The 57,671-nt window shown below is 39.2% G+C and carries 58 protein-coding genes and 3 pseudogenes (1 of these 61 running past the window's edge); 33 read left to right on the forward strand and 28 right to left on the reverse strand.

All coding sequences use genetic code 11. The annotated features are described in order from the left end of the window. The first annotated feature begins 263 nt into the window (after positions 1 to 263). The 13 genes from ASU03_RS08720 (at position 264) to ASU03_RS08775 (ending at position 9,593) form a co-directional block, all read left to right on the forward strand. Entirely contained in the window at positions 264 to 1,181 is a 918-nt protein-coding gene (locus ASU03_RS08720; RefSeq protein ID WP_057831478.1) for a hypothetical protein, read from the forward strand. Positions 1,182 to 1,348: 167 nt separating this feature from the next. Next, the gene (locus tag ASU03_RS08725; RefSeq protein ID WP_057831479.1) at positions 1,349 to 1,705 is read left to right on the forward strand and encodes a hypothetical protein; all 357 of its coding nucleotides are present in this window, start codon (positions 1,349 to 1,351) and stop codon (positions 1,703 to 1,705) included. Beyond that, positions 1,705 to 2,304, forward strand: coding sequence for an ABC-three component system protein (locus ASU03_RS08730; RefSeq protein WP_057831480.1), 600 nt, complete (start codon positions 1,705 to 1,707; stop codon positions 2,302 to 2,304). Before ASU03_RS08725 ends, ASU03_RS08730 begins: the two co-directional genes overlap by 1 nt. Next, on the forward strand, positions 2,304 to 2,798 hold the full coding sequence (locus ASU03_RS08735; RefSeq protein ID WP_231731544.1) for an ABC-three component system middle component 5: 495 nt from the start codon (positions 2,304 to 2,306) through the stop codon (positions 2,796 to 2,798). The genes ASU03_RS08730 and ASU03_RS08735 overlap by 1 nt, the downstream gene beginning before the upstream one ends. Then, a complete protein-coding gene (locus ASU03_RS08740; protein ID WP_057831481.1) occupies positions 2,791 to 4,701 on the forward strand; it encodes a hypothetical protein in 1,911 nt (636 codons plus the stop codon). Before ASU03_RS08735 ends, ASU03_RS08740 begins: the two co-directional genes overlap by 8 nt. A gap of 275 nt (positions 4,702 to 4,976) precedes the next feature. Beyond that, positions 4,977 to 5,375 (forward strand): hypothetical protein, encoded by a 399-nt coding sequence (locus tag ASU03_RS08745; protein ID WP_057831482.1) that lies wholly within the window; start codon positions 4,977 to 4,979, stop codon positions 5,373 to 5,375. A gap of 116 nt (positions 5,376 to 5,491) precedes the next feature. Beyond that, positions 5,492 to 6,028 (forward strand): hypothetical protein, encoded by a 537-nt coding sequence (locus ASU03_RS08750; RefSeq protein WP_057831483.1) that lies wholly within the window; start codon positions 5,492 to 5,494, stop codon positions 6,026 to 6,028. Positions 6,029 to 6,157: 129 nt separating this feature from the next. Continuing rightward, complete coding sequence (locus ASU03_RS08755; protein ID WP_057831484.1) at positions 6,158 to 6,475, forward strand: DUF2834 domain-containing protein; 318 nt, start codon at positions 6,158 to 6,160, stop codon at positions 6,473 to 6,475. Positions 6,476 to 6,584: 109 nt separating this feature from the next. Further along, positions 6,585 to 7,262: a hypothetical protein gene (locus ASU03_RS08760; RefSeq protein WP_157465869.1), complete on the forward strand. Its 678-nt coding sequence runs from the start codon at positions 6,585 to 6,587 to the stop codon at positions 7,260 to 7,262. Between the two features lie 75 nt (positions 7,263 to 7,337). Continuing rightward, positions 7,338 to 7,508, forward strand: coding sequence for a hypothetical protein (locus ASU03_RS20695; RefSeq protein WP_157465870.1), 171 nt, complete (start codon positions 7,338 to 7,340; stop codon positions 7,506 to 7,508). A 286-nt stretch (positions 7,509 to 7,794) separates the two neighbouring features. Then, positions 7,795 to 8,184: a DUF3224 domain-containing protein gene (locus ASU03_RS08765; RefSeq protein ID WP_057831635.1), complete on the forward strand. Its 390-nt coding sequence runs from the start codon at positions 7,795 to 7,797 to the stop codon at positions 8,182 to 8,184. A 373-nt stretch (positions 8,185 to 8,557) separates the two neighbouring features. After that, positions 8,558 to 9,163, forward strand: a complete 606-nt coding sequence (locus tag ASU03_RS08770; protein ID WP_057831486.1) for a porin family protein — start codon at positions 8,558 to 8,560, stop codon at positions 9,161 to 9,163. Positions 9,164 to 9,287: 124 nt separating this feature from the next. Then, on the forward strand, positions 9,288 to 9,593 hold the full coding sequence (locus tag ASU03_RS08775; RefSeq protein WP_057831487.1) for a hypothetical protein: 306 nt from the start codon (positions 9,288 to 9,290) through the stop codon (positions 9,591 to 9,593). Positions 9,594 to 9,690: 97 nt separating this feature from the next. Here ASU03_RS08775 and ASU03_RS08780 read toward each other — a convergent pair whose 3' ends face one another. Together ASU03_RS08780 and ASU03_RS08785 are read right to left on the reverse strand one after the other, a co-directional pair. Continuing rightward, a complete protein-coding gene (locus tag ASU03_RS08780) occupies positions 9,691 to 9,978 on the reverse strand; it encodes a type II toxin-antitoxin system RelE family toxin (RefSeq protein WP_057831488.1) in 288 nt (95 codons plus the stop codon). Beyond that, positions 9,968 to 10,216, reverse strand: coding sequence for a type II toxin-antitoxin system Phd/YefM family antitoxin (locus tag ASU03_RS08785; protein ID WP_057180920.1), 249 nt, complete (start codon positions 10,214 to 10,216; stop codon positions 9,968 to 9,970). Before ASU03_RS08785 ends, ASU03_RS08780 begins: the two co-directional genes overlap by 11 nt. Positions 10,217 to 10,384: 168 nt before the next feature. Here ASU03_RS08785 and ASU03_RS08790 point away from each other — a divergent pair, with 168 nt between their 5' ends. After that, the gene (locus ASU03_RS08790) at positions 10,385 to 10,840 is read left to right on the forward strand and encodes a DUF2306 domain-containing protein (protein ID WP_057831489.1); all 456 of its coding nucleotides are present in this window, start codon (positions 10,385 to 10,387) and stop codon (positions 10,838 to 10,840) included. Between the two features lie 29 nt (positions 10,841 to 10,869). On the opposite strand, the pseudogene ASU03_RS08795 reads toward ASU03_RS08790, so the two are convergent. Further along, a pseudogene (locus tag ASU03_RS08795) lies at positions 10,870 to 11,064 on the reverse strand (IS110 family transposase); the annotation flags it as partial. A gap of 66 nt (positions 11,065 to 11,130) precedes the next feature. On the opposite strand from ASU03_RS08795, the gene ASU03_RS08800 reads away from it, so the two are divergent. Next, positions 11,131 to 11,664, forward strand: a complete 534-nt coding sequence (locus ASU03_RS08800; protein WP_057831490.1) for a hypothetical protein — start codon at positions 11,131 to 11,133, stop codon at positions 11,662 to 11,664. Positions 11,665 to 11,797: 133 nt separating this feature from the next. Here ASU03_RS08800 and ASU03_RS08805 read toward each other — a convergent pair. Beyond that, positions 11,798 to 12,750: pseudogene (locus tag ASU03_RS08805) on the reverse strand (IS110 family transposase). 346 nt (positions 12,751 to 13,096) lie between these two features. Here ASU03_RS08805 and ASU03_RS08810 point away from each other — a divergent pair. The 7 genes from ASU03_RS08810 (at position 13,097) to ASU03_RS08840 (ending at position 18,220) form a co-directional block, all read left to right on the forward strand. Further along, positions 13,097 to 13,543, forward strand: a complete 447-nt coding sequence (locus ASU03_RS08810; RefSeq protein WP_057831491.1) for a DUF1772 domain-containing protein — start codon at positions 13,097 to 13,099, stop codon at positions 13,541 to 13,543. Between the two features lie 136 nt (positions 13,544 to 13,679). Next, positions 13,680 to 14,159, forward strand: coding sequence for a DoxX family protein (locus ASU03_RS08815; RefSeq protein ID WP_057831492.1), 480 nt, complete (start codon positions 13,680 to 13,682; stop codon positions 14,157 to 14,159). A 54-nt stretch (positions 14,160 to 14,213) separates the two neighbouring features. Then, positions 14,214 to 14,726: an IS3 family transposase gene (locus tag ASU03_RS08820; RefSeq protein ID WP_057831493.1), complete on the forward strand. Its 513-nt coding sequence runs from the start codon at positions 14,214 to 14,216 to the stop codon at positions 14,724 to 14,726. Between the two features lie 137 nt (positions 14,727 to 14,863). Further along, positions 14,864 to 15,418, forward strand: coding sequence for an AAA family ATPase (locus ASU03_RS08825; RefSeq protein ID WP_057831494.1), 555 nt, complete (start codon positions 14,864 to 14,866; stop codon positions 15,416 to 15,418). 282 nt (positions 15,419 to 15,700) lie between these two features. After that, positions 15,701 to 16,054 (forward strand): gamma-glutamylcyclotransferase family protein, encoded by a 354-nt coding sequence (locus ASU03_RS08830; RefSeq protein ID WP_082627224.1) that lies wholly within the window; start codon positions 15,701 to 15,703, stop codon positions 16,052 to 16,054. A 767-nt stretch (positions 16,055 to 16,821) separates the two neighbouring features. Beyond that, positions 16,822 to 17,220, forward strand: coding sequence for a hypothetical protein (locus tag ASU03_RS08835; RefSeq protein ID WP_057831496.1), 399 nt, complete (start codon positions 16,822 to 16,824; stop codon positions 17,218 to 17,220). Positions 17,221 to 17,356: 136 nt separating this feature from the next. Continuing rightward, a complete protein-coding gene (locus ASU03_RS08840) occupies positions 17,357 to 18,220 on the forward strand; it encodes an alpha/beta hydrolase (RefSeq protein WP_057831497.1) in 864 nt (287 codons plus the stop codon). A gap of 78 nt (positions 18,221 to 18,298) precedes the next feature. Here ASU03_RS08840 and ASU03_RS08845 read toward each other — a convergent pair whose 3' ends face one another. After that, complete coding sequence (locus tag ASU03_RS08845) at positions 18,299 to 18,589, reverse strand: Txe/YoeB family addiction module toxin (RefSeq protein ID WP_057831498.1); 291 nt, start codon at positions 18,587 to 18,589, stop codon at positions 18,299 to 18,301. Further along, on the reverse strand, positions 18,570 to 18,842 hold the full coding sequence (locus ASU03_RS08850; RefSeq protein ID WP_057831499.1) for a type II toxin-antitoxin system Phd/YefM family antitoxin: 273 nt from the start codon (positions 18,840 to 18,842) through the stop codon (positions 18,570 to 18,572). Before ASU03_RS08850 ends, ASU03_RS08845 begins: the two co-directional genes overlap by 20 nt. A gap of 163 nt (positions 18,843 to 19,005) precedes the next feature. On the opposite strand from ASU03_RS08850, the gene ASU03_RS08855 reads away from it, so the two are divergent. From ASU03_RS08855 to ASU03_RS08865, 3 genes are all read left to right on the forward strand, one after another. After that, positions 19,006 to 19,464, forward strand: a complete 459-nt coding sequence (locus tag ASU03_RS08855; protein ID WP_197411228.1) for a GNAT family N-acetyltransferase — start codon at positions 19,006 to 19,008, stop codon at positions 19,462 to 19,464. 202 nt (positions 19,465 to 19,666) lie between these two features. Further along, positions 19,667 to 20,134 (forward strand): OsmC family protein, encoded by a 468-nt coding sequence (locus ASU03_RS08860; RefSeq protein WP_057831500.1) that lies wholly within the window; start codon positions 19,667 to 19,669, stop codon positions 20,132 to 20,134. A 265-nt stretch (positions 20,135 to 20,399) separates the two neighbouring features. After that, positions 20,400 to 20,861, forward strand: a complete 462-nt coding sequence (locus ASU03_RS08865; protein WP_057831637.1) for a hypothetical protein — start codon at positions 20,400 to 20,402, stop codon at positions 20,859 to 20,861. Between the two features lie 94 nt (positions 20,862 to 20,955). Here ASU03_RS08865 and ASU03_RS21470 read toward each other — a convergent pair. The 10 genes and pseudogenes from ASU03_RS21470 to ASU03_RS08910 form a co-directional block, all read right to left on the reverse strand. After that, positions 20,956 to 21,063, reverse strand: a pseudogene (locus ASU03_RS21470) (IS30 family transposase); the annotation flags it as partial. A gap of 168 nt (positions 21,064 to 21,231) precedes the next feature. Further along, positions 21,232 to 21,633: a thioesterase family protein gene (locus ASU03_RS08870; RefSeq protein ID WP_057831501.1), complete on the reverse strand. Its 402-nt coding sequence runs from the start codon at positions 21,631 to 21,633 to the stop codon at positions 21,232 to 21,234. A 113-nt stretch (positions 21,634 to 21,746) separates the two neighbouring features. Next, complete coding sequence (gene oleD / locus ASU03_RS08875; protein ID WP_057831502.1) at positions 21,747 to 22,874, reverse strand: 2-alkyl-3-oxoalkanoate reductase; 1,128 nt, start codon at positions 22,872 to 22,874, stop codon at positions 21,747 to 21,749. Between the two features lie 25 nt (positions 22,875 to 22,899). Next, entirely contained in the window at positions 22,900 to 24,645 is a 1,746-nt protein-coding gene (gene oleC / locus ASU03_RS08880; protein WP_057831503.1) for an olefin beta-lactone synthetase, read from the reverse strand. 41 nt (positions 24,646 to 24,686) lie between these two features. Beyond that, the gene (locus ASU03_RS08885) at positions 24,687 to 25,604 is read right to left on the reverse strand and encodes an alpha/beta fold hydrolase (protein ID WP_157465872.1); all 918 of its coding nucleotides are present in this window, start codon (positions 25,602 to 25,604) and stop codon (positions 24,687 to 24,689) included. A gap of 2 nt (positions 25,605 to 25,606) precedes the next feature. Further along, on the reverse strand, positions 25,607 to 26,656 hold the full coding sequence (locus ASU03_RS08890) for a 3-oxoacyl-ACP synthase III (protein ID WP_057831504.1): 1,050 nt from the start codon (positions 26,654 to 26,656) through the stop codon (positions 25,607 to 25,609). Positions 26,657 to 26,935: 279 nt separating this feature from the next. After that, positions 26,936 to 31,147, reverse strand: coding sequence for a thrombospondin type 3 repeat-containing protein (locus ASU03_RS08895; protein WP_057831505.1), 4,212 nt, complete (start codon positions 31,145 to 31,147; stop codon positions 26,936 to 26,938). Between the two features lie 244 nt (positions 31,148 to 31,391). Beyond that, entirely contained in the window at positions 31,392 to 32,000 is a 609-nt protein-coding gene (locus tag ASU03_RS08900; protein WP_057831506.1) for a hypothetical protein, read from the reverse strand. A 203-nt stretch (positions 32,001 to 32,203) separates the two neighbouring features. After that, positions 32,204 to 33,964 carry a gamma-glutamyltransferase gene (ggt, locus tag ASU03_RS08905; protein ID WP_057831507.1) on the reverse strand — a complete coding sequence of 587 codons (1,761 nt, stop codon included), beginning with the start codon at positions 33,962 to 33,964 and terminating at the stop codon, positions 32,204 to 32,206. Then, positions 33,964 to 34,701, reverse strand: a complete 738-nt coding sequence (locus tag ASU03_RS08910) for a tRNA-uridine aminocarboxypropyltransferase (RefSeq protein WP_231731545.1) — start codon at positions 34,699 to 34,701, stop codon at positions 33,964 to 33,966. The genes ggt and ASU03_RS08910 overlap by 1 nt, the downstream gene beginning before the upstream one ends. 96 nt (positions 34,702 to 34,797) lie before the next feature. On the opposite strand from ASU03_RS08910, the gene rrtA reads away from it, so the two are divergent. Continuing rightward, positions 34,798 to 35,415, forward strand: a complete 618-nt coding sequence (gene rrtA / locus ASU03_RS08915; RefSeq protein ID WP_057831508.1) for a rhombosortase — start codon at positions 34,798 to 34,800, stop codon at positions 35,413 to 35,415. Between the two features lie 66 nt (positions 35,416 to 35,481). Here the strand turns inward: rrtA and galE are convergent, their stop codons facing one another. The 7 genes from galE to ASU03_RS08950 form a co-directional block, all read right to left on the reverse strand. Then, on the reverse strand, positions 35,482 to 36,504 hold the full coding sequence (gene galE / locus ASU03_RS08920; protein WP_057831509.1) for a UDP-glucose 4-epimerase GalE: 1,023 nt from the start codon (positions 36,502 to 36,504) through the stop codon (positions 35,482 to 35,484). Positions 36,505 to 36,680: 176 nt separating this feature from the next. Continuing rightward, complete coding sequence (locus ASU03_RS08925; RefSeq protein ID WP_057831510.1) at positions 36,681 to 37,676, reverse strand: hypothetical protein; 996 nt, start codon at positions 37,674 to 37,676, stop codon at positions 36,681 to 36,683. A 26-nt stretch (positions 37,677 to 37,702) separates the two neighbouring features. Next, positions 37,703 to 38,317, reverse strand: a complete 615-nt coding sequence (cysC, locus tag ASU03_RS08930; protein WP_057831511.1) for an adenylyl-sulfate kinase — start codon at positions 38,315 to 38,317, stop codon at positions 37,703 to 37,705. Between the two features lie 62 nt (positions 38,318 to 38,379). Beyond that, entirely contained in the window at positions 38,380 to 40,122 is a 1,743-nt protein-coding gene (locus tag ASU03_RS08935; RefSeq protein WP_057831512.1) for an SLC13 family permease, read from the reverse strand. A gap of 122 nt (positions 40,123 to 40,244) precedes the next feature. Next, complete coding sequence (gene cysN, locus ASU03_RS08940; protein ID WP_057181236.1) at positions 40,245 to 41,645, reverse strand: sulfate adenylyltransferase subunit CysN; 1,401 nt, start codon at positions 41,643 to 41,645, stop codon at positions 40,245 to 40,247. A gap of 79 nt (positions 41,646 to 41,724) precedes the next feature. Continuing rightward, positions 41,725 to 42,624 carry a sulfate adenylyltransferase subunit CysD gene (gene cysD / locus ASU03_RS08945; RefSeq protein WP_057831513.1) on the reverse strand — a complete coding sequence of 300 codons (900 nt, stop codon included), beginning with the start codon at positions 42,622 to 42,624 and terminating at the stop codon, positions 41,725 to 41,727. Positions 42,625 to 42,881: 257 nt separating this feature from the next. Beyond that, positions 42,882 to 43,211, reverse strand: a complete 330-nt coding sequence (locus ASU03_RS08950) for a ComEA family DNA-binding protein (protein ID WP_057831514.1) — start codon at positions 43,209 to 43,211, stop codon at positions 42,882 to 42,884. A 334-nt stretch (positions 43,212 to 43,545) separates the two neighbouring features. On the opposite strand from ASU03_RS08950, the gene ASU03_RS08955 reads away from it, so the two are divergent. From ASU03_RS08955 to ASU03_RS08970, 4 genes are read left to right on the forward strand one after another with little or no spacing between them, the layout of a single operon-like run. Continuing rightward, positions 43,546 to 44,442, forward strand: coding sequence for a metal ABC transporter substrate-binding protein (locus ASU03_RS08955; protein WP_057831515.1), 897 nt, complete (start codon positions 43,546 to 43,548; stop codon positions 44,440 to 44,442). Further along, the gene (locus ASU03_RS08960) at positions 44,439 to 45,317 is read left to right on the forward strand and encodes a manganese/iron ABC transporter ATP-binding protein (RefSeq protein ID WP_057831516.1); all 879 of its coding nucleotides are present in this window, start codon (positions 44,439 to 44,441) and stop codon (positions 45,315 to 45,317) included. Before ASU03_RS08955 ends, ASU03_RS08960 begins: the two co-directional genes overlap by 4 nt. Further along, entirely contained in the window at positions 45,314 to 46,219 is a 906-nt protein-coding gene (locus ASU03_RS08965) for a metal ABC transporter permease (RefSeq protein ID WP_057831517.1), read from the forward strand. The genes ASU03_RS08960 and ASU03_RS08965 overlap by 4 nt, the downstream gene beginning before the upstream one ends. After that, the gene (locus tag ASU03_RS08970) at positions 46,206 to 47,111 is read left to right on the forward strand and encodes a metal ABC transporter permease (RefSeq protein WP_057831518.1); all 906 of its coding nucleotides are present in this window, start codon (positions 46,206 to 46,208) and stop codon (positions 47,109 to 47,111) included. The genes ASU03_RS08965 and ASU03_RS08970 overlap by 14 nt, the downstream gene beginning before the upstream one ends. 40 nt (positions 47,112 to 47,151) lie before the next feature. Here ASU03_RS08970 and ASU03_RS08975 read toward each other — a convergent pair whose 3' ends face one another. The 3 genes from ASU03_RS08975 to ASU03_RS08985 all read right to left on the reverse strand — a co-directional run bounded on the left by ASU03_RS08975 (position 47,152) and on the right by ASU03_RS08985 (position 49,687). After that, the gene (locus ASU03_RS08975; protein ID WP_057831519.1) at positions 47,152 to 47,679 is read right to left on the reverse strand and encodes a TlpA family protein disulfide reductase; all 528 of its coding nucleotides are present in this window, start codon (positions 47,677 to 47,679) and stop codon (positions 47,152 to 47,154) included. Between the two features lie 147 nt (positions 47,680 to 47,826). Continuing rightward, a complete protein-coding gene (locus ASU03_RS08980) occupies positions 47,827 to 49,203 on the reverse strand; it encodes a class II fumarate hydratase (protein ID WP_057831520.1) in 1,377 nt (458 codons plus the stop codon). Positions 49,204 to 49,315: 112 nt separating this feature from the next. Next, complete coding sequence (locus tag ASU03_RS08985) at positions 49,316 to 49,687, reverse strand: hypothetical protein (protein WP_057831521.1); 372 nt, start codon at positions 49,685 to 49,687, stop codon at positions 49,316 to 49,318. 239 nt (positions 49,688 to 49,926) lie between these two features. Here ASU03_RS08985 and mfd point away from each other — a divergent pair, with 239 nt between their 5' ends. From mfd to ASU03_RS09000, 3 genes are all read left to right on the forward strand, one after another. After that, positions 49,927 to 53,607, forward strand: a complete 3,681-nt coding sequence (gene mfd / locus ASU03_RS08990) for a transcription-repair coupling factor (protein ID WP_057831522.1) — start codon at positions 49,927 to 49,929, stop codon at positions 53,605 to 53,607. 144 nt (positions 53,608 to 53,751) lie between these two features. After that, complete coding sequence (locus ASU03_RS08995) at positions 53,752 to 55,530, forward strand: CsiV family protein (RefSeq protein WP_057831523.1); 1,779 nt, start codon at positions 53,752 to 53,754, stop codon at positions 55,528 to 55,530. 52 nt (positions 55,531 to 55,582) lie between these two features. Beyond that, positions 55,583 to 55,870 carry a DUF1244 domain-containing protein gene (locus ASU03_RS09000; protein ID WP_057831524.1) on the forward strand — a complete coding sequence of 96 codons (288 nt, stop codon included), beginning with the start codon at positions 55,583 to 55,585 and terminating at the stop codon, positions 55,868 to 55,870. Positions 55,871 to 55,955: 85 nt separating this feature from the next. Here ASU03_RS09000 and ASU03_RS09005 read toward each other — a convergent pair whose 3' ends face one another. Both ASU03_RS09005 and ASU03_RS09010 read right to left on the reverse strand, forming a co-directional pair. Continuing rightward, on the reverse strand, positions 55,956 to 56,687 hold the full coding sequence (locus ASU03_RS09005) for a pseudouridine synthase (RefSeq protein ID WP_057831640.1): 732 nt from the start codon (positions 56,685 to 56,687) through the stop codon (positions 55,956 to 55,958). 124 nt (positions 56,688 to 56,811) lie between these two features. Next, positions 56,812 to 57,671, reverse strand: partial view of a ribosomal protein uL16 3-hydroxylase gene (locus tag ASU03_RS09010; protein WP_057831641.1) — the 3' portion only. The gene runs 292 nt beyond the window's last position; the window shows 860 of its 1,152 coding nt (coding positions 293–1,152); the start codon falls outside the window, past its right edge — the gene reads right to left on this strand; its stop codon occupies positions 56,812 to 56,814.

Below are 57,671 nucleotides of genomic sequence, written 5' to 3' on the forward strand. Positions count from 1 at the left end.
AATAGAGGAGCCTGCAATCAATCGAACTACCGTATAAAAAGGCTTTAGTTGCTGCTAAAGCTTGGGCCTCACTTTACCTAAACTGGTTTAAAAAGAATAATAAAGATGGATGTATTATCCATACAAGGCATTCAAACGGACAATTTACAGTTGGTTGTTCGCTTCGCTCAAGTATAACTAACTGTAAATTGCCGCTTAATGTGGCGTTATGTGCCTAGCGTAGTTTTATAGTCCAGTTGAATAATCATTAAAAGGAGTTAATTATGAGTGCTAACGAATCAAATCGAAGAATTAAATTTTCATACCAATTAGATAATTGGAATTATGAAAATGGTGAACGCTCCCATTTAAAATCTAATGCTAAAAAAATAATCCCTTCGGAATATGCAGCTGAAATGGATGGAACTCTTTTTTGTCCAGCCTGTTTTACAAACTTAAATAGAATCCCAAAAGAAAAAGATCACTTTACGAATGGGAGAGAGGCTTATTTTGCTCACGTACAAAAATATAAAGATGTTAAATGTGATCTGAAATCTATAAAACCCGAAGGGAAAAGGTATGAAAATTGGGAAGAAGCTAAAAAAGCAATTGATGATGAAAATTTAGTTATCATAAGTAGCTTCTTAAAAGCAAAGCCGGAATCTAAAGAAGACAAACCAGCAATATATGATGAAACACCCGTTGAGGATATTGATGGACCAACTACGGAAGTTGCTATTGGTCGTCACAATGGTGAGAGCTTCTCGTTACCAAGTAAAATTAAAACTGTTGCGGGTTTGTGCCGAAGCTTTGATGAAAACCTTTATAAATATTTTTATTTACCAGGTAAAAACAATGCAGTTAGGCTAATTGATTTACTTAAAGATGTAAAATCCATATCTGAAGAAAATGACAAACCAAGGTTTTATTATGGTCGCATAATTAGTACTAAGCATTTAGGTGAACATAAAAGACCAACTAATATCAGAATGACGTTTTTACATACAGATGTTGCTGGTGACTTTTGCTTAAAATCTCAAGACAAAGATCAAAGAGCACATGGCATCACAGATGACTCTGTTGGGCGTATATTAATTGTTTACGGTACTGTTGAAATAAATGGTTCTGGCTTATGCTTCCAAGGACTTGGGTGGGGGGAATTTAGTTTACTTCCAGAAAAGTATAATCACTTATTAGATTAGGCACATTTCAATAAAATCAACAGGGACACGTAACGCTTGCTCGGTTCCACTTCGTTTAACATTTTAGCAAGCATTACTTAGCCCGTTATTTGGGCGTTGGTATGCCAAGTCAATTCTGAAAGTATAGTATTTCAAGGTAAGTTTAACTATTTTAAGGGGAATGAGTTATGGACTGGAAAAGTGCCTTAAAAATAGCTGGTCCATCAGCTATTGCAGCATGGGTTTTTGTTGAATTGATTAAGAGCTATTTAGATAATTCTGAAATTTTCAAAACGAATGCCTATTTAAATTTTACACTTCTCATTATCATCTTTCTATTTTGTGTGATTATGGGTTGGTTATGGATACGTAATAGTAATCCAAAGAATAAAGTTGAAAGAACAGAAAAGAAGATTGAAAAAAATGAAGTTTGCGAAAATGAAGTAGGCAAGGATTTGTCAATCGGCAGTATAGATGACTCTATCCTAGATAATAAAATTTCAAAAAACAAAGTAAAAGGTTCTCTTAATATCGGTAGTAAATAATGAGTTCACAAGATCTTAATAATGTTTACAAAAACATTACTGACAATGAAATTACAAATAACGAGATTGGTAGGGATTTAAATATCGGTAATACGATTATTAAACTACCCTCGTATAATATTTCTGTAGGCGCGGAATCTCTTAAGGCATTAATAAATGAACATGAAAAACTAAAAGAAGAAAGTCCCATTTATCTTTATGTTCTTGAAGAGCTTCAAAGTAAAGTAACTGATAACAAGTCAAGGGAAGTCATTGGATTAGAGAAGAAATTAAGTAAAGCAAATAAAGCTATTTTTTTTGATGAAGCCTTAATATCTAGCCAGAAAGCTTCAAAAATGATTTTAAGATTTCAGCATATAAAGTCATACCAAATCATTTTTAACCATGTATTAAGTCTAATTGTAACAAGGTTTCGCGCTCATATAGCCCCTTTGATTAAAGATGGTGTAGATGACTTAACTATTAAAACTGTAATCAACTCCGTTATTGTCGAACCTTTAAATCAAGAAGTTAGTTTGGCTGGGGGTTATATCACAAGCGAACTAATTGAAGGGATGTTGTACTTCCTAACAGAAAAATGCCATGTGGAGTGGGTATAATGATAATTTACCATCCAGCTTATGATGTAAATCATTGCTCTTATCGGATATTGAATATCTTAAATTCTATAGGTGATAATAAAGTACATTGTGACATGCTAAAAATTATAAATTTTTATTATGTCTATCCTCACTTATTAAAGCGAATGGAAGTATTCCCGAAACCACTTAACTATCAAGCAAAAAAAATTAAAAGTATAAAGGATCCATTTGAGTTAACCCCCAACCCTAGCAACTTATTCTTTGAAATGAGTCCAACACAAGAAACGGCTATTTTGTCTTTACGACAAAGATCACTAATTAATGTTGAGAATAATATTATTAGTCTTGAAAAACAAAATATGCCAAAAGAACTAATTCAGGTCTTTAAAAACGATAAATTTACAAAGAGTGATATTTTTAAAATCCTTGTAGCGTGTTTACCGAAGGTCAAATTAGATGGCAATAATGGTCTTAAGGCCAGAAGCGGATTAATGGAATATAAGTATGATTAAATCTAATTTCTTTGTAGAACGTCTGGTAATAATAAAGTCGGGTGGAAGTGTTTATGATGAAAAATTTCATAAAGGGATAAATGTAATTCGCGGGGATCACTCTGTAGGAAAAACAACAATACTAGAACTTTTATTTTATGTTCTAGGCGGTGAAATTAAAGACAATCAATGGCTATATCCAGCAGATCTTTGCGATGAAATATATTGCCAAATTAATATAAATGGCAATTCCTTTACGATTAAGAGAGATATTGAAAAGGGGAAAATTCCACCTACACGAATTCAAAATGGCGTATATGAGGTTACGAGTATAGATAATCTTGGCTGGAAAAAATTCGGCCCAAGAAGAAGTGAGTCTGGTGAAAGAGCATCTTTTTCACAGCAGTTTTTTGATTTATTGGGCTGGGATAACCATAAGTCTGATGATTATGCTAATTTGACTATGCATCAAATACTAAGGTTTCTATATGTAGACCAAGAAACCGGATCAACAAAAATATTCCGTGCAGAAGATAATAATCGTGGTGATAGCGAAGGTATACGTACCGCAATTGCAGAGTTTTTATTAGGCTTGGATAATCTTGATACTCATAAGCTAAGACAGCAACTTTTATTGGCAGAGAGAGAGTTTGATAAAATTTCTTCTGATTTGAGTGCTATGTATAGAGTGCTAGGAACCGATTCAGGTTTAACTCTTGATATTTTAAATGCACAAATAACAAAAAATTCAGAAGATATTGTGTTACTACAGAATAAGGAAGTGGAATTAAAAGTAACTTCTGAAATTGACGTCAATAATGTATCTAATTACAAAGATTTAGAGAGAAAAGTGGACTTGTTTAATCGCCAGCTTCAGTCTTTAAATCTAGATGCACAAGCAACCAGTGGTGAAATTGTTGACTGTGAATTATTTGGCGATTCTCTAGAGTTTAGAAAAAAGTCATTACTTGAATCAAAGGCTGCTTATGACAGCATCGGAACAATGAAATATACTCACTGCCCTTGTTGTTTAGAAGAGATTAACTCGGTTAACGAAGATGCTTGCCATTTATGCAATACTCCAAATAAAGAATCTCATCATTCAAATAATTACATGCAAATTTTGACTGAGCTTGATTTCCAACTTAAAAGTAATGCGAAAGTTTTAAGTGATTACAAAGATCATTTAGAAGGTCTTAAATCCGCTGTTATAATTGCTGAATCACACCTAAATAATTCACAAAGTGAGTTGCTATCGATTTCAAAAATAGTCGATATAGAAACTCAGTCTCTAATTGAAAGATCTAGAAAAATTGGGTATTTGGAGTCAGAAACTAAAAATCTTGAGAAGCAGGTTAATATAATAATGGACTTGGATAAATATAAATCTAGAAAGTCCGATTTAAATAATGCAATTACAGCTCTCCGTGAAAAAATAGCCACCGCAGCATCATCTAGCAAAAATAGAAGAGATAAAGTTAATTTGGGGATCTGTGAAAACATGTTGCCAATTCTTCATTCTGATTTACGTGATAATGGCGAGTCTTATGAAGAAGTTTTCGGTGCATCAGAAAGTAACGATATTGAAATAGATTTTGCAAAAGATAGAACATTAATAGATGGAAGAGTTAAATTTTCTGGGAGCTCTAACTATATAAAAAAGAATGCCTTCTATCTTGCCGCTTTACTAGAATCATTGTCGGATCCTCTTTACAGGCTACCAAGATTTTTGATGCTAGATGCCATTGAGAATGGTGGAATGAAAGCTTTTAGAAGTCATAATTTTCAACGTTCTATAGTCGAAATGTTTAAAGGTAAAGAAGATTTTCAAATAATACTTTGTACGTCAATGGCTTTAGATGATTTAAATAATGATGAATATGGTGTTGGCCCTTACTATGTTGGCAATGTAATTAACATTTAAAATAGGCACATAACAATGGTTTTCAAGTCGGACAAATTACAGTTGGCTTTTTGTTCGTGCCTCACTTATTTTAGCCAACTGCAATTTGCCGCTTAAAACGGCGTTGAGGCTGTAGAATAACTAATTCAGCCAAAACAACTAGTTTTTTGTGCTTCTGTATCGCACAGTAGAAGATTAACTCGATATAGGTAATGCATTTAGTACCCCAATTTTAGGGGTGATTTACAAGGAACGAGTTATTCTACAAGCTCGTTATACATCAAGGAGGCTTGGCTATGTTTGATGCCGAAACATTTATTTTCGTAGGCTATTCACTATCATTGTTCGGTATAGTGATTTTTTTAATCGATATGTTTAGTGACAAAATGAAAGTACAACTCCAAAATGTAACAATTCATATTGGAAAGTTAAATCAACAGATTAAAGAATTAGAAGTAATTCCGAAAGATCGAGGTTACATCTTAGAGAATGAACATGGAAGTATTGATATAGGGCAGAGTTTAGAGATCTTGGAAGATGCAGCAAAAGAGGCTAATAAAAATAATATAGAACTCGAACTAGCTCTCCTCGAACAAATTAGAGACAGCCATAGAAAACACACAAGAGCAAGGTTGGCTGCATCCACTTTTGTAGTAATAGGTACTGTATTAAGTTTTTTCGGTGGTATCTTATAGTAGATGTATAACAAGCAATTCAACAGGACTAAAAACAGTGGGCTGTTCGCTCCGCTCCATTTTAGCCCACAATTTTTAGCCCGTTAATTGGGCGTTAGCACTACAAGGAGAATTCCGTGCTCAAAATTACCATCATTACATTATCAATTTTGTTTTCTGTTTCTAGTTATGGAATAGATTGCGAATCTGAATATCAAAAACATCTAAAAAATGACATAAATCTTAGTCATGATGAATTTGACCAAACTGAAAATAGCGGATTTAGAGCCTTAGGAAATAAAGGCTGTTACAAAGAAGCTGCTGATCTCGTAGAATTGTATATCGATAAGCATAATTCAAAAGGTTTAACTATTCGATGGCATGTTGCTCAGCTTAGAGCATTATCAGGCGATAATAAAAAAGCAGCTGAAAATGGTAGATTGTCATTAGCTGACAGTGAAAAACCTAATAAAACTCTTTTAAGGTGGAATGATTATGTTTTAGCCTCAATAGGTTTTTTTGAAGGTAAAAAAGATGTGCTTATCTCTCATAGAAATAAAGTCGCAATAGGTAAAAGTGAGCATTTTGGTAACGAGCTGAATTTAAAGCTTCTCGACAAACTGATTAAGCACTTCGGAAAAAGTTATAAATACGCTTCTAACGCAAAGGAGTAATTTGTAGTGCTAACAAGCGTTTCAACAGGGACAAAAAACAGTTGGTTTTGCTCCTTCGTCGCAAATTATAACCAACTATTTTTTTCCCGTTAAACGGGCGTTGGTAACTTAATCATCTATGGAGTTTTAATGAAACGGATTTATCTATTTTTAGCAATCGTTGGTGCAATCATTCCGTACATTTTCTATTTTCAATTTATACAAGTTGAAGGGTTAAACTTTTCTTTATTTATAATGGAATTATTTGGTAGTAAAGCTGCAAGTGGGTTTACAGCAGATGTATTATTAGCAACTGTCGCGTTTTGGTTTTTTATTTTCCAACGCTCTAAAAACCCAACAGCTCCCAGGCCTCTTCTATTCTTTATATTAAGTTGTACCGTTGGGTTATCGTGTGCGTTACCAGCATATTTGTATGCCAATGAAAAACACGCGAATAACGTTACATAACAAGCAAATTAATCAGGACAAATAACAGTTGGTTTTTGCTCCTGCGTCGCCTATTTTAACCAACTATCATTTGCCCATTATTTGGGCGTTAGTTTTACAAGGACGTTTTGTGCACAAATTAAAGTTAGCATTAATCACGGGGGTTTCTTTCATTATTTTAATGGGCGGAATCAGCCAAAGGCATATAATAGAATGCCAGCTCATTACACCTTCAGGGTATTTAGAAATAGAGTCGAACATATTTTTTAGTCCTTCAATTAATAGTCTCAAAAGTGATGAGTTACTTTCTAATATCAACTTGGCAAAGTCTCGAATAAATAACACATTTGGAAATATGACGTCCTCTCCTAAGGTAATCATTACTGTAACTGAAAACGAAGCAGTAAGCTTTGGTTCTAACCTATATGGAGTCACACATTTAAGCGTGCTTGGTCAATGTATTGTCTTGGGCCCTGAAGGTCAAAATATTGATGTGATTGCTCATGAATATATGCATGCAGAAGTTCATCATAGGGTTGGGTGGTTAAATTATTTATTAAACGTCCCAACTTGGTTTATGGAAGGGTTAGCTACATTAGTTGATTTCAGAAAACCATATTTATTGGAGAATATAGATTTAACCAAAAATGAGGTTAACTCGGTAAAAAACCAAACTTTTAATCATACGGAAATTAAGCATTATCAAGCCGCAAGGATTCTAGCGAGCGATGTTAATAAGTCTAAGCTCTATGAAAACCTAGAAAAATTGAAGCAAGGGCAAAACATAAACAGTGTATTTGCAATGTAAAACTAACAAGTATTTTCAAGACGGACAATTTACAAGGAGGTTCACATAAATTTAATCAATGTCGCAGGTAAAGGTTTGCTCTGTGGTCTAGGTATTGGCACTACACTTTTTGGTCTATTATTTTTAGTCTTATCATTTCGTAACGATCAACAATTCAATATTGGTGCGCTTGTAGCTATTATTTCTGGTTCAATCTGTATTTTTATGGCACTTAATTTAAAAACAAAAACCGTTGAGCAAGAGTAAATATACAAGGGTTTTCAAGACGGACAAATTACAGTTGGCTTTTTGTTCGTGCCTCACTTATTTTAGCCAACTGCAATTTGCCGCTTAAAACGGCGTTGAGGCTGTAGAATAACTAATTCAGCCAAAACAACTAAATTTTTGTGCTTCTGTATCGTACTGTAGAAGATTAACTCGATATAGGTGATGCATTTAGTACCCCGATTTTAGGGGGTAATTTACAATGAACGAGTTATTCTACAAGCTCGTTAGGCTTTTCTTAAGTCTTGGCATTCAAAATAGAGTATTTATGAAGATATCAGGGAAATTTGAGTTAGAAATGAAACCAATGGAACTATATGCTGATTCCATTGGTGGTATTAAACTAGGGCGTATGTCTATCGACAAAACCTTTTTAGGTGAGTTGTCTGCTACAAGTAAAGGGGAAATGCTTAACGCGCTTACCCCAACTGCTGGTTCAGCTGGGTATGTAGCAATTGAATTGGTTACAGGTGAGCTAAGTGGTAAAAAAGGTAGTTTTGCTCTACAGCATTTCGGAACTATGTCGAATGGCGAGCAAAACTTAACCTTAGAGGTCGTTCCTGATTCAGGTATTGGAGAATTAGAAAACCTTAAGGGTAAAATGAATATCAATATTGAAGACGGTCAGCATTATTACACGTTCGAGTATGAGCTATAAAAGCCTAACAAATTGCTTAAACGGAAAAATAACAGTTGGCCATCGCTTCGCGATTATAGCCAACCATTATTTTCCGCTTAGCAAGGCGTTGAGGCTGTAGAATAACTAATTCAGCCAAAACAACTAAATTTTTGTGCTTCTGTATCGTACTGTAGAAGATTAACTCGATATAGGTGATGCATTTAGTACCCCGATTTTAGGGGGGTAATTTACAATGAACGAGTTATTCTACAAGCTCGTTATATTTAATCAGCGTTCAGCATATGTTCATCTTAATAATATATATTGCTGCTTTAAAAGTTGTTTAACGATCAATTTTGGTAATCATAATATTCACAATAAGAAAGCATATTAATATAAAGGGATTTTAAAAATGAAAAAAACACTATCTTTAGCATTTACTACTCTAGCATTAACATTTGGATTTTCAGTACATGCAGAAGATGAAAGTAATTGGTATTTAGGCGCACAGTACAGTGCACAGGAAGTTACTTCTCTACCTGATAGAAAGTTTAAAACAGTAGGAGTCGTTGGCGGTTATCAATACAATAAATATTTCGCGTTAGAAACGAGATATAATACGGGGATATCAGGTTATTCTAGCCAATTTTATGTAAATGGATCATCGGATGCTGAGTACAAAGAAGATATAGATAAACAGGCTTCATTATTTATAAGAGCGTCTTACCCTCTTTTTAACTTATTTGGTATATATGCCTTAGCCGGTGTAACTAAAAGCAAATATGAAATAACTACAAGAAGTTCTCATACAGATTTAGAAGGAAATACTACAACTACTTATCCATATATAATTAAACTCTCGGAAAGTGGTTTTACTTATGGAGTTGGTTTAAATTATCAAATAACAGAAACTGTTACTTTGTTCATTGATTATCAAATTTTACCAGGGTTAACAATCGGTTCTGGGAGTTCAGCCAAGTGGAAAAGTATGAATCTTGGTGTTAACTACTCTTTTTAATGTATTTAAATATAACAAGTTGCTTAAACGGAAAAATAACAGTTGGCCATCGCTTCGCGATTATAGCCAACCATTATTTTCCGCTTAGCAAAGCGTTATGTGTTTCTCGGGGGGGACGTAATCAATGGATGATGAATCAATAAAAGCAAAACTAGAATTTGATCAAATAAGTATAAATCAAAAAAATATAGATGAATTTAATAAACTTAAGCCAAGTGATTTAGGTATTATATATATAGTTGTGACATTTTTTTTGATTATGTTGATTCCTATTATTTTTTCAATTGAAATAAACTCATTTTCAACATTTTCAACATTTACTGCAATGGGATTTATGTTTTGTCTTATTATTTATGGTCAAAATAGAGATACCAACCGTAGGATTGACCTATTACTTGAAATAATAAAAAAGCAGAGTAAAAACACATAACAAGCAATTCAACGTGACACGCAACAGTTGGCCGCGCTCACTACGTTCACAATTATAGCCAACAGTAATTTGCCGCTTAACTTAGCGTTAAGTTTCTCTAATTGAGGCGCTCCATCGCGGCTTTGTATACTTTTCCTCTATCACGCTTGTCAACAGAAATTACGGTGACAGTAATTACTGTATCGCTTACCTCGTAAACTAGTCTATAACCGACCTGTCTAAGTTTGATTTTGTATAATTTATTGCCACCTGAGAGCTTGGCACTTTCTATATGAGGATCTTCTAAAATGTTTGCAAGTTTTTTCTTGAACTGTAATTGAACTGTTGCACCTAGTTTTTTCCATTCCTTAAGTGCAGACTTTTTAAACTCCAACTCATAGGTCATTTAAACTAACCTTTACACTAGCTTCACTTTTACGCTGCTCAACAATGGCAAGTAGCTCTAAATCTTCAATATAGTCCATCATAAACTCATAAGTCTCTGCTGGTATACAATAAAATGCAGGTTCGTTTCTATTAAGTACTGCAATTGCTTCGCCGTGAGCACTAAGTGCAACCTTCATTGGATTTGCTTTAAGTTCACTAATACTTGCCGCAGCTTCAGTTAATATTCTAGTTGTCATGCTTTCACCAGTACGTTAGAGTGGTCTTTAATTAAGGCTAAGTATAAACGACGAAACTTAACAAGGCAATTAAACGGACAAATTATAGTTGGCTTTTGTTCGTGCCTCACTATTTTAGCCAACTACAATTTTCCTCTTATTGCAGCGTTATAAACCTAAGGATAGGATATGGATATCATCACAATAATTCACGTTACTCTTGCTGTCACAGCTATCATAAGTGGGGCTATTATTATGTCCCGTAAAAAAGGTGACATTTTTCATACTCAGTTGGGCAAATTATTTATAGCAAGTATGGTATTAGTAAATATTACAGCATTCGCTTTTTTGCCTAAATATGGTTTTACCATTTTTCAGCCCCTCGCGTTATGGAACTTAGTTTGGGTACTTTTGGGCTATTATTATGCGGCTAAAAAACCAAATGAAAATTGGCTTATTAACCATTTTTATTTTATGACATATGCTTATGTAGGCGTTGTAGCAGCTGCAGTTGCAAGAATTCCGTTAAGCTTTGGCTTTCTCCCTAACGAATCCGCATTTATTGCAATAGCGTTTGTTTTTGGCATTTCAGTTTATGTCATCGAAAAGCAAGGTAAGAAGTTACGTACTATCGGCGGCGTATAACAAGTGACTATGGTGTCAAACCCTAATATTTAATTCATTTTAGGATCCCAGTAGACACCATCTCTCACCATCGAATTGAGCGTGATAACTAGCTTTCTAATACACGCGATTATCGCTACTTTCTTTGGTTTTCCAGCGGCGACTGGCCGCTGATACATCGCCTTAAATGTTGGGTTACATTGGATTGCGGACATCATTGCCATGTACATGGCTGTTCTAATTTTTCTAGTGAGGCAGTAATAAGTGAATTTTCAGCAGAGAATGTTGATTATCTATCTGAAGGCATAAAATTGTATTCAGATAAAATTGCCGTTCATTCTAGCTACGATCCCAACTTAAAAGAATTTTACAAAGAGATTAACTCCGAAAAATTTGAGCCCCAATATAAGTCAGTTACAAAAAAATGGCCTCTAGGTGGCAATAATTTCTTAATTGAGCAATGTTTCAGTGTGTCGGCTAATGTTAATAGTTTCCCAAGTATGGGGAGCGATTTTGTTTATGGACAGAAATATAAACGTACTATTACAAATGGTAACTTTAAAAGTGTCCTCGTAGATACTGAGCTAAATCTAACTTGGGCTTACTGTGAATGTGATGGAAACCCACCACCTACATGCCAAAATATAGATCAAGTGAGTGACATTAATGGTAATAGTAAATATGAAATCCGAGATGCTATACAGGAACCCGAAGGTATGATTTTACATTTAAAAGAATACAATGGGAAAGAGCTTTCTACTGTTTTTAATTCTACTGTTTTTAAAATGTGTACTGGAGATTTTTCATACCCGCACAATGACTTTAGTTGCCCCCCAAATAATTAAATTGTTTGGCTAATAACGGAGTGTTAGGTTTTAATGCTTAAATGGTAATTCAATAATATGATCAAGGTTGCTTGTGTCACCTTACAGAGTAAAAGTAACCCTAACAAGTGACTATGGTGTCAATTATTAATTTCTAACTCATTTTAGGATCCCAATAGACACCATCTCTTACCATCGAATTTAAGATCACAATCATCTTTCTTACACAGGAAATTATCGCTACTTTCTTTGGTTTTCCTGCGGCGACTAAACGCTGATAAGTCGCCTTAAATACAAGGTTACATTGCATGGCTGACATCATGGACATGAACATGGCTGTGCGTATTTGATGGCGTCCGCCACGTATCATTCGCTTACCTTCATAGCTGCCACTTTCACGATTAATTGGCGCAACACCCACTAACGCAGATGCTTCTTTATTAGTGATATAACCGAGCTCTGGCATGTTACTTATAGACTAAACGCGACCACATTACCGACACCTGGAATACTTTGGATAATGTCATTTTTAATTTTATATTCATCACAACTTTCAATTAATTTTTGTAGCTTTTTATCTATTTTAATCAGTTGATTATTTATCACCGTAAGTATCGGGTTAATACTGCTAGTGATTTCTTTTGGCATAATTTGAAGACGATTTTTCTCCATGGTTCGCATGCCCATAAGCTGACAACGTCTTGACATTAAATCACTCATTAATCTTAACGTAGCCGGCTTTAGCGTTGATAATTTTGGTTTTATCGCTTCACTGTAATGGGCAATTAACTTGGCATCTAGTTTATCCGTTTTGGCTAATTGACCAATAGCACCAGCGAACTTTTTGACATGAGCTGGATTCGCAATGACAAAAGGTAGTTTTTCTTTTGCACAGGCGATAATAAAGGCTTGCTCAAGTCGTCCTGTTGCTTCAATGACGACACGCGTCACCTTGTGTTTTTTGATTTCAGTAATGGCTTCTTTAATGCCACTTTCATCGTCACTAACAACGAAATAAATACCTAGAGGGCGTATGTAAATGTCGAGTTGAGTTTTACCGGTATCAACACCGACGTTAATTTCATTTTGATTATTTATGCTATTCATAATAAGCTGACTCTGCCTTGCTATTCGGGCTCGAGTCCCAGTTGACTATCCGAGTTTAGTGCTTGGAGTTTTATACGGCGTTCCATCTTGTTATCGGTCTCTCAATAGAGGAGCCTGCAATCAATCGAACTACCGTATAAAAAGGCTTTAGTTGCTGCTAAAGCTTGGGCCTCACTTTACCTAAACTGGTTTAAAAAGAATAATAAAGATGGATGTATTATCCATACAAGCAAATTAATCAGGACAAATAACAGTTGTTTTTTTCTCCTGCGTCGACTATTTTAACCAACTATTATTTGCCTGTTAACAGGGCGTTAGGCTTTCATTACGCCGGAGTACATATTAAATGATTATTGAACTCTTTCAGTTGGCTTCTTCTTTTGTTTTAGGATTACTAGTAGGTAGTTTACTTACTGAAGCGCTGATTTTACTGCCTTATTGGCGCGCAATGGATCCAGAGGAGTTCTTGAATCTTCATGGTTCCCTTGGGCCTAGGTTATATGGATATTTTGCCCCATTAACAATTCTAGCTACAGTGCTACCAGTCCTAGCCGCAATAACTTCTGTAGTTTTTGGATCTGCCTTTTTCAATCTTTCGATTGTACCCGCGATAATTACTTTGGTAATGTTATTTATATATATCATTTATTTTAAGGGCGCGAATGAAAGTTTTAAAACTGGTTCTGTGGGCGTTGACGGTGTATCGGAAGAACTAGAGAGATGGTCTAAATGGCATTGGGTAAGAGTATCTTTAGGGTTAGTGGCATTTTTTATATCTTTATTGATTTTATAACTATGAGTTTATAAACTGCAAGCCTAACAAGCACTTCAAAAGGAACAAAAACAGTTGGTTAGGTTCCGCTTTGATTCACATTTTGACCAACTATTTTTGTCCGCTTAAGTGGGCGTTATGTTCTTAGGATGGAATCATGGTAACTCCAATGATTATTCTTTTAATTTTATCTTCTCCGCTAGCTCTGGCCTTTTTTTATGCAAAATTCAGAAATGTGCCTGTTGATATTAATAAATATGCTAGTTGGGGTTTAGGTCTAGCATTTATATTTTTCTTTATCGGTCATATTGTAAAAACGGATGGAATGGTTGAAATGCTTCCTCCGTGGGTACCCTTCAAAGTTACATTGATATATTTAACTGGTGCTATCGAATTATTAGTTGGCATCGCACTTTTCATACCTAAGCTTCAAACCATAGCTGCAAAATTTGGGATTCTTATTTTTGTGCTTTTCTTCCCTGCTAATATATACGCTGCTTTAAATAGTGTTGGGCTTGGTGGGCATCAATGGGGAGCGATATATTTATTAATACGAGCACCATTGCAAATCATATTGATCGCATGGGCGTATTTTCTATGCGTAAAAGAACATAACAAGAAAATAAACAAGGACTGATGATCTTCCCCCGCTTTAACGGACACCAAAATCTAACTAAAGATGAGGTGTTCAATGCCAAAGTACAACAATCCAAGACGAACTTGGAAGTATTCAAACGACTTCAAAGTCAACGCTGTTCAACTTAGTTTCGTTGTTGGCGTCACAATCAAATCTGTCGCACTAAAGCTCGACATTCACCCGTTCATGCTGTCACGATGGCGAAAAGAATATCGCGAAGGAATTATTGTGGCGGATAAACGTAAAAAAGTAGCTGGGCAATCGAAAGCAAAAAAACAACTTACTGATCGAGGTGTTGAATATCGTGGTCAAGTCTATCAAAAAGCATTGAAACGAAGCGGGATAGTGCATAGCTTAAGTCGCGCAGGAAAGTGCACTGACAATGCTCATATGGAGTCATTTTTCCATTCGATGAAGACGGAAGTTATTCGTGGTAATGTTTATAAAACTGATGCACAGTTACGAGGAACACTTGGCAGTTATATTAACAAATACTACAATGCGACGAGGATGCATTCTGGTATAAATTATTGCTCCCCGATAGAATATGAAGCAATAGCAGCGTGAAAAACAATGTGTCCGTTTTATCGGGGGAAGATCAACAAAAAACAGTTGGTTACGTTCCGCTTCGTTCCACATTATAACAAACTATTACTCACCGCTTATTGCGGCGTTAGTTTGCAAATCAGGCATTGGTGTAATAAATGAGTCAAGTGAAAGTTATAGCTATAAGTGGTGCTTCTGGTTGCGGAAAAACTACACTAGTTAAGAAATTGTCTGATGAATTTAAATGCCCTAATTTGCACTTTGATGACTTTGTCGTAAACCACACATATCCAGCCAATATGAAAGAGTGGTATGAAAATGGGGCAAACGTATCAGAGATTAAAACTCCTGAATTGGCTAGTGTTCTTGGCAAACTGATTAGAAGTAACGATAGCAAGTATATTTTTCTAGAAGAGCCCTTTGGAAGGGAGCGTTATTCAATTTCTTCATTAATAGATTATGTGGTTTTGTTAGATCAACCTATGGAAATATGCCTATCTCGGGTGATCCAAAGAAATACGGATAACCCAACGCCAGATTCATTAAATTCAATTTCTAGGTACTTGGCAAATTACGATGATCACTTTAGGGATATTTATATTGAGGCTGTAAATCAAGTCCGTGACAATTGTAACCTATCAATTAGGGATGTCATTTCTGTTGAGGCATGCACAAGTTTAATTGGTAACTGGTTGAGAACTAATACAAACTAACAAGCAAATTAATCAGGACAAAAAACAGTTGGTTTTTACTCCTGCGTCGCCTATTTTAACCAACTGAACTTTGCCCATTATTTGGGCGTTAGGCTGTAGAATAACTAATTCAGTCAAAACTACTAAATTTTTGTACTCCTATATCGAACTGTAGACGATTAACTCGATATAGGTAATGCATTTGCCACCCCGCTTTTAGGGGATAATTAATAACAAACGAGTAATTCTACAAGCTCGTTATGTGTTTAGTCAGATTCACTAATAAATCATAGAGGTATTAAGTTGGAGAAGTTATTTTCATACGGTACGTTACAAATGGAATCAGTTCAAAAAGAAACATTTGGGCGTGAGTTAAGTGGGATAAAAGATTCATTAATTGGTTATGTTCTTTGCGAAGTTAAAATTAACGATTTAGCTGTAATAAAAACAAGTGGTACAGATATCCATCCCATTCTAAAGTATACGGGTAAAGATACGGATATAGTGGAAGGTACAGTTTTTGAAATCACATCATTAGAGTTAAGCCAAGCTGACGAATATGAAGTAGAAGAATACATCCGAGTAGAAGGTGATTTTTCTTCAGGTCAAAAAGCATGGGCTTATGTTTGTGCTAAGTCTCAAGCAATAAACACATAATCGGGTAGCCGGAGGCTATCCTTCAGCCCCCACACCACCCTGCATGCGGCTCTGCACAGGGCGGTTCCCAAAGATGTTTAGAATAAATTGGCCGATTAGCTCCCACTTATTCCAGTGCTGGTTGCTATATTATCAACGCCACTATCCCTAAATCCTGGTCGGGCATGGAATATTGAATTGCATAGACTCCTCACTGACCTTCAGGTTCAGGCCTTCACCATGTCCCAACCATTACGCAAGATAGAGGGCATTAGGCGCTATTTTCTAACAAAGAAGTGGCGTCTGCTGACTTCTATTTAATCACATGCCTAGTTGCCCAGTCATGCGCTATCGGTTTTCATCTGGTTCGCTCCTTTCAGTCGATGACGCTGAAAAGCCAAGGCACTTATTAACCAGAGCCTTACTGGTTGCTTTCCGATCGCTTGTTAAACAGATCTCCCCCCTCTTTATTAATAGAAAAGGAACATGCACTTTCTTTGCACTGCTGCATCATTTACGGTGGCCATTAGATCACCTGGTTTCGTCGTCTTGTGCCAACTCACCTCTAGCCTACGCCTCATATGATATTTTTTTTCATCAGCTCGCAAATTTGCTAGCGGCTTCCTTCAGACCAATCCTCGCGGATAAGCCCTTGCCATTCGCTAGTAGTTAGCGTTTAATAACAATAAGTTAAATAAACAGTGATCTTCCTACAGAGGACTTTCACCTCATTAGTTCATGCCCATGCTGGGCGTACACAAGGGTTTTCAAAAGGAGTTGCAAGTATCATGAAAAAAACAGTAATTGAAATATACGCTCTATTGGTTTGTTTTGTGTCGGTAGTTTGCTTCTCTATTTGGTTGGGTATAGGAATGTATAGTTTGATTGGTGTGTTATCTCCTGAAACAACGATCGATTCATGGACTTACCAACGGCATCAATCAAATGAAAAATTTATAGCGGTATCACCAATGACAGTAAATCCGTTTGGAAAACAGGGGGATATGCAGAAGCCAGAACTAATACCAGAAGACACTTTGACAAAGAATAGGCTCGATAGTTACGCGCAGGCATTTAAGGCAGAGGTTAGGACTAACTCTCAGTCAATTATTCGCTCAGTAATTGTGATTGTGATTAGTATGCTTTTATTTTGGATACATTGGCGTTTACTTAAACCTAGAAAATAAGAGTAAAAGCCTATAAGTATTTTCAAGTCGGACAATTTACAGTTGGCTGTTGTTCGTACCTCACACATTTTAGCCAACTATAAATGGCCGCTTAAAATGGCGTTAGCCGATAAATTAACAAGGAGTGTCGTTCGATATGAAAACAATCACAATCTTATTTATTTTATTACTTTCAGGGTGTTCTGCAAACTATACAACTGAATCATTTGTATACCAAGATGATGAACCTGAAAAGCAACTCAATATCACTAAAATTCAAACTGAACTAGCTGAAGCTAATATATCTGCTGTTGTGTCAGATGTGAGTTTAAAAGCTGAAGATGGTATTACCCTTAGAGGGATTAAATTAATAAATAAAGACGCTTTGGTGAATATTGTTTTTTTCAGTGCCAATGGTATGAAAATTAGCACTTCATCGAAAATATTAAATAAATTTTCGTTGTTACCTGCAAATGTGATTTGGTTTGATTATCGAGGGATGGGTGTAAGTGATAAAAAAGATAAGTTATCTCTTAATAATTTACGAACAGATGCATTACGAATTTTTGATTTTTCTAAAATAGAGTTCCCTGAGAATTTACCTACAACTATCCATGGATTATCGATGGGATCTTTGATTGCAAGTTATGTTGCAAATAATAAAGATATAGATGCATTAATTCTTGATGGTGCGATCAGTACAGTTCCACAGTTAGTTGATAATTTAATGCCAACTTGGTCAAAACTATTTTATTCAATTAATTTATCACCTGAATTAGCAGAAATAAATAATGTTGATTTCATTAAAGAATACAATAAACCATTACTTTTTTTAATTGGCGAAGATGATTCAACTACTCCAGTGGCAAACTCAAAAGAACTTTACGACATATCTCCAAGCTCGGTTAAAGTATTAGCTATCATTCCGGATACAGAGCATGCACAAACCATGAAAAAAGATAAGGCAATAAAAGCATATCAGGATTTTATTAATAACTTGGTTTGTTGTAAAAACGGCTAACAATACCTTCAAACGGACAAAATACAGTTGGTTTTTGTTCGTGCCTCACTTATTTTTTTAGCCAACTGCATTTGCCGCTTAAAACGGCGTTATATTTTTATAATGTTGGTCGTAATGTCCGCCAATTGCGAAAATATAGATGTATTCATCATCAAATTTATAAATTAATCGGTCTTTCTGGGAAATACGTTTTGACCATAATCCAGATAAGTTATGCTTTAATAGTTCTGGTTTACCTATCCCTGTAGCGGGATCTGAACGCATCATTTCCTTTAATAATTTACACAGCGCCTTATGAAGCTTTTTATCTTTTTCTCTGAGTTGTTCGTAAATAAGCCAAGTTTTACCTTCAAAGACTAGTGATCTCATCTAATTGCTCTTTTGTTGGCTTGTAGCCTTTATTATTTTCATGGGTGCCCATCGACTCGGCAATTTGTATCATCAAACTACTGCTTTGCAACACGTGTAATGTTTCTTGTTCTCTTTCCCAATCATCTGCACTCATTACAATAAAGTCATCTCCAGAGCGTCGGGTAACTTTTATCGGTTCATGTTCACTAACAGTTAGTTCAACGTATGTTTTTAAGTTGTCCCTAAACTGGTTTACGCTTATGCTATTCATAATTATCTCACTACTTATGTACGGTAATGTCGTACATTATAGTGTAAGAAATATAACAAGTCACTTAAAAGGACAAATAACAGTTGGTTTTTGCTCCTTCGTCGCCTATTTTAACCAACTATTATTTGCCTCTTAGTGAGGCGTTGGCCTCAAGGAGTATACATTGGAAATTAATGTAAAACGTGCTACAGACGCAGACATAGATAGTGTTAGTAAATTATTCAATTCTTATCGTGTTTTTTATAATCAAGTCTCAGATCAAGCCTTAGCTTTTGAATTTATATCTGAACGTATTAAACAAGATGAATCTGTTATATTTTGTGCTATTAAAGATAATGGTGAATATGTCGGATTTACTCAACTATATCCCAACTTTTCTTCCGTATCAGCACAGCGTACATGGATCTTAAATGATCTATATGTTTCCTCTTCAGCTCGAAGGCTTGGTGTTGGTAAAAAACTAATGAATGCAGCTAAAGAATTTGCTGTTACAACTAATGCTAAAGGACTTTCCCTTCAAACAGCTGAGAATAACGTCAATGCTCAAACACTATATGAATCAATTGGGTATAAAAAAAGTTCTGGATTTTATAACTATTTTTTAGATTTAACAAAGGCCTAGTAAGAACTTCAAACGGAAAAATATAGTTGGCTGTATAATAACTAATTCAGCCAAAACAACTAGTTTTTTTGTGCTTCTGTATCGCACAGTAGAAGATTAACTCGATATAGGTAATGCATTTAGTACCCCGATTTTAGGGGGTAATTTACAATGAACGAGTTATTCTACAAGCTCGTTAGGTTACTTTCAGCATGGAGTTCAAATGTCAGAGTATTTTGCCAAAATCAATTGGGTAAGAGATATCAATGAAAGTTATGTTGATAACAAATATAGCCGAGGGCATGAATGGATTTTTGATGGTGGCGTAACCGTTCAGGCTTCATCTTCACCTCACGTTGTACCTTTACCTTATTCAGTTGAAGAAAATGTTGACCCTGAAGAAGCTTTTGTTGCATCTCTTTCTAGTTGCCACATGTTATTCTTTTTATCTATTGCTGCAAAAAGAAGGTATGTGGTTGATTCATATGTTGATGATGCCGTTGGTGTTATGGAAAAAGGCAGTGATGGTAAAATTTCAATGACTAAAGTTACACTCAAGCCACATGTTCAATTTTCGGGTGATAAAAAGCCGACAATGCAGCAACTTGAAAAAATGCATCATCAATCGCATGAGCAATGTTTCATCGCTAACTCAGTGAGAACTGAAATTGTCACGGAAATAGTAGCCTAACAAGCAAATTAATCAGGACAAAAACCGTTGGTTTTTACTCCTGCGTCGCTATTTTAACCAATTATTTTTTGCCCATTATTTGGGCGTTGAGGCTGTAGAATAACTAATTCAGTCAAAACCACTAAATTTTTGTACTCCTATATCCAACTGTAGACGATTAACTCGATATAGGTAATGCCATTTTCCACCCCGCTTTTAGGGGGTAATTAATAACAAACGAGTAATTCTACAAGCTCGTTATGTGCCATAAGGATTCATCGAAGTGTTGAGTAATAATAAATATTTAATTATTGCAGGTATATTGAGTTCATTAGGAGCTATTCTTCATCTTGGAATGATCATTGGAGGTCCAGACTGGTATCGTTTCTTTGGAGCGGGAGAAGGAATGGCTCAAATGGCTGAAAAAGGAATGGCATATCCTGCTATTGCAGCAGCAAGCATTGCAACAGTCCTGTTTATTTGGTCAGCATATGCATTCTCTGGCGCAGGTGTTATTAAAAGGCTCCCTCTTTTAAAAACAGGCTTAGTTGTAATCTCTATAATATTTATCATTAGAGCTTTATTCGGTATCGCATTAGTAAACTATATTGATCACCCTTACTATAACGAACTGCAAGCAAGACCAACCTTTATGGTTGTAACTTCATTAATTTGCTTCATCTATGGTTTATTTTATATCGTAGGTACAGTTAAAAACTGGAGTACTTTATCAGCAAAAAGCACCTAGTATCATGTATCAAGTGCAACAATAACGATTATATTCCATAGTACATCTCCTCTGGTGTTTTATAGTTGTGACGCTTTCTTGGTCGTTGATTTCACTTTTTAGCAATTTGATCGCATTGTCGTTGTGTGATCATTTTCATGCTTTTTGTCTTAGGAAGATACTGGCGAATAAGGCCATTAACGTGTTCATTACTTTCCCTTTCTGTCAGGCTAGTTGTCGCGCTTAATATTTAATCATTAAATTAAGTAGAGGCCGTGGATTAATTGTGAAACATTATTCAGCACAAAGAAAAGAATCGGCTCTTCAGAAGATGATGCCACCGAGTAATATACCGATCACCCAATTATCTATCGAGATGGGTATTGGTGAATCAACCTTGTATAATTGGCGTAAGAATTTCTTCGGGAATAGGCTGTAAGCGTTTTTGTTTATCTAAACAAACCATTTCAATGTCTGCAATAACCGCCGCTTTGCTGGCATTTGGACGCCATAACTCTTGTCGCCATAAAGTCTTATATTTACCCTCAAATTGATAGCTAGTGCGCACGTCGCAAATTTCCGCAAATTCAACGCCGTCTTGAAAAATTAAATTAGCTTTGTAAACCGCAAAGCCTAAGCCTTTTTCTTGCCACAAGGTAGCCAGCTTATCACTGTCGATAACATGCTCACGCGCGCGCTCAAAATACTTGAGAAAATTAGGGTGATAAACGACACCCGAGTGGTCGGTATCTTCATAATATATTTGCACGGGATGATGGTAAATTTTACTCATAATACTCACTTTACTTAATGATTATTTATTTAATGCTATTTTATTAAACGCCGAACTGCTCGGTAATTGGCTAGCGAATAGCTAACGATAACTAAGCCTTTACTTGCGACTTACTAACGACTTTTTAACGATAATTTAAGCTGTTTCATGCCGGCATCAATGCTAATAAGCGGCATATAACCTAAATCTTTTTTCGCGGCACTGATATCAAAGTAATGACAGGTAGAAAGTTGTTTGGCAACAAAACGCGTCATTATAGGCTCTTGTTTTTTATTCAATTGTGTATAAAACCACTCTAACGTTGCGCCAACGGCATAAGCAACACCACTGGGCACGCGTTTTGTAACTGGCGGTAAATCCGCACAGTTAAGAATGTTATTGAGCATAGCCGCCATAGTGATGGGCTGATCATTACTAATAAAATAAGCCTTGCCAAGACAATTCGCTTGAGGTTTTGCCAAAGCAATAGCAGCTAAAATATGCGCATAGGCGGCATTATCAACATAGATGGTATCAACAAGTTTATCTTCTTTGCCGACAAGTTTTAGCTTACCGGCACGAGCACGCTCTAGGACGCGGGGCACAAGATGAGGATCATTTGGCCCCCAAATTAAGTGCGGACGTAAGGCAACGGTTTTCAACGACTGATTTTGCTGAACATCTTGATTAGAGTCTGTTGATGCCGCCAAGACCAACTGCTCTGCTCGAGCTTTTGACTCCGCATAGTAATTTAAGAAGTTATCGGCATAGGGCTGCGATTCATCAATACCGGCTTCATCCACACCAGCAAAAGTTACACTAGGGGTACTGGTATAAACCAAGCGGGTAATGCCGATCTCCTGACAAGCATGGATAATGTTTTCTGTACCTTGCACATTTGCTTGAAAGTAATCGTCTTTACTGCCCCAAACGCCCGCTTTAGCGGCCACATGAAAGACCAGATCACAAGAGTGCATCGCCTCTTTAAGGCGAGAATAATCGCTAATATCGCCTTGCACCATAGTTACGCCCATTTGACTTAACTCTGGATAATGACCCCGGGCAAACCCAGTAACGCTGATATTTGCCAAACGCAGTAATCGACAAATGGCTTTACCTAAAAATCCGCCAGCACCGGTAACAAAAACATGTTGTGTTTGCCCCGCTAACTCACGCAGTGGCGCTTGCACAGCTCGGTTAAAATCGGCTGTTATTGATGAACAAGTATCAGTAGCTGTATTGTTATACGTTTGTTCTTTCATGGTTTGGCTCTAGTTATCGGCAAAATTAGTCAAGCTCTGCTTGTGCCCAAACGGCAAGCTTTTCACGAAATATCTTAGCGTTATGGCGTATATCAACCGGGAAGTCATCATGTATTAAAAAGTGGGAAATAGCGGAGGTTTGTTTATGAGCAAGTGCTAGCACTTTTAACGCTGAAAACAGCATAGTCTCATCAAATTTTTCATCTTTTTTGGCTGCATCGGTTAACTCAACACAAAGCAAAGGCACACTTTTCTGGTAAATCGTTACTGCCACTAAAGCGGTGCGTTTCACTGCGCTATGGATGTTAAATATTCGTTCACAAGGAATAGAAAAGAGCACATCCGTTTCGGTTTCAACGCGATGGGCTTTTCGTCCACACATCCACAGTCGACCTGAGGCATCAAGATAACCTAAATCACCCATACGGTGACGAATCCCGTGGCCATCACGGATTTTAGCCTGCGCTGTGGCCAACTCTCGACGATAATATTGATGACTCACCATATCGCCTTTAACCACTATTTCACCAATAGTGTTGACGGGTAAGACTAGTTCATCCGACCAAGTGTCAATAATGTCTTCACTGATGGCGATAATGCTCAGTTCAACACCCTTAACCGGTCTACCGACACAAATACCGCCACCATTGTCGGTGATATGGCTGGTTGCCAATAGATCTGCACTGCTAATTTTAGTCAGTGGTAGCGATTCGGTCGCGCCATATGAAGTGAACACTGGCACATTGTCGCTCAGTAATTGAGTAAATCGCGCTATTGACGATAAGGTTGCTGGCGCGCCCGCAGAGATCACCCGCTTTAAACTATTTAACTTAACTATTTCCTTAACTGAAGCATTGACTAAAGGTTTATTAGCTGAGCTATCTGGGGCTCCCGCCTGCCCTAATACTTCAATCAGTGCTGGATTAGCAAATAAATTAGTACATTGATATTTTTCAATGGCGGCAAAGATAAAGTCAGCATTGGCGGTGATCGGTTTACTGGCATCCATATCAGGGACAATAGAGGCCATGCCTAATGCCGGACCAAATAATGAAAATAAGGGAAAGGTAGCTAAATCACGCTCGCCAGGTTTAATCTCATAGTCTTCTTTTAGCGCGGTAATTTGTGCCTCAAACATTTTATGGCTATAGACCACACCTTTTGGTGTACCGGTACTACCACTGGTAAATAAAATGGCTGACATCTCATCATCGCTGAGTTTTACCATGGTAAACGCTTGCCCTGGTTTTATCGGATAACGCTTTAATAAGGTGGTTAAACTCATGCCACCAATAAGTCTAGCCAACACATTTGCGCCAATGCCATTTTCAGTGACCGTTAATAATTTTTTAACGCTGGCTTTACCCCAACCAAATAACATTCTAGCAAGGTGTGCCTTGGGGATACCAATAAAAACATCCGGCGCCGACTCAGCAAAGCACTGCTTAAGGTTTTTAATGCCCATACCAGGGTCAACTAAAATAGGGATAATACCTGCTTTAAATAGGGCAAAGGTTAGGGCAAAAAATTCAATACTTGGCGTTACCATCAGCACGGCTTTCATGCCAGCTTTTAGCCCGTAAGCATTTAACGCATAAGCAATGGCATCACTTTGTTGGTGCAAAGTAACAAAATCAATTTCGTGATAGTTAAGTTGGCCTCGTTGGTTTTTTTGTACGGCAACCGCTAACGCTTTAGGTGTTGTTATGGCGGCATGTGCGAGGTGGCGACACAAGTTAGCTTCTTTGGAAGCAGCCATTGTCTTTGTCATTTGCGCTTTCCTACTAAGTTAGGGTCTTATTGAGCTATTACTTATGAAGATAAGGACGCTTCACTGGTCTTTAAGAAGTTATTAATTAACGGCACGACTTCATCACTGGCATCTTCTAAAATATAGTGGCCACAATCATCAAAAGCATGTACTTGTGCATCAGGAAAGCGTTGTTGCCATTCATCTAGAAAATGTTTATCAAAAACAAAGTCTTTTAAGCCCCAACAAATCAACATAGGTAATTTTTTGAACTGCGCTAGATTTTCGCTAATGTCAGTAACCAGTTGATAGTTTCTGTCCGCTGGTTTTAACGGGATATCTTGAATAAAGCGCAAGGTTGAAATACGGTTCTGCCATGAGTTAAAAGGCGCCACATAAGCTTGACGAATATCTTTTGCCATCGGCTGGCGCTTAACGCCAATAACTGAGGCAATGCTAGAGAAGGCATTAAAGCCTCGGACGAGGACAGTACCGATAAAGGTATTTCGACCCAGCCATAATGCTGAGGGTAATTTTTTTGCTTTAGGTAAGTGAAAGGCGCCCGTGTTTAAAATAACCAGACGTTTGATCCTTTCCGGATAGCGCGCAGCATAGCCCATGCCTATCATGCCGCCCCAGTCATGTACGACCAGAGTAATATTTTCTTTGACGTTTAAGTGCTCAAGTAACGCGGCTAGGTCATCGATACGATTAGCGAGGGTGTAATCATAGTCTTCGTCCCCAGGCTTATCAGACAAACCACAACCAATGTGATCTGGCACTATGCATTGATGATTTTTACTTAATGTTTTAACCAAATTTCGGTAATAAAAGGACCAACTAGGATTGCCATGAACCATAACAATGGGCGAGCCTTGGCCTTCATTGACATAATGATATTGATGGCCATGGCGCTGGATAAAGTTACGCTTAAAGGGGAAAAATTTGGCTAATATTCTATCTAACTTATTTTCCGACATGGTTACCACTTAAGTCCTAACATCATACAATTTAAACCACTGCCTATGCCTAAAAAGCTGACATTATCGCCTTTTTGTAAGAAGCCTTGATCATGCGCCATTGCCGCGGTAACGGGTAAAGAAACTGTGCCCATATTACCGAGATACTTAAAAGTAGGAAATTCTTTTTCTACCGGAATATTTAAGGCGGTTAATACTTTCTTTTGATTGGCCACGCCAACTTGATGACAAATCACCTTATCAACTTGCTCTTCAACCCACTGACGTTGCTCTAAAAAGTGTAGCCAGGTATCTTTTGCTAAAGAGACGCCTTCTTTCAGTAAATTGACGGCATCGGTGCGCATAAATTCACGAAATAATTGCGGACCCACTTCTTTTAAGCCCCATTGACATAAATTATTATGCTCGGGGGCCGATAAGTGACTCGCCCCTAATAGTTGATGATTACGGTCGGTGGTTAAATTTAAACTACCGTCAGTCAGTAACACAGCTACTGCACCTGAGCCACCGGTTAAGGTTGCTAAAGAGCTAGCATAATTTTGCATGGTTGGCTCCGCCAGCATGTCATCTATGGTCACATCAACAATATGACGTGCCGATTCACATGAAACCACCAAACCCGCTTTAATTTGTCCTAACTCAATACGATTCGCAATATCTAAAATACCCGAGAGTACCCCTAAACAGGCATTACTGATATCGTAAATTGCCGTGTCTTTTAACACGCCAAGTTTTGCTGCGATACGACAAGCCGTGGCCGGCTCGTGTTGATCACGACAAACACCGGTATACACTACAGCACCTAAATCAGCAGCAGAAATACCAGTTTCATGCATTGCTTTTTGCGCGGCGACAATAGCACCATCGGAAAGCATGTGATCTTTTGGCCACCAACGGCGTTCGTCAATTCCTGTTAAGGCAGCGAGCTGGCCCATAGGAATACGAAGCTTTTGATATAAGGGGGTCAAACGAGATTCAAGCTCTGCACTGGTTACCACTTCAGGGGCCAGCTCATACGCTAAGCTATTAATAAAAACGCGGGAATATTTCATTTAGATGGCGGTTGCTTATTTTCTTGGTTAATTATTACACTCTTGTGACAATTTATTCGATAAATTGCGCTAAACATGTAAGTTAATTAACCTATGTTAATTATTTATGACTATGGGCGCCATTTGAGCAAGAATATGCCAAGGATTCAACCCCAAATATGATTTTATCGATAATCTACGGTCAATTAAACCAAATTTTCTTCTTTGATTAACTTATTGTGATTTACTGGTAAATATAAAGGCCCTCAAAATGAGAGCCTTGCCATATTCAGTTAAAGGTTAAATTTCAGCTGTTTTTTTCAAACTCAAAGTACGTAAATAAAGTAACAGCATTAGCGTTAGCAGTGCCCAGCAAGAGACGCTGCCACTGCTCGATTTTTCTGGGATAACGTCCAATGAAATAGTATTGTTGTCAACCACCGCAATACCTCCGGGATCATCAATCACACCATTAGCAATACCATCAGCATCATTTGCACCACCATCTTCAATAATTAATTTTAAACAAATGTCACCGACATTGAGACCTACTTGATAAAGTTCACTGTGTGGCGGCGGACAAACGCCATTAACAGCGGCACTAGTGGCAAGTACATTATTGCTGTCTTCAACAAAATCGCCCCATTGTAGCTCACCATTGACTTTACGATAAACCGAGTACTCAACGATGGCTTCACCAAGCGGTAAAACAATGGCAACTGAACGACCAAAAGGGTAAATATTGTGTATTTCAAAGTCAAAATATCCCATGGTATTTGCTAAGCTGTCTTGCTCAACTAAGCCTGTGGCAAGTATTTCTTGCTGTGAGAGTTGCAGGCCATCGGAGTTTTGTAGCAGAGCAAATTTACCCAGTCTTAAATATAAGCCGGGCTCAGTTTCTGCCAGTTTAACTACCGCAGCATTCACATGGAGTGGCTGTAGATACGGAATGGTTGAGTTATCCATATAAGCGGGTAAGCCATCTAAGTCTGCGTCGCTATAACCCTCAATAATGTCACTAACACCATCTCTATCACTATCTAGGTTACCTAAGATTTTCTGGCTGACAAATAAAGGCAGGAAAAGCTGTTTAGTTTGCGACAGCTCGGCACTACCACTGTTGCTGCTATTACCGCTGTCAGTTACCGTGACCTTGATATTTATCAGGCCCTTGTTTATCTCAGGTAAAGTAACGCCATTGGCAGGAAAAACTAGCTGTAGCTCATCACTGCTAAATACTGCATTTAAGTAGTCAGGTATTTGCCACTCTATTTGATGAGTATCTTGGCTATTTGAGTCGGTAATGGTTAACACCACCCTCACCTCACCATCATTTTTAGCAATGCTAGCGACTTTTATGCCTTTTTGCCAGGCCGCTATATTGATATTAGGGGCAACATTACCTTCTGTTACCGTGATAATATGTTTTGCATGTACGCCAGCATTTACCTCTGGTGCAAAGCTAATAATGAGCTGTTCATCACCTTCAAGTTGAAAATCATTATTGAGCTGAATATCAATAAACCCAGCCGTGCCCTGCGTTATCACTATTTTATTATCAGCAAGGTCATAGTCAGCCTCATCAACACTACCGGTAATGGTGAAGGGTACAGTCACTGGATAAGCGGGTGCCTCACCCGATAAGATAACCTCTACTCGGGCAACACCACCTTCAGCCACCACTTGCGCCGATGAAAAATTCACTAAGGGGTGGATATTTATTACTTGCGCTGCGGTGGCAATATTACCGGCATTATCTACTGCTCGCCAAATAATGGTCTGTAAACCTGAACGAACATTTTTAGGGCCGGTCTCAAAACCCAGCGCCATTAAACTACAGCAGTGGTTACCATCTAAACCATCACGTACGGAAATTTGGGTCAAATCGATTAGCCGCTGTAAATTTAGTGAGGTAAAGGTATGTTCGGCATTGATATGTACCGCCTGTGGCGGGGTAATAATAGGCGCATAATCATCCAATAATGGATTTGTGCGAGCCAACGCTTCTGCTACGTTAGTAACACCGTCAAAGTCAGTATCAAGCAGTGCATCATTAGCATCTAGGGGATTAAAATTATATAATCTTTCAAATTCATCACTCATGCCATCGCCATCATCATCAAGATCGGCATTGTTACCAATACCGTCACCATCGGTATCTATATGTTCACTAGCATCTAGTGGCAGTTGGTCCTCAAAATCTAAATAACCATCATTATCATCATCGGTATCAAGGACATCGCCAATACCATCGCCATCTGTATCATTTTGCTCACTGGGGTCAAAAGGAAATTGGTCTAGGTGATCAGGGATACCATCATTGTCATCATCACTGTCTTCATTATTGCCTAAACCATCGTTATCACTGTCTTCAAATTCGTTAGGATTGAGCGGAAATAAATCTAACGCATCAATAACACCATCATTATCATCATCTTGATCGCGAACATTACCAATACCGTCACCATCGGTATCAAGCCACTCTAGTGGATCTAGCGGTAAGTCATCTTCACTATCGATATAACCATCATTATCATCATCACTATCCGCGTTATTACCTATACCATCACCATCGGTATCTAGCCATTCTAGAGGATCTAGTCTAAAGGCATCATCAGCGTCTAAAACCCCATCACCATCATCATCGGTATCGGCATTATCACCTATACCGTCACCGTCAGTATCGAACCACTCTAAAATATTAGTAGGAAAAGCATCGTTACTATCAGGATAACCGTCATTGTCGTCATCACTATCCGCGTTATTACCTATACCATCACCATCGGTATCTAGCCATTCTAGAGGATCTAGTCTAAAGGCATCTTGGCTATCCAGTACGCCATCGCCATCATCATCGGTATCACTGTTATTACCGATGCCATCGCCATCAGTATCTAGGTATTCACTAACATCTAGCGGAAAAGCATCGCTGCCATCGACAATGCCATCATTATCATCATCGGCATCACTGTTGTTGCCTATGCCATCACCATCGGTATCTTGCCATTCAGCTGGATTTAATGGAAATAGATCATTAACATCGAGTACTCCATCGCCGTCATCATCAGTATCGGTAACATTAGGGGTACCATCACCATCGGTATCTGTTGTTGCTAACATATCAAAAGGAAAAACATCATTGCCACTATAAACAGGGTCTAAGGGGTCAGTATAATTACCAGAAGAAAAGTCCCCATTGGTAATACCATCACCATCAATATCTGGATCGAGTCTATCCCCAATGCCATCACCATCAAGATCTTTTTGTACGGCACTATTTAGTGGGAATACATCACTTACATCTGGTTCACCATCACCGTCATCATCTAAATCCGCATTATTGCCAATACCATCACCGTCAGTATCAATAAATTCTGTGGCATCAAACGGCGCAAAATCAGTCGCATTATCGACACCATCGCCATCTATATCATTATCACTATTGTCACCTATACCGTCATTGTCGGTATCAAATTGCTCTAAAGCATCCAAAGGGAAGGCGTCATTGATATCAAGGGTGCCATCACCATCAGCGTCAAGATCTGGACCATCACATATACCATCATTATCGGTATCTAGGCGCTCTAGTGGATCAAGTGGGCATTTATCTAAAGCATCGGATACACCATCACCGTCATCATCAGCGTCGGCATTATTCCCTATGCCATCGTTATCGGTATCTACGCTTTCAGCAGCATTTAGGGGAAAGGCATCATCGACATCTAAAACGCCATCACCATCATCATCAAGGTCGGCATTATTACCGAGTCCATCACCGTCGGTGTCATACCATTCACTAGGGTCATCGGGCCAAACATCATTACCATTAATAACGCCATCGCCATCTCTATCAGCGTCGGCGTTATTACCCACGCCATCACCATCAATATCAAGTGATTCTCTCGCATCTAGGGGAAAGACATCATCGACATCTAAAACGCCATCACCATCATCATCTAAATCAGCGTTATTACCAATCCCATCAAGATCGGTATCTATGCTTTCAAGTGGGTCAAGGGGAAATTGATCGTATACATCTATAACACCATCATTGTCATCATCACTATCAGCATTGTTGCCGATAGAATCATTGTCTGTGTCGATACTTTCAAGGGGGTTTAGGGGAAATACGTCGAGCAAATCAGGCACACCATCATTATCGTCATCGGTGTCTTCATTATTACCTAGACCATCATTGTCTGTGTCCAACCATTCATGATGGTTTTTCGGAAAAGGATCATAAAAATTAATAACAAGATCGCCATCATCGTTATTGTCGGGGCCAAAAGGAAAACTATAACCATTATCAAGGCCATCACCATCAATATCAGGATCGCTGTTATTACCAATACCATCGAGATCGGTATCAAACCATTCAAGTGGGTCATTAGGAAATAGATCGATGGCATCATCAAAGCCATCACCATCGGTATCAATAGCAAAGACACTACTACTGATGACAAGTAAAACTATGCTTAAAAATTTAAAGCAACGTATTTTATACTTCAACACACGCTTCTCCAAAGAAAGTGGCACCTAGAGAAACTCTAGGTATTTATGTCAATTAACCTTAGATACTGCTTTCAGCAGGAATGACTGAAAATTGCATCTTGAAGTATCCTGAGTATGTAAGGATATAGCGCTAAGTTTAGCTGCAAAAATCGGTTACATATCACAGGATATCGGCTAATTTACCGGAAACTTGAATTATTAAAATTTCAATTTTACTGGAAATTAACGGCCAAACAATAGGGAATTAATAGCCAAATTGGCGACCAAAACGATAATTAAAACCAATAAACAGGGTACTTATACTGCCGAAATCAGAAAAACTGGGATAATGTTTAAAACCTATATGCATAGCAGAATTTTTAGTGAAACTTTTTTGTAACGATATAGAAAACACTGGATTGATATCACCTTGCTTAGCAAAATAAAGATCGTCACGAGCAAAGCTGGGCTTGGGTGGAAATACAAATTTATGATCAGATAAGTTGACGTTAGCACCCACTCGCACCTCAAACATTAAACTGTTGATAAATTTATCGTATGATCTTGGGTAATATCGATAGCCGAGCATCAAATCTATAGTATGAAAGGTGAAGCCATCGTTAGCTTCATCCCATTTCACACTTATTTTATCTAGGTCACTTATAGCTACATTTTCAAGGCGGTTATAACTCACCTGCCAATTAAACGCCTTTTGCTGAGAAAACTCATCTCCAATTGCAAGGCTATAACCAAAGCTGGTCTCTTGATCGACTTTATGCAATTGCACTGAACTTTCAAGTGCATGGCTATTACCATGAAAGATAAACATAAAAAGGCACAACAGTTGTGCAATATACTGAAGATTTTTCGGCATTACTATTTTACTCCTGCCAACAATTTGTCGGTATTAGAGGTACAACATATTAATAGAGTTAAGCAAAAATCGCACCAAAATAAGGTGCGGTGGTAGAATTAATCCTTGTGTCTGGGCTATGACCATACGCTGGGCGCGTATATTCCCCTGCGGTTAACAAAGTAGCCTAGTGGTAGGCATATTCATATTATTTAACGCTAGGTTTAACGCCCCAACGCCAGTCCTTCACGGCGCGGATCTGCGCCACCAACAAGTCCGTTTTTGGTCACTTCAATGCCATGTAAACCACTATTTAACGGCCTGACGTTCACCCTATGCCCTCTTGCTTCTAAGGCCGGCTTTAACTTGGCTATAGCAGTATCTTGCTCTAGCGTGGTGACATAGTTACGGTTAGTCACTTTAGGTAAGTTAATCGCTTGTTGTACATTAAGCTGCCAATCTAAAACACCGATAATGGTTTGCGCGACATAATTAATAATACGGCTACCACCGGGGGCACCGACCACCAAACGTAATGAATTATCTTCATTAAAGACCATAGTAGGTGCCATCGAGCTGCGTGGTCTTTTTAACGGTTCAACACGATTAGCAACCCACTGACCATCACGCTTTGGCGCTAAGGAAAAGTCTGTTAGTTGATTATTTAAAATAAAACCCTGTACCATTAAAGCCGAGCCAAAACCATTTTCAATACTGCTGGTCATGGAAATGGCATTACCTTGCTTATCAACAACGACCAAATGCGTAGTAGAGGGTCTTTCAATCGCGTTATCCGGGGCAAACACTAAACTATTTTGTGGACTACCCGCAACGGCCTGGCCCATATCTCTTTTTTCATCGATTAAAGCGCCACGTTTCGCTAAGTAATCAGCGGCTAGTAAACCGGCAGTAGGCACACTAACAAAATCACTATCGGCGATATATTTATTCCTATCGGCAAAAGCTAACCGCGCACTTTGCGTTAATAAGTGCACCGCCTGTAATGAGTTAGGCGGATATTGCGCAAGTTCAAAGGATTGCAATTGCGCTAATATTTGAATAACAGTAATACCACCAGAGCTTGGCGGCGCCATACCACACACCTTATATTGATGATAAGGGCCACAAACAGCAGCTCGCTCTATCGCTTGGTATTTTTTCATATCATCAAGACTTAACAGTCCCGGAGCAACAATTGAATGTTGCACTTTTTCGACAATTTTTTCCGCTAGCCAACCCTGATAGAAAACCTCAATGCCCTCTTTGGCAATACTGCGCAAGGCTTTGGCAAGCTGAGGGTTTTTTAGGGTGTCACCGGCTTTTATGCCAATACCATGGGGTGAAAAATACTGTTTAATTTCAGGCAATATATGTATGCCTGGATTGAAATTCATCCCTAGCAATTTTTCTAAACGCTTCGAGACAATAAAACCTTTATCGGCTAAGTCAATCGCTGGCTGAAATAGCACCGACCAAGGCAGCACACCAAATTGTTGATGAGCTTGGTTAAGCGCGGCAAGTAAGCCAGGTACACCAACCGATTTACCACCCACAACCGCATCTACCCAATTTAAGGGTTTACCCTGTTTATTTAAAAACAAGGCACTGGTTGCTTGTTGCGGCGCCGTTTCTCGGCCATCAAACGTGGTTAATTGTTGTTTTTTATTATGCCAATGCAAGATAAAAGTACCACCACCAATACCCGATGATTGTGGTTCAACTAAACTCAGTACAAGTTGCGCGGCAATAGCGGCATCAATAGCACTACCACCTTGTGCAAGCATGTCCACACCTGCTTGACTTGCATAAGGATTAGCAGCAACTACCATATATTGCTTGGCAGAAACCGCTTTTTTTTGATCAAAGCCGGTTGCGCCTTCGGGTTCACGAATTTCACCTTGTGCTTGCGCGACTTGGCTAAGAAGAAGCTGAGCAACAATCAATGTTAGCGTATAAAAACGTTTTAAAAATGCATGATGAATCATCAAGTTTCCTCAGGGGTTTTATGCTCAGGTCTAAAAGATAACTGAAATTGGTTAAATTGTTGAAACTTTTCCAGTAAAGGCTGATATTTACCGGCATGTTTCGGGCTCACTGGCAAATCGTCATTATCCTGTTCAAGAATGGCTAAAGCATAACAGCTTGCTTCTAAACTAGATAAGGCATTTTTTTTCGCGACTTTTCGAATATGGTATTGTCCTGCATTGGCCAAATGCTCAGGCAGGCACACTTGCGGTAAATGTTGCAAGGTTGTTGACAACATAAACATACGATAGGCTTTTTTCCAAGTCGCATCGAGAATAACCAGACAAATAGGCTTAGTATTATCTTCAATAGTGTGCTGATTTTTTCCGGCACTATGCCGATGATGAGTCAATTGCGCCAGTAAGTTAATATCAAGGACATGTGCTTGCTCACCGGGATAGAGCAACACTGTTTGATACTGCGCCATCACGGATAAAAAACCGGGCATAGTATCAACAATTTCACCAACCAGTACCTGGCACTTGCGTAGCGATTTAGCTAATAAGGTAACCGTTCCTTTCGTGTGGGATACTTCACTTGGGTGTTGTAAAACCACAAGATGGATATCATTTGCTATATCGGCAGTAAAAGCACAAATACAAGCGATTTCAGGCCGATGACAACTAGGGCAAAGCGTTCGAGACATAGGTAAATAAATTAAAGCACTATTAATAAAGCAGTCATTGTATACTTTCATTAATTCTTTATAAATCCATATCTTATAAATAACAAATAAACACTCGACCAACCGCTGACTATAAATTGATAAAAATAACTAATAGCCATTAAATACATGAAATTAACCTTTAAAAACCTACCTTTTGCCAAGCAACACAGTCTGCTCGTGCTAACCGTTGCCTTTTTGGCTATTCTGGCTTTTATTTTCGATACCGCCCTGAGTAAACCTTTAGTTTACCAACAGCAATTAATCAGCCAAGGTGAACTATGGCGCATTTTTACTGGCCATTTTTTACACACTAATGGCTTTCATCTGCTATTGAATTTGGCGGCATTAATACTGTTATGGGCATTGCATGGCCAATTTTACAGCTTAAAAAATTACAGCCTGTTGTTTATCAGCTCAGCTTTAACATGCAGTGCCGGCTTGTACTTTTTTTCCCCTGATATCCATCAATATGTTGGCCTCTCAGGGGTATTACACGGAATTTTTATTTTTGGTGCCATGTTGGATATCCACAATAAAGATAAAACTGGCTACCTGTTATTCATCGGCGTCTGGCTGAAAATAGCCCATGAGCAGTTTTACGGTGCCAGTGAAGACGTGTCGGCCTTGATTGATGCAAGTGTGGCAATTGATGCGCATTTATGGGGCGCAGTCGGTGGTTTAATATTTAGCGGTATGTATTTGCTTTATCATTTAAAGAGTAAAAAAAAGACCAAGAGCAGTTAGCTGTTAGTCTTTCGTTATGATGGCAACGGGTATATATATTGTTAACTGGCTGATAGCCTATTAGCTTTAAAAACCATTAGGATTTTCTGACTGCCAGCGCCAGGTATCTTGGATCATAGCGGTTAAGTCTAGCTTGGCTTGCCAACCTAAGAGTTCATGGGCTAATGAAACATCAGCATACACGGTCGCTAAATCGCCAGCTCTACGCGGCACGACTTGATAAGGAATAGGCTTTTTACTGATGTCTTTAAAGGTATTAACAATTTCTAATACTGAGGTACCGTTACCCGTGCCTAGGTTAATTGCCTGACAGCCTGTTACCGTACCTTTCGCATGACCAAGACATGCTAACGCTTTGACATGACCTTGCGCTAAATCAACCACATGAATATAGTCACGCACGCCAGTACCATCTGGGGTATCATAATCATCGCCAAAAATTTGCAGTTGCGCTAAACGCCCCACGGCAACTTGGGCAACATAAGGTAATAAATTATTAGGGATACCGTTTGGATTTTCACCAATTAAGCCCGATTTATGGGCACCAATCGGATTAAAATAGCGTAAACAAGCAATGGACCACGCGGGATCACTTTTGGCTAAATCAAAGAGGATATTTTCCACCATTAACTTAGTTTGACCATAAGGGTTAGTCGCGGAAGTCGCCATGTTTTCAGTTAAAGGGGAAACGTTATTGCCATAGACTGTCGCTGAAGAGCTAAACACTAAGTTTTTAACATTATGCTCGGCCATCACTTGCAATAAAGTTAAGGTACCGGCGACATTATTTTGATAATAAGCCAAGGGGATTTGATTGGACTCACCTACCGCTTTAAAACCAGCAAAGTGAATAACTGCGACTATATCATGCTGGGTAAATATTTGCTCTAAGGCATCGACATCGCAAATATCTGCTTTGATAAAAGTCACTGTTTTATTGGTGATAGTTTCAATACGCTCAAGCACTTTAGTGGACGAATTTGATAAATTATCGACAATAATTATATCTTGCTCATTACTGCTTTGTAGTAATTCTACTATGGTATGACTACCAATATAACCGGTACCGCCAGTGATTAATAAACTCATGGTATTCCTTACTCTTATCATTTACTTGTTAAAATAGTTCATTGAAATAGCGGGTTAAATTAACGTATTAAAAGTTAATAAAGCCGTTCAACCTAATAGTACTATTTTAACGCTTCGTTTTTCACTTTGATAGTAATTTCTGACATTGGTACTTAGGGTTAACCTTACTACTTTTTTTACTGTTGATAATAACGGGAAACTTGGTTAATAAATTTAACTAAGCTACTTTTGGGTAAAGCGTTAACCCCTGCAGCTGCGGCTCTACCGCCGCCAGTTGGAAACTGAGCACAAAGGTCACCGGCGCCTTGTTTATTATTTAACGGTGCACGTAAACTTACCGTATAACTTTGCTCGCTTTCTTCACTCTGGGGTGTTTTCGGCGGATTGAGGGTGATAACGATATGAGCTTTATCGGGTGCTTGATTAGCCAAGGCGTTACCAAAAACGCCACTGACTCGTCGAGCCCAAGGGGCATCTTCAAGGACAATAGTCTGCACCAAGTCATTATCACTCAGTACTTTAGCCGCTTCAGCCTTTTCCATATCAGCTAAATAGGCTGTTTTCAATTGCCCAAAAATAGAGTCTTGTTGCGCAATTAATTCAAAGGGGTCAGGGTAGTGGGTTAATAGCTTAAATAACTCTGCTGGATGAAAATGTAAATCACTCAGCGCCTGTCCATAGCCGTTGTAATTGATATACGTGCCGAGCTCATTAAGTTGTCCTTGCTGTAACTCAGATAAAGCAACTTTTTTTGCTAAAGCACTGGCACTAGCATGCATATTATCACCATACGCAGCCGCTATTGCCCAGTGGACATATTTACCGTTAAGGTAGTCATTGATTAATAAACTAGTACAAGTATTGGCATCCGTATCAAGTATACTGGTGAATAAAGGTGATTGTGGAATATCACCGGTACGATGATGATCAACATAAAATACCGGTACTTGTGCCGAAAGTAAATGTTGTAACGCCTGACTGTTTTTTTCTAAAGAGATGTCTAATACGGTTACCGAAGTGGCTTTGCTGCTATCGACTTGTTGCAATAAGTTAATATCACGCTTAACACCCGTGATCAGCTGATAAGGTGCTTGCTCATGACCTTGAGCTAAATGAAGCTGTAATAAAGCAATGATGCCATCGGCATCACCATTAAAAACATTATAATGCATGGACTACTTTTCCGTTTTAGTGCAGCTTAATTCAATTTATCTGGGCTAATAAAATTATGCTCGATTAAGTAACCGACAATTTGTTCGGCGCACTGCTCAATTGAGTTTTCTGCTGTTTTGACATGAATTTGCGGTGCAGCTGGGACATCATAGTTTGAATCAATGCCAGTAAAGTCCTTGATCTCCCCAGCTCGTGCCTTTTTATATAAACCTTTAGGATCACGCTGCTCACAAACACTTATTGGCGTATCAATATAAATTTCAATAAATTCTCCGGCGGCAAGTTTCGCTTTTGCTAGTGCTCTATCACTGGCAAATGGTGAAATAAACGCGGTTGAGACAATAAGGCCGGCATCAAGAAATAACTTGGCGACTTCAGAAATTCTGCGAATATTTTCAATACGCGCTTCATCACTAAAACCTAAATCGCCATTAAGACCATGGCGGACATTGTCACCATCGAGTAAATAACTATGACAGGAATATTTATACAATAAAGCATCAACGGCATTAGCCACGGTAGACTTACCTGAGCCACTTAAACCGGTATACCAGAGTAACGCTGGCTTTTGTTTTTTCAACGCGGCGCGTTGCCCTTTACTGATGTGTTGGTTATGCCAAACGGTGTTTTCTGTTTTCATTATGAAACTCTTGTTAGGTAATTGACGGCATTAAGTACACGTTCAAGCGGTACTGCAATGGCTTAAAAAGGGAAAACTAACGGGATCATAAAGATCACGGTAATAGAATAAATAATTGAAATCGGTAAGCCAAAACTGACAAAGTCTTTTAATTGATAGTTACCGGCATTATATACCATGACATTGGTTTGATATCCGTAAGGGCTAATAAAGCTGCCACTAGCAGCAAAGGCCACCGCCATAACAAAGGGGGTAGGATCAACACCAAGCCCTAAGGCAATATTGTAAGCAATAGGAAAGGCTAACGCTGCTGCGGCACTGTTAGTGATCAGCTCGGTCATGATAAGGGTCAAGATAAATATAACCACAAAAGCCAGGTAGGTACTGTGGCCGAATAACAAGGCCTCAATGTTTTGCGCAAACATGGCGGCTATACCGGTATTTTCCACCGCCGATGCCAAGGTTAACGCTCCTAAAACTATCATCCATATCTCTAAGGGAAAACGACGCTTTATTTCATTGACCGAAAGCGAGCCACTAAAAATCAAAAAAGCTAAATAAACAAATAAGCAGCTAAGTAGCGGTAACGGGGTACATACGGAGACGAGGATACTGGCGATAAAGCCCCAAACTGTGGTGTGATCACGCCAGCCATTGAGCATATTATCGGCTTGATGACCCGATAATATGTAAAAGTTTTTCGATAGATTCGCTCGAGTAGAAAAATCTTGACCTACGGCTAATACCAGAAAATCACCTGGTTGCAGTACTATATCACCCAACTTGCCCGATAAAGCACAACCTTCTCGGCGCACGGCCACTACGGCAGCATCAAAGCGAGCACGGAAACCGGCACTTTTTAAGGTTTTTCCGGCAATAGTAGAATCGGCTTTAACCAGTACTTCCGTTAGATTATCACGCAATAAGTTATCCCGCAGTAAATTACCTTGCTCGGCATATAAATTTAAGCCATCAAACTGCTGTAAGGTCAGTACTTTGGAGATATCACCACTGAAAATTAGTTTATCCTGTGCTTGCAGGTTTTCTTCTGGCTTCACGGGTGAGATTAATCGTCCCTGACGTACTATTTCAACTAAAAACAAAGCGTCTAAATTTCTCAGGCCATTCTCTTCAATGCTTTTACCTATTAAGCTTGAGGTCTGCGCGACCTCGGCTTCGAGTAAATAATCATTGCTGACTAATTCATCATCAACCATGTTGGGTAAAGAGCTACTGCGCAGTAAAATAACCGCCAAACATAAAACAAAAGCCGCTAAACCAATTAAGGTAAAATCAAAAAAACCAAAACCTTGATGGCCTTGCTTAATTAATAAACTATTGACTATAAGGTTGGTGGATGTGCCAACTAAGGTCAGTGTTCCGCCGAGAATTGCAGCATAAGAAAGCGGTAATAATAATTTACCGGCATTAATGAGCTTATTTTTTTTCACGGTATTGATGAGCGTGGCGACCACAGCCGTGTTACTCATGATAGCCGATGCCAAGGCGGTACCGAGTAATAAACGTAAGGTGGATTTCATTTCAGAGCCGTTAAAAACCCCGGCAGATAAGCGCCGTAAAATACTGGTGCGTTCAAAAGCGAAAGAACATATCACCAATAAAACCAGCGTCACTAGACCCGGGTTAACCGCATTACTCAGGATGTCATCAACACTGACAAAAGACAAAGCCAAACACACGAGTATAGTCACGGAGAAAACTCGCTCTGGTACTTGGCTGTATTTAACTAAGCTGATAAAGGTGCCGAAAAAGACAGCTATCATCAACCACTGCTCTATTGTCATTGTTAAACCTCATAAAATAACAAAGTAGCGCGAACAAGTTCCCGCTTACAAATCATTTAACTTGTAGGCAGGATTTTAATCGCGCTTTAGGTTTGTAGGCGGGATTTTAATCGCGCTTTGAGTTATTTAGTGATGTCGCGTGCACCCCAGTGTGGGAACTGCTTGCGAACCAGTGCATTTAACTCTAATTCAAAGCTTGAGTACTCATGAGTTTGTTCATCAATAGCATGATTAATCATACCGGCACCAACAGTGACGTTACTTAATCTATCGATGATGATAAAAGCACCCGTAGCTCGGTTGTCTTCATACGCATCAAAATGTAAGGTTTCACTGGTAACAAAGTTAACGATACCTATGTCATTAATCGCTAATTGTGAGCTAGGCAATTTTTCCATGGTATTAATGTCATACTTGCTAGCAATACTTTTGGCATGGCCGGTCGTCATTTTACTGCCGTGCTTGATATAGTATTCACGACCCGGCTCAAGTTCATTTTCATGCATCCAGACGACCGTAGCACTAAACTCTTTCGCTGAAATAGGCAAGCTGCCTTTTTTAACAATGCTTTCACCGCGACTGATATCAATTTCATCTTCAAGGGTTAACGTTACCGCCATGCCTTTATCCGCACGTTCTAAATTACCATCAAAGGTGACAATTTCTTTTATCACACTTTCTTTACCTGATGGTAATGCCACTATGGTATCGCCAACGAGGACATGACCTGAAGCCACAGTACCGGCAAAACCGCGAAAGTCGAGATTAGGACGGCTAACTAATTGTACTTGGAAACGAAATTGAGTGAACTCTTCTTTGGTCTTAATATCTATGGTATTAAGCAATTTCATTAAGGTTGCGCCCGGGTACCAAGGCATATTTTTGCTTTCGTCAACCACATTATCGCCATTTAACGCTGACATAGGGATAAAACGAATATCAGAAAATTCAAGCGACTCAGTAAATTCACGGTACTCTTTTTTAATCGCTTGGTAGCGCTCTTGTGAATAATCAACCAAATCCATTTTATTGACGGCAACAATAATGTGTTTAATACCTAATAATGAACAGATAAAGGAATGACGACGAGTTTGAATTTGCACACCATAGCGAGCATCAATCAAGATAATGGCGATATCACAGGTTGATGCACCAGTCGCCATATTGCGGGTATATTGCTCATGCCCTGGGGTATCAGCGATAATAAACTTACGTTTATCGGTAGAGAAATAACGATAAGCAACGTCTATAGTAATGCCCTGCTCACGCTCAGACTGTAAACCATCCACTAATAACGCTAAATCTATATTATCACCGGTAGTACCTGATTTTTTTGAATCTTTTGCAATGGCGGCAAGCTGATCTTCAAAGATCAACTTTGAATCATGCAATAAACGACCGATTAAGGTACTTTTGCCATCATCGACACTACCACAGGTTAAAAAACGTACTAACTCTTTGTTTTCATGTTGCTTTAAATAAGCTTGAATATCTTCTTCGATTAAGTCTGATTGGTGACTCATAAGTTGTCCTTGGGAAATTTTTTATCAATTCTCGTCAAAAAATGGTGCTAAAAAGTAAATGCAGGCTTAGCGGTAATATTTAAAAGTAGCCTTCCATTTTTTTCTTCTCCATTGAACCAGAGCTATCGTTATCTATCACGCGCCCTTGTCGTTCCGAGGTCTTGGTTAATAACATTTCTTGAATAATGGCAGGCAAAGTATCCGCAGTTGACTCAACCGCGCCCGTTAGTGGGTAACAACCTAGCGTTCTAAAACGCACACTCTTCATTTGAATTTCTTCATCTTCACCAATGGGCATACGATCATCATCCACCATGATCAAGGTACCGTCACGCTCAACCACAGGACGTACCTTGGCTAAATAAAGCGACACAATAGGAATACTTTCTAAATAGATGTACTGCCAAATATCAAGTTCAGTCCAGTTAGATAACGGGAATACACGGATGCTTTCGCCTTTATGGACTTTACCATTGTAGATATTCCACAATTCAGGCCGTTGGTTTTTTGGATCCCAGCGATGGTTTTTATCACGAAAAGAATACACACGTTCTTTCGCACGTGATTTTTCTTCATCACGACGGGCGCCACCAAAAGCGGCATCAAAACCGTATTTATTAAGCGCTTGTTTCAAGCCCTGCGTTTTCATGACGTCAGTATGGGTAGCACTACCGTGGGTAAATGGCCCCATGCCCATAGCCATGCCTTCAGGGTTTTGATGGACAAGCAATTCAAAGCCATACTCTTTCGCTATTTTATCGCGAAAGGCTATCATTTCTTTAAATTTCCAGTTGGTGTCAACATGCAATAACGGGAAAGGAATTTTACCTGGGGCAAAAGCCTTACGCGCCAAATGTAGTAATACCGCAGAGTCTTTACCGACAGAATAGAGCATTACTGGGTTATCAAATTCAGCCGCGACCTCACGAAAAATATGGATAGACTCGGCTTCAAGTTTTTTTAAATGGGTTAAATTCATCTGCTAATACAAACTTTATGAGAAATTAATAAAGCTATAATGACATAAATAGATTTAACTTCCATATAACAAATGCATTAAATATAACTAAAAGTAATAACTAAAAGTAATAACTAAAGGTAATAATTAGCTTAGGTTTTTATTATCATGTGTCCTGCAAGCCGCTTTTTTTCCTTTATTGCCGCTAATGTTTGCCTTTTAAAAGTACAAAAAAAGTCAGCCTAGGCTGACTTTTAAAGATAATGTCGCCACTGCTATTAAATACTTAAGCGCGACTTATTGGCTTTCACTATCTTTGCACCAATACCACTGACCTTAGTTAGTTCATTTATCGATTTAAACGTACCAAACTGCTGGCGATAGACAATAATGGCTTGAGCTTTGGTATGCCCTATACCTTTTAGACTGAGCAACTGCTCAAAGGTTGACTTATTAATATTAACCATGCTTTGCTGTTGCCTGACCTCGGTTTTACTCGCTGATACGGAGGGAACATCTTTAGCATGGCTGACGACCGTGCTTATTGACAAGAGTAAAGCTAATGATGCAGTAAATAAAGCTCTAGTAAGTACATTTAATTTCTTCATATAGTTCTTCCTTGATATGGATTATAGAGGTGAATGCCAGTTAAAATTTAACCCTTAAACTGTATGACTAATAAGTCGCTAGCTTAGCTAGTCACTTACTAGGTTTAGTTGTCATGCTTGCTAAAGTCAAAAATAATTTAGCGCTAACAACACTAAAAAAATGCACGCTTTATCACTAAAAACGTCCATGCTCTGATCAGCACTCCCCCCATTGACTTGATAGCTAAGTCAAACAACAATCGCAAATGATAATCACTATCATTATCATTGCCAACTTTATGGTTAACTGCTAGCATTCATTTATCTCTTTACGCCCCTTAAAAAGGAAAGATATATGGCGCGAATTTTTTACCTGCTTTTATTGATGATATTACTAACGAGTACCACGATGGCAATGGCCGAGCCGACTAAAAAGTTTAAAGTACTCACTAGCTTTACCATTATTGCCGATATAGCAAAAAACATCGCCGGTGACGTAGCTCAAGTTGAGTCGTTGACTAAAGTCAATGCCGAAATTCATAATTATCAGGTAACGCCGAGTGATATCCGCCGAGCCGTTGATGCTGATTTGCTGTTATACAATGGCTTAAATTTAGAACGTTGGTTTGACAAGTTTCTTAATAACCTGGCGGGGATTCCTAGAGAAGTGATCAGCAAAAACATTATTCCCTTAGGCATTGGTTTAGGGCCTTATAAAGGCAAGCCGAATCCCCATGCTTGGATGTCTGCTGACAATGCCATTATTTATATTGACAATGTCCGGGCAGCCTTGGTGAAACATGACCCTAAAAATACGGCCACTTATAATAACAATGCCAAGATCTACACTGCTAAGTTACAAGCAGAGTTAGCGCCATTAAAGCAGCAACTTAGCCGTATTCCAGCAGAGCAGCGCTGGTTAGTGACCAGTGAAGGCGCCTTTAGTTACTTGGCCCGAGATTATCAATTAAAAGAGCTGTATTTATGGCCGATTAATGCCGATGCTCAAGGTACACCACAGCAAATAAGACACGTCATAGATAAAATCAACGCGAATAACATCAACACAATATTTAGTGAAAGTACCGTGTCGGCGAAACCTGCTCAGCAAGTTGCTCGGGCTACTAACATACACTACGGCGGCGTACTTTATGTCGACTCTTTAAGTAATCAACAAGGTCCTGTACCCAGTTATATCGAGCTGCTCAAAGTGACTTTAACAACTATACATCAAGGGTTACTCCAGCAATGAAAGGTTTAGAAGTTAACAATATTAGTGTCAGCTACAACAATGGTCATTGCGCATTAGTTAATGCCAGTTTCACCTTACCAATGGGCTCAATTACCGCCTTAGTCGGTATTAATGGTAGCGGTAAATCAACCATGTTCAAAGCCATTATGGGCTTTGTCTCTCTCAGCCAAGGTCATGTCGAAATATTAGGGCTAACGGTTAAAAAAGCGTTAAAAAGCAATCTAGTCGCTTATGTGCCGCAAAGTGAAGAAATTGATTGGCATTTTCCTATCTTGGTTGAAGATGTGGTTATGATGGGACGCTACGGTCATATGAACATGTTTAGGCAAGCGAAAGAAAATGATCACGTACAAGTGAAGCAAGCATTAGCTCGCGTTAATATGAGTCAATATCGCTACCGTCAAATCAACGAGCTTTCTGGTGGCCAGAAAAAACGCATTTTCCTTGCCAGAGCACTCGCGCAAGAAAGCCAGGTTATTTTACTCGATGAACCATTCACCGGCATAGATGTACAAACAGAAGAGCAAATAATGGCCTTACTAAGGGGCCTTCGTGACGAAGGAAAAATCATATTGGTATCAACTCATAATTTAGGCAGTGTGCCTGAGTTTTGCGATAGAACGGTATTCATAAATAAAACCATTTTGGCGCAAGGTGAAACCAAGCAGGTTTTTACCCAAGAAAACCTGCAAAAAACCTTTGGCGGTGTACTACGTCACTTTGTTTTGACGGGTGATACGCTTCATAAAGATGATGATGCTAGGCAAGTGACTATTTTATCCGATGATGAACGTCCGGTAGTGCTTTACGGAGAGCAAGATAACAGTAAATTGCGCCGCCATGCTGATAGCGCCAGTGAGGTTATTGAACAATGATTGCCGAGCTACTTAGCCCCTTTAGCTATGATTACATGGTTACCGCTATGTTTGTCAGTGCCCTAATTGGCGGCGTTTGCGCCTTTTTATCGGTGTATTTAATGTTAAAAGGTTGGTCGCTGATAGGAGATGCTCTCTCTCATTCTATCGTACCCGGTGTGGCTGGTGCCTATATGTTAGGGCTACCTTTTGCCCTTGGTGCCTTTTTTTCTGGTGGTTTAGCGGCAACCACCATGTTATTTTTGCAACAAAAATCAAAACTAAAAGTAGATGCCATTATCGGTTTGATTTTCACCTCCTTTTTTGGCTTAGGGCTATTTATGGTGTCCCTCTCACCAAGCTCAGTCAATATTCAGACCATAGTGCTAGGCAATATCCTAGCAATCACCCCACAAGACACGGTGCAATTAGTGCTAATCGGTGGTATTTCTTTAGCAATTTTATTAGTAAAGTGGAAGGATTTGATGGTGGTTTTTTTTGACGAATACCACGCCCGTAGCATAGGTTTAAACCCTGGGGCACTTAAAATACTGTTCTTTACTTTACTCAGTGCCTCAACTGTGGCGGCGTTGCAAACGGTCGGTGCTTTTTTAGTGATCGCCATGGTGGTCACCCCTGGGGCAACCGCCTACTTACTCAGCGACCGGTTTGTCAATGTACTTAAACTGAGTGTTGCTATCGGTACTAGCAGTGCTTTTTTTGGTGCTTATTTAAGTTACTTTATTGATGGTGCCACCGGCGGCGTTATCGTGTTATTACAGGCAAGTATATTTCTGCTAGCTTTCGTTTTTGCCCCTAAATATGGTTTGCTCGCCAGTAAGAAAAAAAAGCGTCAAAACTTGAGCCAAAGTGCATTAAACAATAATAAGCCAGAGCAAGAGGTGAAAAATGTCATTGTTTGAACCCCTATTAACCAATAGTTACTTAGCTTTATTATTAGAGCCTCTGCAATTTACCTTTATGGTGCAAGCCTTCATCCTAGTGATACTGATAGCGATACCAACCGCCCTATTGTCTTGCTTTTTGGTACTCAAAGGCTGGTCATTAATGGGCGACGCCATTTCACATTCAATCTTACCTGGGGTAGTTATCGCTTATATCATGGCAATCCCCTATGCCATAGGGGCCTTTATCGCAGGCATTTTTTGTGCGCTAGCCACTGGTTATATTAAGGATAATTCGCGTTTAAAAGAAGATACCGTAATGGGGGTAGTGTTTTCTAGCCTGTTTGCCTTAGGTCTAGTAATGATGAGTAAAATTGAAACGGGTGTCCATCTGGACCATATTTTATTTGGTGATCTTTTAGGACTGAGTTGGGAAAATATTATAGAATCAGCCGTCATCTCAATAGCTGTGATTGGCTTTATCGTGGTTAAAGGTAAAGACTTAGTGGTTTATGTCTTTGATCACCAGCATGCAAAAGCCATTGGTTTATCGGTAAAGTTTTTACATTACAGCTTACTGGTCACCTTATCTTTAACAATCGTCGCATCATTAAAAGTGGTTGGCATGATTTTAGTGATCTCTTTATTGATAGCGCCAGGTGCTATTGCCTTTTTACTAAGCAACCACTTTAATCGCATGCTTTATTTAGCGGTAGCCATTTCGATTTTTTGCTCAGTCGCTGGCGTTTATCTGAGTTTCTTTATTGATAGTGCACCCGCGCCAACGATAATATTGCTGATGGCAGTGCTTTTTATTCTGGTGTTTAGTTACCAACAAATTAACAGCGCCATGATGAAGAGGCAAGCAAGGTCAAACAGTGACACCAGCACAAAAACGTCCGCATGGTGAACTGATGTCATGAGCCAGTCAGTGCCAACTTATCAGCAACCTAGTGCCAAATTATTTTACTTAATTGCGCTTGCCCTTCAGCTAAAGTCATTTGTATCACTTTATTATCTTCATCAACACTGATTAATCGCGGTATGCCGCCACCAGCAAACCTTTTATAAATACTACGGTCTTCATCAATCGCTAGTGCGACGTTAATACCATGTTTATCTCGCCAAGCTTTAACCGTTGCAGCACCTTCTTCTCTAGCAATAGCAACAATTTCTATGCTGTTATCTTCGAGTAAAGGCGAGTTATTTAACGCAGCCAGTAAGCGGTTAGAATCCGTACACCAGGTAGCAAAGAGCACAATTAACTTTTTCTTATCACGGCGATGTAAATTTATTTCAACACCATCAATGGTGGTAATCGAATGAATGGGTAATATATCCCCGCTAGTAATATATTCAGGGAATGTCTTGGGTTCAGTATTGACCAATACACCTGGGCTTTGACATGCCGACAGGACTAACCAAAAACAAGTTAACGTGCTTACTTTAAGAGTATTATTAATGAGCTGCTTTAACATGTAAAAATCCCTGTGTAGTCGGTGTTATGGCTTTAATCGTTGTTAATGCCGTAAATAGTACCGCAAAATATGCTCAAGTGATAAGTTGTTATCATAAAAAAAACGCCGCAGCGTTTTTTTATCAGTTAGTACGGATAACTACCGTACTTATAAACCACCATAAGTCAGTTTGGTTGGCTCAAGTAATCGTTCTAACTCGGTGCGAGACAGTTCGGTATGTTCTTCAGCTACATCAATGATTGGACGATTTTCTTTATAGGCCAATTTTGCGATTTCGGCCGCCTTGGTATAGCCAATTAACGGGTTAAGGGCGGTGACTAAAATAGGATTCCGGGCTAAGGCCTTAGTTAAGTTATCGGCACGAACGGTAAAGCTGGCAATGGCCTTTTCCGCCAAAAGTTCGCTGACATTACTGAGTAACTTGATGCTATTAAGTAAGTTATGCGCCACCATGGGTAACATAACATTCAACTCGAAATTACCTGACTGACCACCAATGGTGATAGCCGCATCATTCCCTATCACTTGCGCAGCGACCATAGCTGCCGCCTCAGGAATAACGGGGTTAACCTTACCGGGCATAATTGACGAGCCTGGTTGTAGCGCTTCTAACTCTATCTCCCCTAAACCAGCTAAGGGACCAGAGTTCATCCAGCGTAAATCATTGGCAATTTTCATAATAGAAACAGCAAGGGTTTTTAATTGCCCAGATAAAGCCACAGCGGTATCTTGAGTGCCTATCAGGAAAAAAAAGTTATCACCTGCTTTAAAGGTTAAACCGGTAGTGCCACTCAGTTGGCGAGCAAATTCATCGGCAAAATCCACATGGGCATTTATGCCGGTACCCACCGCGGTGCCCCCTTGAGCAAGTAATTGTAATTTTGGCTGAAGACTACGCAATAAATGAATATTTTGCTCAATCTGACTAGCCCAACTCAGTAAACTTTGACTAAAACGCACCGGCATAGCATCCATTAAGTGGGTACGGCCAGTTTTAACATAACTGTCCAGATCTTGCGCTTTCACTTCAATAGTTTGTTGTAATAGCACTAAAGCGGGCAACAATTTTCGCTCAAGCGCAATGGCGGCACTGATATGGATAGTACTCGGAATGACATCATTACTACTTTGACCACAATTAACGTGATCATTAGCACTGACCGGCTCGCCCAGCTTTAAAGTCGCTAAATGAGCAATCACTTCGTTGGCATTCATATTCGAGCTAGTACCAGAGCCCGTTTGATAAATATCAACCGGGAAGTGCTGTAATACGTTAGCGGAATTAAGTAGGTCATGCACAGCAGCAATGATTCCTTGGCCAAGGTCTTTAGAAATCAAACCTAATTTAATATTAGCCGCGGCCGCAGCTGCTTTCACCATTAATAATGCCCGGATAAACTCTTCCGGCATAGTCTGACCACTGATGGGAAAGTTGTTAATGGCTCGTTGGGTTTGCGCGCCATAAAAGGCTTCAGCAGGTACCGCTAGCTCACCCATGCTATCTTTTTCGATACGTGTTTTCATAAAATACTCCTTGAATAAATTCTTTAGTGAAAGAATAAGACATTGTCTTAAAAATGATTGTTAGTAATAGCCATTAACAGTGGCTGCTAACAATGGTTGTTAACAGTCACTGTTAACAATGAAAGTATTGACTGGTTATATTTAATTCTAGCCATAAATGCCGTAAACGCTTCTTACTTGCTTCACATTGGCTAATACGATTTAAGTCAGTTAGAGGGCGGTAAATATTATCTAAACAAAGTTGCCGCCAGTGCTCAGATAATAAATTATCGCAAATAGCATCAAGCAGTAGGCGGAATTGTCCTTGATATAGTTGCCAACGGGCGTCTTCACTAACATTGATATCACTAGCAGTAAACAGTGTTTGCTCTGCCATGAGCCAAAAAGAAAGTAATTGTGGGTTATCTTCATCCTCAGCATAACGGACCTTTTGACGAACACTGTTAATCGCCGTTGTTTGTATTTCGAAGTAGGTAAAAATCACACATAAACCCCCATTGCAAATGATTCTCATTATCATACAATAGATTTTACCGTTAAACAATGACGACAATGAAAGAGCAACGCTATTCAGCACTACCTATTGACCATGAACAATGACCGCCACTAATGACTGTAACGAATGAAAAGCAATAAAATACAACTAAAGCATTTATCTACTAGCGCTTTAGCCTTAGAATAGCGGTCATTATTGTTTCGCCTGTTAATTAGTGTAAGGAAATCATGAGTAAAGCAAGCAGTCTATTGACCCCTGTATTGGCCAAGCGCCGTGGCAAGAACCCCGATAAGAAAAGCTGGCATAATTTACATGGTAGCAGTAGTAGTTTAGCCTTATACCAAGCAGCGCAAACCGCGAAAACGCCTATTTTAGTGATTACCAGTAATACCCCGGAAGCGCTAAGAATAGAGCAAGAATTACTCAGTTTAGCCAAAAGTGCTAGTCAAAGTTCTAATCTCAGTTCTAAGCAAAATAAGGCCAGCATTTGCTTATTTCCCGATTGGGAAACCTTGCCTTATGATAATTTCTCCCCTCATCAAGACATTATTTCTCAGCGCCTGGCCACGCTTTATCAACTATCACGGATGGAGTCTGGCATTATTATTGTGCCTGTGACCACGTTAGTACAAAAATTAGGCCCCAAGCAATACATTGAAGCAAATAGCTTAGTGATAAAAAAGGGTGAGAAAAAAGATTTACAGCAAATGCGGCGCACGCTCCAAGCAAATGGTTATCGCCATGTTGAGCAAGTAATGGAACACGGTGAGTTTTCTGCCCGTGGCGCTATTCTCGATATATTTCCCATGGGCAGTAAAACCCCGTTTCGTTTAGATTTTTTTGATGACGAAATTGATGAAATAAGACTTTTTGATCCCGAAAGCCAACGTTCAAAAGATAAAATATCGGCAATTAACTTACTACCTGCTCATGAATTCCCTACGGATGAAGCCGGTATTAATTTATTTCGTCGCCAATACCGTGAGCAATTTAGTGGCAATATTCACAAAAATTCCATTTATCATCAAGTCAGCAATGGCATTTTACCCCCAGGCATTGAATATTATCTGCCGCTATTCTTTAAAAATAAAGAGTTCGATAATAAAGAGCTTGATAATAAAAAAACTGCCGAGCAAGGTGCTAATACCGTCAAAGCTAAGCCTAATAATATTGGCCTTAACAATACCCTGTGCGATTATTTAACCGATAATACCCTTATCGTTATCAGTGGTGATATAGAACACTCTTTAGCACAATATTGGCTTGATATTGATACTCGCTATGAAAATAGACGCTATGATCCAACGCGACCTTTATTGCCGCCCGAACAACTTTTTTTAACGGAAGCGGGTCTGTACAGTGCGCTAAAACCTTTTGATCGTATCACCATTGCAAAAACGGTTACTGTCGAGCAAGACCTTAACAAAAGTGACGACCAAGCCAGCGCTGAAGACAGTATTGAAATTGCAGCTAAAAGTAAAACCAGTCAAATATACTTTGATGTGAAGCCCCTGCCCGATTTAACCATCAATCATAAATTAAAACAGCCCTTTGAGTTAATTAACCAGTTTATTAGCAGCAAAGAAACCCCAAGTAAAATACTCTTTATCGCCGAAAGCCAAGGCCGACGAGAAAGCGTATTGGAGTTACTGGAACGCGATAATATAAAACTGGTGCAATTTTCCTGCATCGATGACTTTATCAATGCCAGCGACGCCATAGGCATAACGGTAAATAGTTTAAGTCAGGGTTTTACCTTTCAAGCGAAAGGCACGAGTGCCAAAAACGCCATTGCTTTAATTACAGAGGCAGAGTTATTGGGCGATCATGTTGCCCAAGCCAGGCGGAGAAGCAAAGCACAAGATATACAAGCAGATGCCATCTTTAAAAACCTGGCTGAACTCAGTATTGGCCAAGCCGTAGTACATATTGAGCATGGCATTGGCCGTTATCAAGGTCTGCAAACCATAGAAAATGGTGGCATTACCACAGAGTTTTTAGTACTGAGTTATGCCAATGAAGCCAAACTTTATGTCCCAGTTGCCTCACTACACCTTATTGGTCGCTACTCAGGCGCAGACAGTGAACATGCACCGTTACACAAATTAGGCACTGATACTTGGAGTAAAGCCAAACAAAAAGCGGCGGAAAAGGTCCGTGATGTCGCGGTAGAATTACTGGATATTTACGCCAAACGTGCCAGTAATCACGGTCACGCTTTTAAACGTGACAAGCAAGACTATCAAGCGTTTAGTGACAGCTTTGCTTTTGAAGAAACCTTCGACCAAAAACAAGCGATTAACGCGGTAGTCAGCGATATGCTTTCCCCCAAAAGCATGGACAGACTGGTTTGTGGTGATGTCGGTTTTGGTAAAACCGAGGTAGCCATGCGCGCGGCTTTTGTCGCAGTCAATGATGGCAAGCAAGTCGCTATTTTGGTGCCGACCACCCTATTGGCACAACAACATTACGAAACTTTTAGAGATAGATTTGCCAACTGGCCCGTAGTGACAGAGGTATTATCACGCTTTAAAACTGCTAAAGAACAAAAAGAAATCATCGCTCGAGTAGAGTCCGGGCAAATTGATATTCTTATCGGCACTCATAAATTACTACAAAATAGCATTAAATATAAAGATTTAGGCTTACTTGTTGTCGATGAAGAACATCGATTTGGTGTTAAACAAAAAGAGAAAATCAAACTATTGCGCAGCAATGTAGATATTTTAACGCTCACGGCAACACCTATCCCACGGACCTTAAATATGGCCATGGGCGGTATGCGTGATTTATCTATTATTGCCACACCACCTGCAAAACGTTTGGCGATAAAAACCTTTGTACGCCAATACGATGTCGCATTGATTCGCGAGGCTATTCTAAGGGAAACCTTACGTGGTGGTCAGGTGTATTTCTTACATAACCATGTCGACACCATAGAAAAAACCGCCGCTGATATTCAAGCTTTAGTCCCTGAGGCACGTGTAGTCACGGCTCATGGACAGATGCGAGAGCGCGATCTTGAGCGTATTATGAGTGATTTTTACCATCAACGATTTAACGTCATCGTCTGTACCACCATTATTGAAACCGGTATTGATGTGCCCAGTGCTAATACCATTATAATGGACAGAGCCGACCGTCTTGGTTTAGCACAATTACATCAACTCCGTGGTCGTGTTGGTCGTTCACACCATCAAGCTTATGCCTATTTATTAACACCTGATGAAAAACTCATAAGTAAAGATGCAAAAAAACGCTTAGACGCTATTGCCTCACTGCAGGAGTTAGGCGCTGGCTTTACTCTTGCTACCCATGATTTAGAAATTCGTGGTGCAGGAGAATTACTCGGTGAAGATCAAACGGGCTCAATGAGTCAAATTGGCTTTAGTTTGTATATGGAGATGCTCGACCATGCTGTAGCAGCACTAAAAGAAGGGAAACAATTATCACTGAATCAAGTGATGTCTACCCAAACTGAAATAGAACTAAGGGTACCCGCACTACTGCCCGATGATTATATTTTTGATGTTAGTTTACGCTTAAGTTTATATAAACGTATTGCCAGCTGTAAAAACAAACGAGAGTTGGATGATATACAGGTAGAATTAATTGACCGTTTTGGTTTACTGCCACAGCCGAGTAAAAATTTAGTTCAAATAGCCAAAATTCGCCTTAAGGCACAAACCATTGGCATATCACGTATTGAAGCAAGCACCTCCGGTGGTTCTATTGAATTCAGTGATAAAACTAACGTTGACCCTAGGTTAATTATTGGCTTAATTCAAAAACATCCAGCGGTCTATACTATGGCGGGCGCAAGTAAATTGAAGTTTGTCAAAACAACCGAAGATGCTCAAGCTCGCTTTACCCTAATTGCCAATATCTTAAATGACTTAGCAAAATAATGACTTATAATGGTAAACTTGAGCAAGTAATGTTTTAGTCGGTTTACCTTGCTCAAGCGCTTTACAAGTGACCTTTATTGATAGTAATAAAGGTCACCAGCCTTGCTCTATTGATATGATTTTGCCCTAAAATACGGACTTTTAATGAAATACCACTTTTATCTTACTTCGGCATTAACTTCATTATGCTTATTAAGCAGCACAACCTTGCTGGCGGCAAATAGCACCAAAATTCCGGTAAAAAAGCCAGCACGCTGGTTTGAGATTGAAGTTATACTTTTTAAGCACATCGCAAACAATTCCGACAATAAAGAGCAATTTACCGCCAGCGATCTCAGTGCTAAAAAACGTCGCGCCTTTGATTTATTAACACCCTACCTACAACCTAACATTGCCTCATTAAAGCAATTACTGCCCAACTGTGAACAGCCACAGACAAAATTACCCTATAACATCACTATGACCCCGCATAACTTATCGCCAACTGTTGCTGATAAACAAGTTAGTGATGAGAAAATTACGGATGAACAGAGTGTCGACACAGCAAGTGAACAAAATGACACTCGGGCTAACAAAGAAAATAATGAAGCAGTACTTTCATCAGCGGATATGTCGGTAATTGTGCTGGCCGATGCCAGCCATGATAGTGCAGAAGTTGGGCTTGCGGCAGAAACAATACCAAGCTTGGCCGCACAGAGTGGCCAAGGGCAATATGTTCACATGGAACTGCCCGTTTATACTCAATATCCGAGCTCTAGTCAGGTAGATTTTTGTGTGATTCCAGCCGATTTTTTCCAACAGATCTTAAGCGCTGAGCAACTTGCACACTTTAGTATCGATGGCTTTGAGGTAGAGAAATTAGCAACCACAATCAATGGCATTGAACAATGGCGAGACGATGAAAGTGGTGCCATCACTTGGGCCAGTGATAAGCCCTATTTAATTAGCAAAGATTCGCTACGGTTAAAATCTATCGCTAACCGCATCAAGCGTTCTCGTGATTATAAACCATTATTACATCTAGGCTGGCGCCAAATTGGCGCCAGTAGAAGACAAGCCCAAGCAATGCAGTTATTCGCTGGCCAGCATTTAGAGCTTAGCTACCAACAAGCACTCACTCAACAGCAAGGGGAGCAAAACACCCTAGAGTTAGACGCTATTTTAGCGCAACGACAACAAGCACTTATTAACAGCCAATTGCTGATGATTGAGAGTGACCGCGAAAGTATGCAAGTGCAAGCTAACGACACAGCTTCCAATATTGAAACCTATTTAGATGTGCCTGGCAGTACCTTAACCGAGCTGGCAAGTTTAGATGAGCTTTCAATCACGGAGCAAGTACGCCAGCAAGCCAAGCAGCAACAACTTGACAGTATCTATCAGCAGTTTGCTGCATTAGACTCGGCCTTGTTAAACTCGTCTTTGTTAAACTCGTCTTTGTTAAATAAGGCTGAAGCTAGCGATGCGAGTACCCTTGGCAATGGTGCTAAATCTATCGACACTGAAGAGGTAATTAAAGCTATTGTAGCTCAGCTCTCTGCTGACATTAACCAGCAACAACGCAGACAATTGACCGCCAATGACGAGCAAGAAAAGCCAGTAGCAACACCACCACGCCAACCTTGGTATCTTGATGGGCTATTTAAAATACACCTAGAGCATTACCTTTATATTAATAGTGAATTTAATATGGTTGAGACTTCAAATCAGCCATCACTGTTAGCGGGCAACGCTGATAACAGTAATAACGTCGGTAGTGCAGCAGAGAGTAAAAATAAGATCATCTCTTTTAAGCAAAGTCGTCGAGTGATCACCGGCGAAATCCATTATTTTGACCACCCATACATAGGCATGATAGTGCAGATCAGACGCTTTGATCCAAGTAAACCTGCTAAGCAAGCAGTGACTCAATCGAAAAAATAAAGGAAATAAACAAAAAATTCAAACCAACAATTATCATAAGAAGGTTAGCAACATGGATAAAGAAATAGAAATTCAAGCGGCGGTATTTCGCCGTTTACTTGCCCATTTAGATTCACGAAAAGACGTACAAAACATTGAGTTAATGAATTTAGCGGGATTTTGCCGTAATTGTTTTAGCAAATGGACGGTAAGTGAAGCTGAGAAGTTAGGTGTTGATGTTGATCTAGATACGGCCCGTGAACAGATTTACGGCATGCCTTATAGTGAATGGAAAGAAAAACATCAATTGCCGGCAACAGCAGAGCAAATGGAAAAATTTAATGAGTTAAATAAAAAGTAGTCTTTAGCTACTAGCAAAGCGAGTGGCTAAATCACCGAGCTACTTCCCCTGCATGTTACCTCAAGAAAAGATACCAGCAACTGGGTTATGAAAACAGGGCAATTTCATCTGGGCTTAATGCGCGCCATTCACCTGGCGCTAAATCACCCAGTACTATGGCCCCTATTTGCTCTCGGTGTAGTCTGACAACCCTATTACCGACCGCGGCAAACATACGCTTAACTTGATGATATTTACCCTCGGTAATAGTCAGTAATACTTCACTTTTATAACACTGTTCATCAAGCAAGTCCTCTGCTGCTACCCGCGTTAAGATAGCCGGTCGAGTTAGTGAGTCTTCACCTTGTAGTTGTAAGCCTTGCGCAAACTTAGTCACTAAAACCGCTAACTTATCATCGTCAATACCATTTCGTAACCATACCCGGTAAGTCTTTTGGCATTGTTTTTTCGGCGAGATAACATTATGCGACCAACGCCCATCATCGGTGAGCAAGACTAAACCTGTGGTATCGGCATCTAAACGCCCGGCGATATGTAAATCAAAGGCCTTATCGACCTCAATAAAATTGAGCACCGATGGATAGCCTTCATCAACATTTGAACAAATACTGTCGACTACTTTATGTAAAATATAATAGCGTGAGCCACGAGCGCTAAGCTGTTGGCCATCAATGGTAATAGTATTATTTTCATGGACTTGCATAGCGGCATTTTTAGCAACGTCACCATTTACTCGTACTTCTCCGCTTTTAAGTACTTTTTTAGCTTCGGTTCGGGTCAGTTCAGTACTTTTACAAATGAATTTATCTAGGCGCATAATTTGATTAAGGATAGTAAAAGAATAAAGAAAAGCGCTATTATCCGCAATGTTACTCAACAAGCAATAACTAATATCACTTTGTTGTTAACCGGGGAAAATATAGCGCCTTTAACGGAGGGGGTTACTCGGCTTCGGCCAAATACCAATAACCTTGATTAAGTAGCTCAGTGGCAAGTTCAACAAAGGCAGCATTATGACTCCATTCACTGAGATCGTCAGGCAATAGCATCACCTTATCGCAAAGCAGTTTCACGCCATTAGCTATCTCTGGTGAAAATTGTAATTCACTGCCATTGATATAGCACAGCCCTTGCTCAATGGTGTCTTCAAAATAAAAGGCACGTAAGCCCCCAAGGCGCTTAATGGCATGGCTATTGAGTAAGTTACTCACTTCAGTCAACTCAAATGGCTCATCGGGTAATAAAACATCAAGATCGTGTTTCACCGCCGTTAAAAACTGGCCGGTAAAAGTTTTAAAGCTAGCTTCATCATCTAGCAAGTTCTGAATTTGGCCTTTAATACTGGCGTAATCCTCGTTACTTACTTCGCCACTATGACTAACTACCTGTCTATTCGGATCGGTTAATAACTGCTGGCCGTTTTCATTATCAATTAAATGATCAGCAAAAGCGCTAAGCACACTTACCGCTGAATTGGCGCGAAAGCCAATAGAAAAACTCATTGACGTATCAATGGATATGCCTTCATGAGGAAAGCCTGGCGGAATATACAAGATATCGCCAGGATTGAGTTCTACGTCGATAATAGCCTCAAAGGGCTCAACATGTAATAAAGATTCATGAGCAGCAAACTCTACATGGTCACCACTATCGCCAACGCGCCAGTGACGTTTACCTGAGCCTTGGCAAATGAAAGTATCATAGTTATCCATGTGTGGACCAACACTGCCGCCTGGCATAGCAAAACTTGCCATTAAATCATCTAGGCGCCAATGGGGCAGAAAACGGAATGCTTCCAGCA

The organism is Colwellia sp. TT2012 (assembly GCF_001440345.1).
Taxonomy (GTDB): Bacteria; Pseudomonadota; Gammaproteobacteria; order Enterobacterales; family Alteromonadaceae; genus Colwellia.

Bases quoted from the DNA above. Each gene is read 5' to 3' on its own strand.
- ASU03_RS08890 (WP_057831504.1), bottom strand. From the start codon at position 26,656: ATGAAATATTCCCGCGTTTTTATTAATAGCTTAGCGTATGAGCTGGCC.
- oleD (WP_057831502.1), bottom strand. From the start codon at position 22,874: ATGAAAGAACAAACGTATAACAATACAGCTACTGATACTTGTTCATCA.
- ASU03_RS08845 (WP_057831498.1), bottom strand. From the start codon at position 18,589: ATGAGATCACTAGTCTTTGAAGGTAAAACTTGGCTTATTTACGAACAA.
- ASU03_RS08755 (WP_057831484.1), top strand. From the start codon at position 6,158: ATGAAACGGATTTATCTATTTTTAGCAATCGTTGGTGCAATCATTCCG.
- ASU03_RS08970 (WP_057831518.1), top strand. From the start codon at position 46,206: ATGTCATTGTTTGAACCCCTATTAACCAATAGTTACTTAGCTTTATTA.
- ASU03_RS08900 (WP_057831506.1), bottom strand. From the start codon at position 32,000: ATGCCGAAAAATCTTCAGTATATTGCACAACTGTTGTGCCTTTTTATG.
- ASU03_RS09000 (WP_057831524.1), top strand. From the start codon at position 55,583: ATGGATAAAGAAATAGAAATTCAAGCGGCGGTATTTCGCCGTTTACTT.
- ASU03_RS08790 (WP_057831489.1), top strand. From the start codon at position 10,385: ATGGATATCATCACAATAATTCACGTTACTCTTGCTGTCACAGCTATC.
- ASU03_RS09005 (WP_057831640.1), bottom strand. From the start codon at position 56,687: ATGCGCCTAGATAAATTCATTTGTAAAAGTACTGAACTGACCCGAACC.
- ASU03_RS08910 (WP_231731545.1), bottom strand. From the start codon at position 34,701: ATGAAAGTATACAATGACTGCTTTATTAATAGTGCTTTAATTTATTTA.
- ASU03_RS08785 (WP_057180920.1), bottom strand. From the start codon at position 10,216: ATGACAACTAGAATATTAACTGAAGCTGCGGCAAGTATTAGTGAACTT.
- ASU03_RS08735 (WP_231731544.1), top strand. From the start codon at position 2,304: ATGATAATTTACCATCCAGCTTATGATGTAAATCATTGCTCTTATCGG.
- ASU03_RS08820 (WP_057831493.1), top strand. From the start codon at position 14,214: ATGCCAAAGTACAACAATCCAAGACGAACTTGGAAGTATTCAAACGAC.
- ASU03_RS08740 (WP_057831481.1), top strand. From the start codon at position 2,791: ATGATTAAATCTAATTTCTTTGTAGAACGTCTGGTAATAATAAAGTCG.
- ASU03_RS08960 (WP_057831516.1), top strand. From the start codon at position 44,439: ATGAAAGGTTTAGAAGTTAACAATATTAGTGTCAGCTACAACAATGGT.
- ASU03_RS08770 (WP_057831486.1), top strand. From the start codon at position 8,558: ATGAAAAAAACACTATCTTTAGCATTTACTACTCTAGCATTAACATTT.
- ASU03_RS08780 (WP_057831488.1), bottom strand. From the start codon at position 9,978: ATGACCTATGAGTTGGAGTTTAAAAAGTCTGCACTTAAGGAATGGAAA.
- ASU03_RS08870 (WP_057831501.1), bottom strand. From the start codon at position 21,633: ATGAGTAAAATTTACCATCATCCCGTGCAAATATATTATGAAGATACC.
- ASU03_RS08980 (WP_057831520.1), bottom strand. From the start codon at position 49,203: ATGAAAACACGTATCGAAAAAGATAGCATGGGTGAGCTAGCGGTACCT.
- ASU03_RS08835 (WP_057831496.1), top strand. From the start codon at position 16,822: ATGAAAAAAACAGTAATTGAAATATACGCTCTATTGGTTTGTTTTGTG.
- ASU03_RS08860 (WP_057831500.1), top strand. From the start codon at position 19,667: ATGTCAGAGTATTTTGCCAAAATCAATTGGGTAAGAGATATCAATGAA.
- ASU03_RS08825 (WP_057831494.1), top strand. From the start codon at position 14,864: ATGAGTCAAGTGAAAGTTATAGCTATAAGTGGTGCTTCTGGTTGCGGA.
- oleC (WP_057831503.1), bottom strand. From the start codon at position 24,645: ATGACAAAGACAATGGCTGCTTCCAAAGAAGCTAACTTGTGTCGCCAC.
- rrtA (WP_057831508.1), top strand. From the start codon at position 34,798: ATGAAATTAACCTTTAAAAACCTACCTTTTGCCAAGCAACACAGTCTG.
- ASU03_RS08775 (WP_057831487.1), top strand. From the start codon at position 9,288: ATGGATGATGAATCAATAAAAGCAAAACTAGAATTTGATCAAATAAGT.
- ASU03_RS08745 (WP_057831482.1), top strand. From the start codon at position 4,977: ATGTTTGATGCCGAAACATTTATTTTCGTAGGCTATTCACTATCATTG.
- ASU03_RS08850 (WP_057831499.1), bottom strand. From the start codon at position 18,842: ATGAATAGCATAAGCGTAAACCAGTTTAGGGACAACTTAAAAACATAC.
- ASU03_RS08975 (WP_057831519.1), bottom strand. From the start codon at position 47,679: ATGTTAAAGCAGCTCATTAATAATACTCTTAAAGTAAGCACGTTAACT.
- ASU03_RS08810 (WP_057831491.1), top strand. From the start codon at position 13,097: ATGATTATTGAACTCTTTCAGTTGGCTTCTTCTTTTGTTTTAGGATTA.
- ASU03_RS08885 (WP_157465872.1), bottom strand. From the start codon at position 25,604: ATGTCGGAAAATAAGTTAGATAGAATATTAGCCAAATTTTTCCCCTTT.
- cysC (WP_057831511.1), bottom strand. From the start codon at position 38,317: ATGAAAACAGAAAACACCGTTTGGCATAACCAACACATCAGTAAAGGG.
- galE (WP_057831509.1), bottom strand. From the start codon at position 36,504: ATGAGTTTATTAATCACTGGCGGTACCGGTTATATTGGTAGTCATACC.
- ASU03_RS08765 (WP_057831635.1), top strand. From the start codon at position 7,795: ATGAAGATATCAGGGAAATTTGAGTTAGAAATGAAACCAATGGAACTA.
- ASU03_RS08815 (WP_057831492.1), top strand. From the start codon at position 13,680: ATGGTAACTCCAATGATTATTCTTTTAATTTTATCTTCTCCGCTAGCT.
- cysD (WP_057831513.1), bottom strand. From the start codon at position 42,624: ATGAATTTAACCCATTTAAAAAAACTTGAAGCCGAGTCTATCCATATT.
- ggt (WP_057831507.1), bottom strand. From the start codon at position 33,964: ATGATTCATCATGCATTTTTAAAACGTTTTTATACGCTAACATTGATT.
- cysN (WP_057181236.1), bottom strand. From the start codon at position 41,645: ATGAGTCACCAATCAGACTTAATCGAAGAAGATATTCAAGCTTATTTA.
- ASU03_RS08950 (WP_057831514.1), bottom strand. From the start codon at position 43,211: ATGAAGAAATTAAATGTACTTACTAGAGCTTTATTTACTGCATCATTA.
- ASU03_RS08730 (WP_057831480.1), top strand. From the start codon at position 1,705: ATGAGTTCACAAGATCTTAATAATGTTTACAAAAACATTACTGACAAT.
- ASU03_RS08725 (WP_057831479.1), top strand. From the start codon at position 1,349: ATGGACTGGAAAAGTGCCTTAAAAATAGCTGGTCCATCAGCTATTGCA.
- ASU03_RS08840 (WP_057831497.1), top strand. From the start codon at position 17,357: ATGAAAACAATCACAATCTTATTTATTTTATTACTTTCAGGGTGTTCT.
- mfd (WP_057831522.1), top strand. From the start codon at position 49,927: ATGAGTAAAGCAAGCAGTCTATTGACCCCTGTATTGGCCAAGCGCCGT.
- ASU03_RS08965 (WP_057831517.1), top strand. From the start codon at position 45,314: ATGATTGCCGAGCTACTTAGCCCCTTTAGCTATGATTACATGGTTACC.
- ASU03_RS08955 (WP_057831515.1), top strand. From the start codon at position 43,546: ATGGCGCGAATTTTTTACCTGCTTTTATTGATGATATTACTAACGAGT.
- ASU03_RS08720 (WP_057831478.1), top strand. From the start codon at position 264: ATGAGTGCTAACGAATCAAATCGAAGAATTAAATTTTCATACCAATTA.
- ASU03_RS08995 (WP_057831523.1), top strand. From the start codon at position 53,752: ATGAAATACCACTTTTATCTTACTTCGGCATTAACTTCATTATGCTTA.
- ASU03_RS08925 (WP_057831510.1), bottom strand. From the start codon at position 37,676: ATGCATTATAATGTTTTTAATGGTGATGCCGATGGCATCATTGCTTTA.
- ASU03_RS08935 (WP_057831512.1), bottom strand. From the start codon at position 40,122: ATGACAATAGAGCAGTGGTTGATGATAGCTGTCTTTTTCGGCACCTTT.